At 65.0% G+C, this 57,025-nt stretch carries 53 protein-coding genes and 1 pseudogene (1 of these 54 cut by a window edge); 39 read left to right on the top strand and 15 right to left on the bottom strand.

All coding sequences use genetic code 11. The features are described 5' to 3' along the window. The 5 genes from CXY71_RS08930 to CXY71_RS08910 form a co-directional block, all read left to right on the top strand. Positions 1 to 596, top strand: partial view of an ABC transporter permease gene (locus CXY71_RS08930; protein ID WP_233198348.1) — the 3' end only. It extends 667 nt beyond the left edge of the window; only the last 596 of its 1,263 coding nucleotides appear in the window; its start codon lies beyond the left edge, outside the window; its stop codon occupies positions 594 to 596. Continuing rightward, complete coding sequence (locus tag CXY71_RS08925; protein WP_104135288.1) at positions 593 to 1,891, top strand: ABC transporter permease; 1,299 nt, start codon at positions 593 to 595, stop codon at positions 1,889 to 1,891. Before CXY71_RS08930 ends, CXY71_RS08925 begins: the two co-directional genes overlap by 4 nt. Beyond that, positions 1,888 to 2,310, top strand: a complete 423-nt coding sequence (locus CXY71_RS08920) for a cytidine deaminase (RefSeq protein WP_104135287.1) — start codon at positions 1,888 to 1,890, stop codon at positions 2,308 to 2,310. The genes CXY71_RS08925 and CXY71_RS08920 overlap by 4 nt, the downstream gene beginning before the upstream one ends. A gap of 75 nt (positions 2,311 to 2,385) precedes the next feature. Next, positions 2,386 to 3,690 carry a thymidine phosphorylase gene (locus CXY71_RS08915; RefSeq protein ID WP_104135286.1) on the top strand — a complete coding sequence of 435 codons (1,305 nt, stop codon included), beginning with the start codon at positions 2,386 to 2,388 and terminating at the stop codon, positions 3,688 to 3,690. Between the two features lie 46 nt (positions 3,691 to 3,736). Further along, positions 3,737 to 4,723: an aldo/keto reductase gene (locus CXY71_RS08910; RefSeq protein WP_104135285.1), complete on the top strand. Its 987-nt coding sequence runs from the start codon at positions 3,737 to 3,739 to the stop codon at positions 4,721 to 4,723. A 70-nt stretch (positions 4,724 to 4,793) separates the two neighbouring features. On the opposite strand, the gene CXY71_RS08905 is transcribed toward CXY71_RS08910, so the two are convergent. Next, complete coding sequence (locus tag CXY71_RS08905; RefSeq protein WP_104135284.1) at positions 4,794 to 5,609, bottom strand: aldo/keto reductase; 816 nt, start codon at positions 5,607 to 5,609, stop codon at positions 4,794 to 4,796. Positions 5,610 to 5,630: 21 nt separating this feature from the next. Then, entirely contained in the window at positions 5,631 to 6,839 is a 1,209-nt protein-coding gene (locus tag CXY71_RS08900) for an MFS transporter (protein WP_104135283.1), read from the bottom strand. 126 nt (positions 6,840 to 6,965) lie between these two features. Between CXY71_RS08900 and CXY71_RS08895 the strand changes: the two genes are divergently transcribed. From CXY71_RS08895 to CXY71_RS08875, 5 genes are all read left to right on the top strand, one after another. Beyond that, positions 6,966 to 7,934, top strand: coding sequence for a siderophore-interacting protein (locus CXY71_RS08895; RefSeq protein WP_104135282.1), 969 nt, complete (start codon positions 6,966 to 6,968; stop codon positions 7,932 to 7,934). After that, entirely contained in the window at positions 7,931 to 9,043 is a 1,113-nt protein-coding gene (locus CXY71_RS08890) for an iron ABC transporter permease (protein WP_104135281.1), read from the top strand. Before CXY71_RS08895 ends, CXY71_RS08890 begins: the two co-directional genes overlap by 4 nt. 38 nt (positions 9,044 to 9,081) lie before the next feature. After that, the gene (locus CXY71_RS08885; RefSeq protein ID WP_104135305.1) at positions 9,082 to 10,185 is read left to right on the top strand and encodes an iron chelate uptake ABC transporter family permease subunit; all 1,104 of its coding nucleotides are present in this window, start codon (positions 9,082 to 9,084) and stop codon (positions 10,183 to 10,185) included. Beyond that, positions 10,185 to 11,051, top strand: a complete 867-nt coding sequence (locus CXY71_RS08880) for an ABC transporter ATP-binding protein (RefSeq protein ID WP_104135280.1) — start codon at positions 10,185 to 10,187, stop codon at positions 11,049 to 11,051. The genes CXY71_RS08885 and CXY71_RS08880 overlap by 1 nt, the downstream gene beginning before the upstream one ends. Positions 11,052 to 11,114: 63 nt before the next feature. Next, on the top strand, positions 11,115 to 12,122 hold the full coding sequence (locus tag CXY71_RS08875) for an iron-siderophore ABC transporter substrate-binding protein (protein WP_199184262.1): 1,008 nt from the start codon (positions 11,115 to 11,117) through the stop codon (positions 12,120 to 12,122). 227 nt (positions 12,123 to 12,349) lie between these two features. Here the strand turns inward: CXY71_RS08875 and CXY71_RS08870 are convergent, their stop codons facing one another. Then, complete coding sequence (locus tag CXY71_RS08870; protein WP_233204567.1) at positions 12,350 to 12,862, bottom strand: GNAT family N-acetyltransferase; 513 nt, start codon at positions 12,860 to 12,862, stop codon at positions 12,350 to 12,352. A 160-nt stretch (positions 12,863 to 13,022) separates the two neighbouring features. Here CXY71_RS08870 and CXY71_RS08865 point away from each other — a divergent pair, with 160 nt between their 5' ends. Genes CXY71_RS08865 through CXY71_RS08855 form a run of 3 tightly spaced genes read left to right on the top strand, consistent with a single transcriptional unit; the run spans position 13,023 to position 15,693 of the window. Beyond that, the gene (locus CXY71_RS08865) at positions 13,023 to 13,916 is read left to right on the top strand and encodes an ABC transporter substrate-binding protein (RefSeq protein WP_104135278.1); all 894 of its coding nucleotides are present in this window, start codon (positions 13,023 to 13,025) and stop codon (positions 13,914 to 13,916) included. Positions 13,917 to 13,933: 17 nt separating this feature from the next. Continuing rightward, a complete protein-coding gene (locus CXY71_RS08860) occupies positions 13,934 to 14,917 on the top strand; it encodes an amino acid ABC transporter permease (RefSeq protein ID WP_104135277.1) in 984 nt (327 codons plus the stop codon). Positions 14,918 to 14,940: 23 nt separating this feature from the next. After that, positions 14,941 to 15,693, top strand: a complete 753-nt coding sequence (locus CXY71_RS08855) for an amino acid ABC transporter ATP-binding protein (protein WP_158253034.1) — start codon at positions 14,941 to 14,943, stop codon at positions 15,691 to 15,693. Positions 15,694 to 15,930: 237 nt separating this feature from the next. Here CXY71_RS08855 and hrpA read toward each other — a convergent pair whose 3' ends face one another. Beyond that, positions 15,931 to 20,025 carry an ATP-dependent RNA helicase HrpA gene (gene hrpA / locus CXY71_RS08850; RefSeq protein WP_104135275.1) on the bottom strand — a complete coding sequence of 1,365 codons (4,095 nt, stop codon included), beginning with the start codon at positions 20,023 to 20,025 and terminating at the stop codon, positions 15,931 to 15,933. Positions 20,026 to 20,158: 133 nt separating this feature from the next. On the opposite strand from hrpA, the gene CXY71_RS08845 reads away from it, so the two are divergent. The 6 genes and pseudogenes from CXY71_RS08845 to CXY71_RS08825 all read left to right on the top strand — a co-directional run bounded on the left by CXY71_RS08845 (position 20,159) and on the right by CXY71_RS08825 (position 26,503). Further along, a complete protein-coding gene (locus CXY71_RS08845) occupies positions 20,159 to 20,992 on the top strand; it encodes an aldo/keto reductase (RefSeq protein ID WP_104135274.1) in 834 nt (277 codons plus the stop codon). A gap of 173 nt (positions 20,993 to 21,165) precedes the next feature. Continuing rightward, the gene (gene pnuC, locus CXY71_RS08840) at positions 21,166 to 21,831 is read left to right on the top strand and encodes a nicotinamide riboside transporter PnuC (protein ID WP_104135273.1); all 666 of its coding nucleotides are present in this window, start codon (positions 21,166 to 21,168) and stop codon (positions 21,829 to 21,831) included. Positions 21,832 to 21,897: 66 nt separating this feature from the next. Beyond that, on the top strand, positions 21,898 to 23,934 hold the full coding sequence (locus tag CXY71_RS08835; RefSeq protein WP_104135272.1) for a thioredoxin domain-containing protein: 2,037 nt from the start codon (positions 21,898 to 21,900) through the stop codon (positions 23,932 to 23,934). Between the two features lie 48 nt (positions 23,935 to 23,982). Beyond that, positions 23,983 to 24,102, top strand: a pseudogene (locus tag CXY71_RS22640) (DUF1761 family protein); the annotation flags it as partial. A 68-nt stretch (positions 24,103 to 24,170) separates the two neighbouring features. Beyond that, complete coding sequence (locus tag CXY71_RS22635; protein WP_368665876.1) at positions 24,171 to 24,404, top strand: DUF1761 domain-containing protein; 234 nt, start codon at positions 24,171 to 24,173, stop codon at positions 24,402 to 24,404. Positions 24,405 to 24,694: 290 nt separating this feature from the next. Further along, the gene (locus tag CXY71_RS08825; protein ID WP_104135271.1) at positions 24,695 to 26,503 is read left to right on the top strand and encodes a stealth family protein; all 1,809 of its coding nucleotides are present in this window, start codon (positions 24,695 to 24,697) and stop codon (positions 26,501 to 26,503) included. Here CXY71_RS08825 and CXY71_RS08820 read toward each other — a convergent pair. Then, entirely contained in the window at positions 26,433 to 27,371 is a 939-nt protein-coding gene (locus CXY71_RS08820; RefSeq protein ID WP_104135270.1) for a phosphodiesterase, read from the bottom strand. The two genes, CXY71_RS08825 and CXY71_RS08820, sit on opposite strands and share 71 nt — an antisense overlap. 182 nt (positions 27,372 to 27,553) lie before the next feature. Between CXY71_RS08820 and CXY71_RS08815 the strand changes: the two genes are divergently transcribed. The 7 genes from CXY71_RS08815 (at position 27,554) to CXY71_RS22630 (ending at position 34,736) form a co-directional block, all read left to right on the top strand. Further along, positions 27,554 to 28,471 (top strand): NADP-dependent oxidoreductase, encoded by a 918-nt coding sequence (locus CXY71_RS08815; protein WP_104135269.1) that lies wholly within the window; start codon positions 27,554 to 27,556, stop codon positions 28,469 to 28,471. 148 nt (positions 28,472 to 28,619) lie between these two features. Beyond that, the gene (locus CXY71_RS08810) at positions 28,620 to 29,525 is read left to right on the top strand and encodes a phosphatase PAP2 family protein (protein WP_233204566.1); all 906 of its coding nucleotides are present in this window, start codon (positions 28,620 to 28,622) and stop codon (positions 29,523 to 29,525) included. A gap of 118 nt (positions 29,526 to 29,643) precedes the next feature. Beyond that, positions 29,644 to 30,840 (top strand): type III polyketide synthase, encoded by a 1,197-nt coding sequence (locus tag CXY71_RS08805; protein WP_104135267.1) that lies wholly within the window; start codon positions 29,644 to 29,646, stop codon positions 30,838 to 30,840. Then, positions 30,841 to 31,716, top strand: a complete 876-nt coding sequence (locus CXY71_RS08800; protein WP_104135266.1) for a class I SAM-dependent methyltransferase — start codon at positions 30,841 to 30,843, stop codon at positions 31,714 to 31,716. A 50-nt stretch (positions 31,717 to 31,766) separates the two neighbouring features. After that, a complete protein-coding gene (locus CXY71_RS08795; RefSeq protein WP_104135265.1) occupies positions 31,767 to 32,891 on the top strand; it encodes an NAD(P)/FAD-dependent oxidoreductase in 1,125 nt (374 codons plus the stop codon). Positions 32,892 to 33,016: 125 nt separating this feature from the next. Beyond that, positions 33,017 to 34,249, top strand: coding sequence for a methyltransferase (locus tag CXY71_RS08790; protein WP_368665875.1), 1,233 nt, complete (start codon positions 33,017 to 33,019; stop codon positions 34,247 to 34,249). 34 nt (positions 34,250 to 34,283) lie between these two features. Next, positions 34,284 to 34,736 (top strand): hypothetical protein, encoded by a 453-nt coding sequence (locus CXY71_RS22630; RefSeq protein WP_146072783.1) that lies wholly within the window; start codon positions 34,284 to 34,286, stop codon positions 34,734 to 34,736. 395 nt (positions 34,737 to 35,131) lie between these two features. On the opposite strand, the gene CXY71_RS08780 is transcribed toward CXY71_RS22630, so the two are convergent. From CXY71_RS08780 to CXY71_RS08770, 3 genes are read right to left on the bottom strand one after another with little or no spacing between them, the layout of a single operon-like run. Continuing rightward, entirely contained in the window at positions 35,132 to 35,914 is a 783-nt protein-coding gene (locus CXY71_RS08780) for a hypothetical protein (protein ID WP_104135262.1), read from the bottom strand. Beyond that, positions 35,911 to 36,993, bottom strand: a complete 1,083-nt coding sequence (locus CXY71_RS08775; protein ID WP_199184261.1) for an ABC transporter ATP-binding protein — start codon at positions 36,991 to 36,993, stop codon at positions 35,911 to 35,913. The genes CXY71_RS08780 and CXY71_RS08775 overlap by 4 nt, the downstream gene beginning before the upstream one ends. Beyond that, complete coding sequence (locus CXY71_RS08770) at positions 36,990 to 37,370, bottom strand: GntR family transcriptional regulator (protein ID WP_104135261.1); 381 nt, start codon at positions 37,368 to 37,370, stop codon at positions 36,990 to 36,992. The genes CXY71_RS08775 and CXY71_RS08770 overlap by 4 nt, the downstream gene beginning before the upstream one ends. A gap of 171 nt (positions 37,371 to 37,541) precedes the next feature. On the opposite strand from CXY71_RS08770, the gene CXY71_RS22445 reads away from it, so the two are divergent. Beyond that, on the top strand, positions 37,542 to 38,954 hold the full coding sequence (locus CXY71_RS22445) for a flavin monoamine oxidase family protein (protein ID WP_104135260.1): 1,413 nt from the start codon (positions 37,542 to 37,544) through the stop codon (positions 38,952 to 38,954). A gap of 6 nt (positions 38,955 to 38,960) precedes the next feature. On the opposite strand, the gene CXY71_RS08760 is transcribed toward CXY71_RS22445, so the two are convergent. The 3 genes from CXY71_RS08760 to CXY71_RS08750 form a co-directional block, all read right to left on the bottom strand. Next, positions 38,961 to 39,620 carry a Pr6Pr family membrane protein gene (locus CXY71_RS08760; protein WP_104135259.1) on the bottom strand — a complete coding sequence of 220 codons (660 nt, stop codon included), beginning with the start codon at positions 39,618 to 39,620 and terminating at the stop codon, positions 38,961 to 38,963. Positions 39,621 to 39,692: 72 nt separating this feature from the next. Next, on the bottom strand, positions 39,693 to 39,962 hold the full coding sequence (locus CXY71_RS08755) for an acylphosphatase (protein ID WP_104135258.1): 270 nt from the start codon (positions 39,960 to 39,962) through the stop codon (positions 39,693 to 39,695). 57 nt (positions 39,963 to 40,019) lie between these two features. Further along, positions 40,020 to 41,249: a CdaR family transcriptional regulator gene (locus CXY71_RS08750; RefSeq protein WP_158253033.1), complete on the bottom strand. Its 1,230-nt coding sequence runs from the start codon at positions 41,247 to 41,249 to the stop codon at positions 40,020 to 40,022. 104 nt (positions 41,250 to 41,353) lie between these two features. Here CXY71_RS08750 and CXY71_RS08745 point away from each other — a divergent pair, with 104 nt between their 5' ends. The 6 genes from CXY71_RS08745 to rraA all read left to right on the top strand — a co-directional run bounded on the left by CXY71_RS08745 (position 41,354) and on the right by rraA (position 46,685). After that, positions 41,354 to 42,220: a chorismate synthase gene (locus tag CXY71_RS08745; RefSeq protein WP_104135256.1), complete on the top strand. Its 867-nt coding sequence runs from the start codon at positions 41,354 to 41,356 to the stop codon at positions 42,218 to 42,220. Next, positions 42,217 to 43,326: an o-succinylbenzoate synthase gene (menC, locus tag CXY71_RS08740; RefSeq protein WP_104135255.1), complete on the top strand. Its 1,110-nt coding sequence runs from the start codon at positions 42,217 to 42,219 to the stop codon at positions 43,324 to 43,326. Before CXY71_RS08745 ends, menC begins: the two co-directional genes overlap by 4 nt. Positions 43,327 to 43,351: 25 nt before the next feature. Next, the gene (locus CXY71_RS08735; protein WP_104135254.1) at positions 43,352 to 44,296 is read left to right on the top strand and encodes an ABC transporter substrate-binding protein; all 945 of its coding nucleotides are present in this window, start codon (positions 43,352 to 43,354) and stop codon (positions 44,294 to 44,296) included. A gap of 4 nt (positions 44,297 to 44,300) precedes the next feature. Next, entirely contained in the window at positions 44,301 to 45,311 is a 1,011-nt protein-coding gene (locus CXY71_RS08730; RefSeq protein ID WP_104135303.1) for an amino acid ABC transporter permease, read from the top strand. A 14-nt stretch (positions 45,312 to 45,325) separates the two neighbouring features. Next, positions 45,326 to 46,156, top strand: a complete 831-nt coding sequence (locus CXY71_RS08725; RefSeq protein ID WP_233204565.1) for an amino acid ABC transporter ATP-binding protein — start codon at positions 45,326 to 45,328, stop codon at positions 46,154 to 46,156. A gap of 61 nt (positions 46,157 to 46,217) precedes the next feature. Beyond that, on the top strand, positions 46,218 to 46,685 hold the full coding sequence (gene rraA / locus CXY71_RS08720; protein WP_104135252.1) for a ribonuclease E activity regulator RraA: 468 nt from the start codon (positions 46,218 to 46,220) through the stop codon (positions 46,683 to 46,685). 60 nt (positions 46,686 to 46,745) lie between these two features. Here rraA and CXY71_RS08715 read toward each other — a convergent pair whose 3' ends face one another. Further along, positions 46,746 to 47,354, bottom strand: coding sequence for a PepSY domain-containing protein (locus tag CXY71_RS08715; RefSeq protein WP_104135251.1), 609 nt, complete (start codon positions 47,352 to 47,354; stop codon positions 46,746 to 46,748). Between the two features lie 184 nt (positions 47,355 to 47,538). Next, entirely contained in the window at positions 47,539 to 48,495 is a 957-nt protein-coding gene (locus CXY71_RS08710; RefSeq protein WP_104135250.1) for a hypothetical protein, read from the bottom strand. A 145-nt stretch (positions 48,496 to 48,640) separates the two neighbouring features. On the opposite strand from CXY71_RS08710, the gene CXY71_RS08705 reads away from it, so the two are divergent. Continuing rightward, a complete protein-coding gene (locus tag CXY71_RS08705; RefSeq protein WP_104135249.1) occupies positions 48,641 to 49,315 on the top strand; it encodes a response regulator transcription factor in 675 nt (224 codons plus the stop codon). A gap of 76 nt (positions 49,316 to 49,391) precedes the next feature. After that, positions 49,392 to 50,816, top strand: coding sequence for a cell wall metabolism sensor histidine kinase WalK (locus tag CXY71_RS08700; RefSeq protein ID WP_104135248.1), 1,425 nt, complete (start codon positions 49,392 to 49,394; stop codon positions 50,814 to 50,816). A gap of 42 nt (positions 50,817 to 50,858) precedes the next feature. Here the strand turns inward: CXY71_RS08700 and CXY71_RS08695 are convergent, their stop codons facing one another. Next, a complete protein-coding gene (locus CXY71_RS08695) occupies positions 50,859 to 51,905 on the bottom strand; it encodes a LacI family DNA-binding transcriptional regulator (RefSeq protein ID WP_233204564.1) in 1,047 nt (348 codons plus the stop codon). A 204-nt stretch (positions 51,906 to 52,109) separates the two neighbouring features. On the opposite strand from CXY71_RS08695, the gene CXY71_RS08690 reads away from it, so the two are divergent. The 3 genes from CXY71_RS08690 to CXY71_RS08680 all read left to right on the top strand — a co-directional run bounded on the left by CXY71_RS08690 (position 52,110) and on the right by CXY71_RS08680 (position 55,401). Further along, on the top strand, positions 52,110 to 53,057 hold the full coding sequence (locus tag CXY71_RS08690; protein ID WP_104135247.1) for a nucleoside hydrolase: 948 nt from the start codon (positions 52,110 to 52,112) through the stop codon (positions 53,055 to 53,057). Beyond that, entirely contained in the window at positions 53,054 to 54,484 is a 1,431-nt protein-coding gene (locus CXY71_RS08685; RefSeq protein ID WP_104135246.1) for an MFS transporter, read from the top strand. The genes CXY71_RS08690 and CXY71_RS08685 overlap by 4 nt, the downstream gene beginning before the upstream one ends. A 194-nt stretch (positions 54,485 to 54,678) precedes the next feature. Then, entirely contained in the window at positions 54,679 to 55,401 is a 723-nt protein-coding gene (locus CXY71_RS08680) for a hypothetical protein (RefSeq protein WP_104135245.1), read from the top strand. Between the two features lie 3 nt (positions 55,402 to 55,404). Here the strand turns inward: CXY71_RS08680 and CXY71_RS08675 are convergent, their stop codons facing one another. Continuing rightward, the gene (locus CXY71_RS08675; RefSeq protein WP_104133285.1) at positions 55,405 to 55,614 is read right to left on the bottom strand and encodes a hypothetical protein; all 210 of its coding nucleotides are present in this window, start codon (positions 55,612 to 55,614) and stop codon (positions 55,405 to 55,407) included. A gap of 268 nt (positions 55,615 to 55,882) precedes the next feature. On the opposite strand from CXY71_RS08675, the gene CXY71_RS08670 reads away from it, so the two are divergent. After that, positions 55,883 to 56,788: a nuclease-related domain-containing protein gene (locus CXY71_RS08670; RefSeq protein ID WP_104135244.1), complete on the top strand. Its 906-nt coding sequence runs from the start codon at positions 55,883 to 55,885 to the stop codon at positions 56,786 to 56,788. The last annotated feature ends 237 nt before the right edge of the window (positions 56,789 to 57,025 follow it).

Raw genomic sequence — 57,025 nt, 5'->3', positions numbered from 1 at the left:
CCAAGACGCCGGCCATGGCCGCAACGGCTATCTTTCCAGACCTGTTCGGCCCGCGCTATAACCTGCATGCCGGTTTTCTCACCGTCATCGCCGCGACGATTTTCGTCTGGTGGCTGCTTAGCCGCTCCAACCTCGGTTTTCAGTTTCGCGCCGTCGGGCAGAACCCGAGCGCTGCCCGGGTCGCCGGCATCAACGTGAAGAACATTTATATGTACGCCATGGCCATCTCGGGCGCGCTCGTCGGCCTAGCCGGCGTCAATCAGGTGCTCGGCACGCTGACCACCGGTTTTAGTTCGGGCATCGATGCCGGCATCGGCTTCGACGCCATCACCGTGGCGCTGCTCGGTCGGTCGAGGCCGTGGGGCATTTTTGCCGCCGGAATTTTGTTCGGAGCGTTCAAGGCCGGCGGCTTCGCCATGCAGGCCGCGGAGGGCGTGCCGATCGACATCGTCTTGGTTGTGCAGGCGCTCATTGTACTGTTCATCGCGGCGCCGCCCCTGGTGCGGGCGATCTTCCGACTGCCGACCCCTGGTACCACCAAAAAACCACGAACCCGCGTTACTGCAACGCCCAACATCGAGGCGGTAGCGAAATGAGCACGATTGCACAGAGCCCAGCTCCGCTGGAGGCTTCAGCCCCGATCGTGAAGCCGACGCCGCAGATTCGCAGCTGGAAGATCCCGATCACGTTCGGTGGGTTTGCGCTTGGAGCGCTGTTTCTGTTCGTAGCACTCGGGCGTGGGCAGCAGGGTGAACTGAGCACATTCCGGCTGTCGCAGGCGCGTGATGCAATTCAGCTGCCCAACGTGGCGCTGCCGACCTTTGCCACGGGAATTTTTGTCGCGATAGTGCTCGTGCTGTTGGCTGTCCTCTCAGCCTGGCTGGTTTATCGTCGGACCAAGATTTCGATCATTTTCTCCATTGTGTTTGCGCTGTTGTTCCTGATCGGGTTTCTGGCCTGGGCCGCGTCCGGTTCCACCATTCCGGTTCCCGGGCTGCTGATCGGAACGGTCACCCTGAGTGCACCGCTCATCTTCGGCGCCCTGGGAGGTGTGCTCTCCGAGCGAGCGGGCGTGGTCAACGTGGCCATCGAAAGCCAGCTGTTGGCCGGTGCGTTCAGCTCAGCGGTCGTCGCCTCAGTTACCGGTAACCCCTATTTGGGACTGATTGCGGCCATGGTCGCTGGGGCGCTGGTGTCGATGGTGCTGGCGGCATTTGCGCTGAAGTACCTGGTCGACCAGGTCATCGTCGGTGTTGTGCTCAACGTGCTCGTGGTCGGGCTGACCAGCTTTCTGTACTCGCAGGTGCTCGCTCCCAGTGCGAACCTCAACTCACCAGACGTCTTTCCGCGCCTCGACATTCCGCTGCTCAGCGAAATTCCCATCATCGGGCCGGTGCTGTTTCGTCAGACGATTATCGTCTACGTCATGTATTTCGCGATCGCGATCGTGTTCTTCAGCCTGTTTCGCACCAAGTGGGGCCTGCGTGTGCGAGCCGTCGGTGAGCATCCGCAGGCCGCCGACACGGTCGGCATCAACGTCAACCGCACCCGCTTCGTTGCCGTCACGCTCGGCGGTGTTGTCTCCGGATTTGGCGGAGCATACTTCACGCTCGGCGCGGTCGGTGCGTTCAACAAGGAGATGACCAACGGTATGGGCTATATCGCCCTCGCCGCGGTGATCTTTGGGCAGTGGCATCCGATCAAGGCCACCCTCGCGGCGCTGCTGTTCGGTTTCGCAACCAACCTGCAGAACGTGCTGGGCATCATCGGCTCGCCAGTGCCGAGTGAGTTCATGCTGATGCTGCCCTACGTCGTGACGATCTTCGCCGTTGCCGGGTTCGTCGGTCGCTCGCGCGCACCCGCCGCTGACGGAAGGCCGTACATCAAATGAGCACCGTGATCGTCGATTGGGCGGCGCTGCGTGTACAGGCTCTCGCCGCAATGGCGACCGCCTACGTGCCCTACTCGAAGTTTCCGGTCGGCGCCGCCGCTCTCGTTTCTGACGGGCGAGTGATCAGCGGATGCAACGTGGAGAATGCTTCCTACGGCCTCACCCTCTGCGCGGAGTGCGGCCTGGTCTCCGCGCTGCATCGCAGCGGTGGCGGTCAGCTCGTCGCGTTCACCTGCGTCGACGGCAATGGCGGCATCCTCATGCCGTGTGGTCGCTGCCGCCAGTTGCTTTACGAACACTCGGCGCCGGGCATGCTGCTTGAGACAGTCTCGGGTGTCAAAACCATCGACGAGGTGCTGCCGGATGCCTTCGGGCCGCGCCAACTCGCCGACTACCGCGGCAGCACAGCTTCGTCGTAGCAGTTGCACTCGTTCCGCCCGGTCGGCGGGCGTCGAGTATTTTCCATTGTGTAATCGGCTCTTAAGGAGTGCACCATGAGCACCATCGAAGCGTTTGATGCCATCGACCTTATTCACACCAAGCGCGACCGCGGTGAACTCAGCGAGGCGCAGATCAACTGGCTGATCGACGCCTACACCCGTGGTTACGTGGGCGACGAGCAAATGGCCGCGATGATCATGGCGATCTTTCTGAACGGCATGAGCCGCAGCGAGATTCGGGCTCTGACTATGGCGATGCTCGCGAGCGGCGAGCGGATGAGCTTCGACGGCCTCGGCAAGCCGACCACCGACAAGCACTCCACCGGCGGCGTCGGCGACAAGATCACCCTGCCGTTGATGCCGCTCGTCGCCGTGTTCGGCGCGGCCGTGCCGCAGCTCTCGGGTCGTGGCCTCGGCCACACCGGCGGAACGCTCGACAAGCTCGAGTCGATTCCCGGCTGGCGCGCCAATCTGACCAACACCGAGATGCTTAAGCAGCTACAGGAGCTCGGTGGCGTCGTCTGCGCGGCCGGAAGCGGCCTGGCCCCGGCCGACGGCAAGCTTTACGCCCTGCGTGATATCACCGGAACAGTCGAGGCGATTCCGCTGATCGCCTCGTCGATCATGTCAAAGAAGATTGCCGAGGGCACTCAGGCCCTCGTGCTCGACGTGAAGTTCGGGTCAGGCGCATTTTTGAAAGAGATTGAGCGGTCACGGGAGCTGGCCCGCACGATGGTCGAGCTGGGTGAGGATGCCGGGGTAGCGACATCCGCAATGCTCACCAATATGAACGTGCCGCTCGGTTTCGCCATCGGCAATGCCAACGAGGTGCGTGAGTCGATCGAGGTGCTCGCCGGCGGCGGGCCAGCCGATGTGGTCGAGCTCACGGTGGCTCTGGCCGAGGAGATGCTCTCGCTCGCCGGAATCACCGGTGTCGATGTGAGGGCTGCACTCACGGACGGCCGGGCCATGGACAAGTGGCGGGCCGTGATTCGAGCGCAAGGCGGCGATCCGGATGCCGCATTGCCGGTTGCACGCGAGACTCACGTTGTTCTTGCAGAACGAAGCGGCGTGCTGGTAGAACAGCAGGCGCTGCCGTTCGGCATCGGCGCCTGGCGACTCGGTGCCGGGCGCGCGCGCAAGCAGGATCCGGTGCAGCATGCCGCCGGAATCGACCTGCACGCCAAGCCCGGCGACACAGTGGTCAAGGGCCAGCCCCTATTCACGCTCAACGCCGACGAGCCGGCCCGGTTCTCTCGGGCGCTCGAGGCGGTAGCGGGCGCTTGGCGTATCGGCGACGTTGGCGAGCTCGTGCAGGATGGCGGTCCGTTGATCGCGGAGCGCATCGTGGGTCGCTAGCAAAGAGGTCCGACGGCAAGGCCCATCCGTTGCCTAAGCTGGAGATATGCAAAAACGCACCCTTGGACGAACCGGCCGTACCGTTTCCGTGATCGGCCTAGGCACCTGGCAGCTCGGCGGGGACTGGGGCGCCGTGTCTGACGCCGACGCGACCGGCGTACTCGCGGCATCCGCTGATGCCGGCGTCACTTTTTTTGACACAGCGGATGTCTATGGTGACGGCCGCAGCGAGCGGCTGATCGGGAATTTTCTCGCACACGATGCCCCGGGCGCCGAGATCACGGTTGCCACGAAGATGGGTCGTCGCGCGCAGCAGGTGCCCGAAAACTTCGTGCTCGCCAACTTTCGCGAGTGGACCGACCGGTCGCGAACCAACCTCGGCATGGACACCCTTGACCTCGTGCAGCTGCACTGCCCGCCGAGCGCAGTGTTCGAGTCCGGCGAGGTCTACGACGCACTCGATACCCTCGTCGATGAGGGCGTCATTGCCAATTACGGGGTGAGCGTCGAGACCTGCGCCCAGGCGCTCGCCGCGATCAGTCACCCGGGCATTGCGACGGTGCAGATCATCCTGAACGCCTTCCGGCTCAAGCCGCTCGACGAGGTGCTGCCGGCCGCACGAGCTGCCGGGGTGGGCATAATTGCCCGGGTTCCGCTGGCCAGCGGGCTGCTGACCGGCAAATATACCGCCGACACGGTCTTCGCCGAGAGTGACCACCGCAACTTCAATCGAGACGGCAGTCACTTCGACGTCGGTGAGACTTTCTCTGGCGTCGACTTCGAGGTGGGCTTGCAGGCCGCCACGGAGTTCGCGGCCCTGGCCCCGGTCGGCCTCACGCCAGCCCAGGCCGCCCTGGCCTGGGTTGCCCAGATCGACGGGGTGAGCGCTGTCATTCCGGGAGCCCGCTCGGTCGCGCAGGCGCAGGGAAACGCCGCGGCCGGCGTAGCCGAACCGCTTTGCCTCGCCTTCAACGAGGGCGTTCAGGACATCTACGACCGGCTCCTGCGGGGGCAGATTCACCCGCGCTGGTAACGCCAGAGCGCACGTCGGGCTGCCTCGGCGCCAGACCGATCGGCGCGCTTTTCGGGTGGCTGCCTCTAGTTCAGTCGAGGTCGTCGGGGTCTTTGCCGGTGCGCTCGCCGCTCTCGAGCGCTGCGATCGCGGCGAGATCTGCTGCATTGAGGGCTATATCGAACACGTCGATGTTGGCACGAATGCGGGCCGGCGTCACCGACTTGGGAATGACGATGTTACCGAGCGCGAGGTGCCAGGCGATCACGATCTGCGCGGCAGATTTGCCGTGCCTGGCGCCGATCGCTTTGAGGATCGGGTGGCCAATTGCACGCCCGCGGGCCAGCGGAGACCAGGCCTCAGTACGGATGCCGTGGGCCGTGTCATACGCGCGCACTTCCATTTGTGGCAACCACGGGTGCAACTCCACCTGGTTGAGCACTGGCACGACCTCGGTCTCGGCCAGGAGTCGGTCGAGGTGGCGCGGGTGAAAGTTGGAGACCCCGATCGAGCGGGCCCGGCCGTCAGCGCGCAGGGCTTCGAGGGCGCGATAGGTCTCGACGTAACGGTTCTGCTGCGGCGCCGGCCAGTGAATCAGGTACAGGTCGACGTAGTCTAGGCCCAGTTTGGCCAGGCTCTCGTCGAAGGCCGTCATTGTCGCGTCGTAGCCGTGGCGGTCATTCCACACCTTGGTCGTGACGAACACATCCCCCCGGGGCACACTGGAGCGCGCGAACCCCTGCCCGACGCCGACCTCGTTCTCATAGAGGGCTGCGGTGTCGACGTGACGATACCCGGCCTCGAGCGCGAGCTGCACGGTGTCGGCGGCCAGGGCATCCGCTATTTTATATACCCCGAGACCGAGCTGGGGGATCACGTAGCCGTCGTTGAGGGTGAGTGATTTCATGCTTCCATCTAAGCCGTTTTGCTAGGAGACCTGAACCTGGATGGGCTCGGTGTCGGGGATGGGGCTGACGTCGCGGCCGCGCAGGTCCGGGTGCCAGCGCCGGCCGAGCGCTGGGATGATGCAGCCGAGCGCCGCGAATCCGGCGGCGACGTAGATCGCCGAGACAGGCCCGGAGTGGTCGATTGAGAACCCGGCAATGGCAGACCCCATGGCGGCGCCGATCAGCTGGCCGGTACCGACCCAGCCGTAAGCCTCGGCGGTGTCGCTGAACTTCACGCTCGCCGAGACAATGCCGAACAGAACAGCGAAGGCGGGCGCGATGCCGACCCCGGCCAGGAGCAGCGCTAGGGAAAGCCACCAAAAGGTGAGCCACAGGCTGGCCAGAATCAGCCCAATGGTGACGATGAGCATGCGGGTGGCGAGGGCCCACGGACCGATCGGGGCATGTCCGAGTGCGAGGCCGCCGACGAGCGAGCCGATCGCGAAGATGCCGAGCACCCAGCCGGCGTCGGCGCTGCCATGGCCGAACACCGCGACCACACCGGCTTCGACGGCCGCGCAGGCGGCAACGAGGGTGAATCCGACGATGGTGCTGAGCAGCACCTCAGGCTTCTTCAGCACCACGCCGAGCTTGCGGCGACTGCGCGGAATGCGCACCCGGCCCACCTCCGGCAGGGCGACGAACCAGATTCCGCCGGCGATCAGAAAGAATGCGGCGAGCAGAATGCCCGCGGTCGTCGATACCTGCAGCGCCACGAAGGTCGCGATCACCGGGCCGAGCACCCAGATGATCTCCTGCGCCGAGGCGTCGAGTGAGAAGAGCGGGGTGAGCTGTCGGGAATTGACTATTTTGGGGTAGATCGTGCGCACGGCCGGTTGAATCGGCGGCGTGGACAGTCCGGCGACGAATCCGATGAGCATGAGGCTGAGTACCGGCAGCGGAATCAGCGCCATCACGATGATCGAGACCGCGCAGATGAACATCGTCGCGATAATCACCGGGCGCATGCCGAGTCGGCCCATCAGCCGGCTGGTGAGCGGTCCCGCGATGGCCTGGCCGAAGCTCATTGCACCGAGAACCAACCCCGCCGCGCCATAGGAATCAAAGATCTGCTCGATGTGAATGAGAAAAGCGAGCGAGAGCATGCCGAACGGAAACCGGGCCGTCAACTGCGCAGCTATGAGGCGGGATACGCCGGGCGTGCGCAGAAGGGTCCAGTAGCTTTTCACGATTTCAGTCTATGGTGGGGCCGATCGAAATCCGGGTGGGTGGTGGCTGTGGCAGGCGGGAGCGAGCCGACCAGGAAAATTGAAACAGCCGGACAGGCCCCAGCTAAGGCATGCCATACTAAGGCAATGCTTACCTTACCGAACGAGCGTGTGACTGCCGGTCTGGATCGTCCCGCCTATCGACCCTACCGGGCCACGGTAGTGGGCATCCGTTCTCTGAGTGAGCATTTCACCCGCGTGACGTTTTTCGGTGAGCAGTTTGATACCTTCAGTACCGCCGGGCTCGACCAAAGGGTCAAGATCGTGTTGCCACTGCCCGGCCGTGGCCTGTCCGACATCGGTGCAACCGACGAGACCACCATCGCCGATGGAAGCTGGTACGCCCGCTGGCGCGCGCTGCCCGACGCTGATCGCAACCCGTTTCGTACCTACACGATTCGCACAGTGCGGCCCGAGCTGCGCGAAATCGACGTGGATTTCGTCACCCACGCCGGCCACAGCCCGCTCGGCCCGGCCGCGCACTGGCTGCACACCGCGACGATCGGCCGGGACGTTCTCATCGTCGGCCCGGACGAGCGCAGCCCCGGCCGTGCTATCGGCCTCGACTGGCACCCGGCACAGGCGACCGAATTACTGCTGGCCGGCGACGAAACCGCCGCCCCCGCCATCTGCAGCATCCTCGAGAGCCTCCCGGTTGGCCGCCGCGCGCGTGCCTTCATCGAAGTGCCCAGCAAAGCGGATGCCCTACCCCTCGACCTTCCCGCCGGTTGTGCCATTACCTGGCTGGCCCGCGATGCCGCCCCGCACGGTGAGTGCCTCGACGCCGCGGTGCGCGGCTGGGTGGCGAGCAATCGTCTGCTCGTGGACGAGGCGGTCGTCGCCACCCCGCAGTTGCTCGCCGAAGTCGACGTGGACCGCGAACTGCTCTGGGAATCGCCGGGCGACGAAGCCGGCACCGGGTTCTACGCCTGGCTCGCGGGCGAATCCTGCATGATCAAGCTGCTGCGACGTTTTCTGGTGAGCGAGACCGGCATCGACCGAAAGCGCGTAGCCTTCATGGGTTACTGGCGGCTCGGCCGTTCCGAAGCCCAATGACGCGCACCTCAACCGAGTCGGTCGCGCGCGACGTGGCCGCGCCCGGTCTGAACCCGGTCGGGAATCCCGCCGCAAACCCCGTCCACAACTCAGCACCGTCGCCCCGAACCCGTCCGCGCCGCGTCATTATCGGCTTCGCGCTCGCCCTCGCACTGCTCGTTCTGGCCATCGTCGCGTCGCTCGTCGTCGGCACTCGGGAGATCGCCCTCGGCACCGTGCTCGATGCCCTGGCCAATCCCGATCGCGCTAAGACCGACCACACCGTCATCCTGGACCTTCGCGTGCCGCGCACCGTCGTCGGCCTGCTCGCCGGCCTCGCCCTCGGCCTGGCCGGCGGCCTCATGCAGGGCGTCACCCGCAACCCGCTCGCCGATCCCGGCCTGCTCGGAGTCAACGCCGGCGCCTCCCTGTTCGTCGTCGCCGGTATCGCCTGGTTCGGCGTCACCTCCTCGCTCGGCTACGTCTGGTTCGCCTTTATTGGCGCAGCGGTGGCCGCGACGATCGTCTATCTGATCGGATCGCTCGGACGCGAGGGCGCTACCCCGGTCAAGCTGGCCCTCGCCGGAACCGCGCTGACGGCAGCGTTCACCTCGCTCATCACCATCGTGCTGCTGGCCGACTCTGAGACCTTCGATCGCTACCGGTTCTGGGCGGCTGGCTCCCTCGTCGCGCGTGGTCTCGACGCCGCTCTGCCGCTGGCCCCGTTCATTCTGGTCGGGGCGATTCTGGCCATCGTGGCCGCCCGCATGCTCAACGCTCTCGCCCTCGGGAACGATCTCGCCCGTGGTCTCGGCCAAAACCTAATCACCGCCCGCATCGTCTGCGCCGTGGCGATCGTGCTGCTCTGCGGATCGGCCACCGCGATGGCCGGCCCGATCGTGTTCGTTGGACTCGCCGTGCCGCACGTGGCCCGCTGGATCACCGGTCCCGACTACCGCCTCATCATTGCCTTCTCCGCACTGTTCGGTCCGACCCTGCTCGTTGCAGCGGATGTGCTCGGCCGCGTCATCGCCCGGCCGGGCGAGATCGAGGCCGGCCTCGTCGTCGCCTTCCTCGGGGCTCCGGTGCTCATCGCGCTCGTTCGCCGCGTGAAACTGGCCGGCCTGTGATGCGCGGCACGGTGCAGCCAGGAGCGCACCCGGGCACGATGAGTGGTTCGACGCGGGGCCCGGCCACAGTAGCCGACGGGCCTGCCCGAGTGGCGGCATCCGTTCTGAAAGCGGATGCCGCACTCCTGGCCCATGCGCGCGCCCAGCGCAGCAGGCGCGAGCGCCGAATCGTGCTCGGACTGCTCGGCGCCCTCGTCATCGTCGGCGCGTTCAGCCTCGCGGTCGGAGCGTATTCGCTCAGCGTGCCCGACCTGCTGCGCACGCTCGCCGGGCAGGGAACGCAGAGCGAGAACTTCATCGTGCTGTCACTGCGTCTGCCGCGGCTGACCCTCGCCGTGCTCGTCGGTGTGGCGTTCGCAATCTCGGGCGCGGTGTTCCAGACTGTGCTGCGCAATCCGCTCGCGAGCCCCGACATCATCGGAGTGACCGGGGGAGCGAGCGCCGCCGCCGTGTTCGGCATGCTCGTCCTCGGCTTCGGTGCCGTCGCGACTTCCCTGGCCGCATTCGCGGGGGCCGTCATCGTCGCCTGTGTCATCTATCTGCTGGCCTGGCGCGGCGGTGTGGTCGGGTACCGCTTCGTCCTGATCGGCGTCGGGGTTGCGTTCATGGTGCAGGGGCTGCTTGGCTATCTGCTCTCCCGCGCCGCGCGAAACGACGCGCAGGGCGCCCTACTCTGGCTGGTCGGCAGTGTGAGCGGCGCGCGCTGGCAGGATATCTCGGTCGTCGCCGTGGTGCTTCTCGTGCTGCTACCCATCATTCGGCTGCTGAGCGGCCGTCTTCGCGCCCTGCAGCTCGGTGACGATCTTGCTCGCAGCCTCGGCGTCGACGCCGAACGCACCCGACTGGTGCTGCTCGTGATCGCGGTCGCCCTCGCCGCCACGGCGACAGCGGCGGTCGGCCCGCTGGCCTTCGTGGCCTTCGTCGCGGCTCCGATCGCCCGTCGAGCGGTCGGCTCCGGCGGGCTCGACCTGATCCCGACCGGACTGATCGGAGCGTTGATCACGACGGTCGCCGATTTCGCGGCCCAACACGTGCTGCCAGGGCAGCTCGAACTGCCGGCCGGAATCATCACGGGCGCGATCGGCGCCCCCTACCTGCTCTGGCTGCTCGCCACCAGCAATAAAACCGGAAAGGGCGCCTGATGACCCCGTCCGCCACACCCGAAAACGCACCCGAACTGCGCGCCGAGGGCGTCAGCCTCGGTTACGACCAGTCGCGCATCATCGAGAACCTCGACCTCGAGGTGATTCCCGGCGCGATCACAGTCATCGTCGGGGCCAACGCCTCCGGAAAATCCACGCTGCTTAAGGGCCTCGCGCGACTGCTGAAACCAGATGCCGGCCAGGTCACGCTGGGCGGGCGCAACATTGCCGCGCTCTCCGGTAAAAAGGTCGCGACGGTTGTGGGGCTGCTACCTCAGCAGCCGGTCGCCCCCGACGGGATCACCGTGGCTGACCTTGTCGGACGTGGACGCTACCCGCACCAGGGCTGGTTTCGGCAGTGGTCGAGCACTGACGATGAGATCGTCGCCACTGCGATGGCCGCCACCAACACCGACCAGCTCGTGACCCGCCGCCTCGAAGACCTCTCCGGCGGCCAGCGCCAGCGCGTCTGGATTGCCATGGCGCTCGCGCAGGATCCGGAGATTCTGTTGCTCGATGAACCGACCACCTTTCTCGACGTCACTCACCAAATCGAGGTGCTCGACCTGTTGCTCGAGCGCAATCGCGAGTGCGGAACGACGGTCGTCATGGTACTGCATGACCTCAACCTGGCCGCCCGTTATGCCGATCACCTGGTCGTAATGCGGGCCGGACGCATCGTGGCCAATGGCGCGCCCGCCGAGACGCTCACCGCCGAGATCGTGCGTGAGGCCTTCGACCTCGAGGCGCTCATCACACCCGACCCGGTCTGCGGCTCGCCCCTGGTCGTACCGATCGGTCGGTTCCACGGTCGGGCACCGACCCCACAGTCACCCGTTATCCGACACAACCCGGTCATAATTTAGGGTAGGCTACCCTTATCAAGTTAGGCGACTGCGTCGCCCGCGCCCGACGAACTGGAGATTTTCGTGTCCCGACGCCTCATCGTCATACTGGCTGCCGCCGTCAGCATCCTCGCTCTGACCCTGAGCGGTTGCACGGCTACCGCGGATGACGCGACCGACCATGCCGCGGACGGCGCGGTATCCGGCAGCTTTCCCGTCACCATCGAGCACGCGTTCGGCGAAACCACGATCGACGAGCAGCCGACCCGCGTCGTGACCTGGGGCTGGGGCAGCGCCGACAACGCGATCGCGTTGGGCGTGACTCCGGTAGCGATGCCGTTCCAAAACTACGCCGGCGATGAGAACGGCGTGCTGCCGTGGATCAACGAGGCGCTCGAAGGCGAAGAGATGCCGGTCATACTGCCCGACACCCAGGAGCCGCCCTACGAAGACATCGCCGTGGCAGCCCCCGACGTGATCCTCGCCGCGTACTCCGGTATCACCGAGCAGGAATATGACCTGCTCAGCGAGATCGCCCCGGTCGTCGCCTACCTCGGTGACGCCTGGGCTACCCCGTGGCGCGACCTGATCGAGATCACCGGAACCGCGCTCGGTAAGAATGACGAGGCGAGCGCCTTGCTCGCGTCGATCGACACCGAAATCTCCGATCAGGCCGCCGCGCACCCCGAATTCGCGGGCAAGACCATCGCCCTCACGAGCGACAGCGCCGGAACCTTCTACATCTATAAGAAGGAGGACCCGCGCGTTGACTTCACCCTCGACCTCGGCTTCGTTAGCGCTCCGGCCGTCGACGACCTCGCGACCGACGAGGCGAGCTTCTACTACACGCTCAGCTACGAGCAGCTCGACAAGCTCGACAGCGACCTGTTAATCAACTTCGGCTCCACCCAGGAAGAGTCCGACGCGTTCCTGAACGCGAGTTACGCCCAGGCCATGCCGCAGGTGCAGGCTGGCACGGTTGCGTCCCCGGTCGGTGTGGCCTTCATCAGCTCGGTCTCCCCGCCCACCGGACTCTCGCTGTCCTGGGGCCTCGACGACTACGTCGCCCTGCTCGCGGCCGCCGTCAAATAGTCTCATCCTCTGCAGCGGATGCCGCAGCGCCAGCCGGCCTCGCTGCATCCGCTTTCGGCGTGCCGGTAATAGTGGACCGCATGGGGTCAGTGTGCGCCGTGAGATTAACCATGGAGAGCTGAGCAGTACCGGACACCTCGCAGCAACGATGCCGTCGGCGGGCACACCGCTGCTCGAAGCCGCCGAATCGGCTGCCTAGTATATATATATTCCGCATTCAGCATGTACTAGCTGAACTGGTCGTCGACCACGGCGAGCTGCTTGCGAAACTCCAAATACCCAATCGATTCCCAATCGTCGTCGAGGTCGAACTGCGGCTCATAGCCGAGCGAGAGGTACAACGCCACCGCCTCGGGCTGTCGCGCTCCAGTGGTCAGCACTATAGACCGAATGCCCCGCCGCCCCGCTTCGGCCTCCAGCTCGGCCATCACCTGGCGGGCGAGCCCACGGCGGCGATGCGCTGAATGAGTCCAGACTCTTTTTACCTCGACGGAATCATCCTCGCCCCGCATGAACGCCCCACCGGCGACCGCTTGTCCGTTCTCGACCAGCAGCAGAAAAGTGCCGCCATCGATCGGCTGAAAGCGCTGGGTCGGATACCGGCTGAGTTCGACCGACGAGGGAATCCCGTCGTTCAGGCCATACCGCTCGTCATACTCCTGCGACAGCTCGGCCACCAGGGACGCCGCGAGTGGGTCTGTCGGGGATGTATACAAAATGTTCGGTCTGAAGTGGGGCACGTCTCGACGATAGATCCGCAGCATCCGCTGGTCAAAACCGCTGGAATCGACAGGGGCTCGAAAACAGTCGGCTGTGGTTGCACTAGGCTCGTTAGGTCTACTCGCTTGTGGGTTCACCGTCGAATCCGCGCATTTTCGAGCAAATCAAGAAGGAAGTGCCATGCGCGCACGCTATATCGTTCCGGCTTTCGCCGCCGCAGCCGCTCTGCTACTCACCGGCTGTGTCGACAACTCGACCACGACCGTCACGACGCCCTCGGGCGACGCGAGCACCATCGAAACGGACGCCGCCGCCGTCGCGCTGCTCCCCGAGGACATCAAGAACGCCGGCGTGCTCGTGATCGGAACCGACGCGGCCTATCCGCCGAACGAGTATAAGGACGAGTCGGGAGCCCCGATCGGGTGGGGCATCGAACTCGCCAACGGTATCGCCGCCAAGCTCGGCCTCGACACCAAGTACCAGATCGCGTCGTTCGACAACATCATTCCAAGCATCACCGGCGGCACCGTCGACATCGGTGAATCCTCCTTCACCGACAACCTTGAGCGTGAGAAGCAGGTCGACTTCGTCAACTACTTCAACGCCGGGATTCTCTGGGCCGCACCGGTCGGCAGCACCGTCGACCCCGACAACGCCTGCGGCCTGACCGTCGCTGTGCAGTCCAACACGGTCGAAGACACCGACGAACTCCCCGCCAAGAATGCGGCCTGCGCCGCCGCCGGACTGGAGAAGATCGAGGTTCTACCCTACGGTTCACAAGACGAAGCGACCAACGCGGTCGTGCTCGGCAAGGCCGACGCCCTCAGCGCCGACTCGCCCGTCACCCTCTACGCCATCAGCAAGGCCGAGGGCAAGCTCGAGGCGGCTGGCGAGAGCTTCGACGTGGCGCCGTACGGCATCACCGTCGACAAGGGTTCGGAACTGACCAAGGCCGTGCAAGCTGCCCTGCAGTCGATGGTTGATGACGGCTCCTACGGCAAGATCCTCGACGCCTGGGGCGTCACCGACGGCGGCATCGACACCATCACCATCAACGCCGCGTCCAACGGCTAGAGAGCACGACTCACATCATGACTGACACGGCCGCGACCGGCGGCAAGACTGAACCCGGAATCAAGGCAATCCGCCTGCACCACCCATGGCGCAACACCTTCGCGGTCGTGTTACTGCTCATCGTTGCGTTGTTCGTCGCCGATGCGGCCATGCGGCCGGCCTACGACTGGCCGGCCGTCGGCAAGTTCCTGTTCGACCAGCGCATTTCGCAGGCGGCATTCATTACCCTGCAGCTCACGGTCTACTCGATGATCATCGCGATCATCCTCGGCGTGACCCTGGCGATCATGCGGCTCTCGCCGAACCCGGTGGTCAACAGTATCGCCTGGGTGTACCTGTGGGTGTTCCGCGGCACCCCTGTCTATGTTCAGCTGGTGTTCTGGGGACTGATCGGCACGATCTACCAGTCCATTGACATCGGGCTGCCGTTCACCGAACCGTGGGTGTCCTTCCCGACCAGGGTCGCGCTGAGTGCGTTCATTCTCGCCATCGTCGGACTGGCGCTCAACGAGGCCGCCTACATGGCCGAAATTGTGCGCGCCGGGCTGCTCTCCGTAGACAGCGGGCAGGAAGAAGCGGCGACCGCGCTCGGCATGAGCTGGTTCCAGACCATGGTGCGCGTGATCGTTCCGCAGTCGATGCGGGTGATCATCCCCCCGGCCGGCAACGAGGTCATCTCGATGCTCAAGACGACGTCGCTCGTGACGGCGATCCCGTTCACCCTTGAGCTGTACACGCGCTCCCGCGACATCGCCGCCGTGACTTTCGACACCGTGCCGATGCTCATCGTCGCGTCGATCTGGTACCTGTTCTTCACCTCCATTCTCATGGTCGGCCAGTACTTTCTCGAGAAGCGATTCGCCCGCGGCATCGGCGATCGACGCCCCGATAAGAAAGCGGATGACGCCACTGCCGCAATGACGGGCGTCACCCCGGTCATTCGCAGTGGTCAACCCACTGTCGTGCTGCCGCCCACCGACCCGAACCAGGGAGAACGATGATGGTCGCTGCTATTGAGCCCCCCATGGTCGTCGCCGACCGCGTCTCCAAGAGCTTTGGCTCCAACGAGGTGCTCAAGAGCATTTCGCTCGAGGTCAAGCGCGGCGAGGTCATGTGCCTGGTCGGGCCCAGCGGATCCGGCAAATCCACCTTCCTGCGCTGCATCAACCACCTCGAGGTTGTCTCGGCCGGGCGCCTCAGCGTCGACGGTGAGCTCATCGGCTACCGCGAGGCTAACAACAAGCTCTACGAGATGCACCCGAAGGAAGCCGCCCGGCAACGCCGGGACATCGGCATGGTGTTCCAACGATTCAACCTGTTTCCGCACATGACTGCGTTGCAGAACGTGATGGAGGCACCGATTCGAGTCAAAGGCCTGTCCAAGGCCGGCGTCGAGGCCAACGCACGTACCCTTCTAGCCCGGGTCGGCCTGGCCGAGCGCGCCGACTATTACCCCGCGCACCTCTCCGGCGGCCAGCAGCAGCGGGTCGCGATCGCCCGTGCGCTGGCGATGGAGCCCAAGCTCATGCTGTTCGACGAACCCACCAGCGCGCTCGACCCGGAGCTCGTCGGTGAGGTGCTCGACGTCATGCAGGGCCTGGCCCGCGACGGGATGACCATGATCGTGGTCACCCACGAGATGGGATTCGCCCGCGAGGTCGCCGACTCGCTCGTCTTCATGGACGGCGGCGTCGTCGTCGAGAGTGGTGTGCCTACCGAGGTGCTCGCCAACCCCCAGCACCACCGCACCCAGGCCTTCCTCTCCAAGGTCCTCTAGGAGCGATCTGAGCTGTGGGTTTTCAGACCCCTCAGAGTTCCGCCCGTGTCCTGTGGCTAAATCAGGAAATCCGCGGTGGCCGGGTACCTGTGGGCGCGTAATCGTGCGGCACAGCGGGGCAGGCCGGCTGGATTTCCTGAATTAGCCACGAGGTGGCGGGCAATAGAGGGACTCAAGGCGAATTTGAGCGAGGTCCGTAAGGTGGGCCCGGGCGGCAAGACGACCGACAGAGGTCCTCTACCCGGTGAGCACCTTTTGGATGCGCTGCAGCGACACAGACTCGGCGGCCTTGAGCTCCTGCGCGAACAGGCTGATGCGCAGCTCTTCGATCATCCAACGGGCGCGCAGAAGCGGCGACGCAGCATCCGCTTTCAGGGGCATTGTGCCGCCGGCATTCTCGAACCGGGTGGTCGCGGCCTGGGTCTCGTTCATCCAGACCCGGTCGCGGCTGGGGTTGTCGACGAGTTTCGGCACGCGCGCGCTGATGCCGCCGAGGTAGCGCGGTAGGTGACGCAGCTGGGCCAGGCCGGTTTCGCTGACGAATCCGGGGTAGACCAGCGCCGTCAGCTGCTGGCGCGCGTCGCTGATTCCGGGCAGCAGAGCCATGCTGGTCGCGGCCTTGAGCGCCTTATCGGCCAGGCGATGGGCGGTCAGAATGCGGGCGACCAGGCCGACCGTTTCGAACATAGAGTCCATCACCACCCCTGACACCCGGTCGCGAATGGTGTCGAACTCGGCTTTCATAAACACCTGCCCGTCGGGCCGCACCCGAAACAGCACGTCGTCGACCGCGGCGGCGAGGCAATCCTCGAACATCGCCTGAGTCGACTTGTACGGGCTGGTCGCGAGCGAAAGCTTCTCGGCCGCGGTCAGATGCTGCTGCACATACGCGGCCGGCGACGGCGTTGCGAGCAGCAGCAGCCGGCGTACTCCGCGGGGCAGCGCCCGGGCCTGCTCCAGCTCGGTGCTCATCATGCGAATAGAAACGGATGCCCCATCATCGACGAGCGTCGGATACCCGCGAATCGTGTTGTCACCCTGCTTCGTGTCCAGGAAGCGCGGGAGCTCGCCGAGATCCCAGGTGGTGATACCGCCCCGCTCGATCGCGTTGCTGGGAGCAGCGGCGCTCGTCGCCTTCGCGACGCTCTCCCGCACCCGGGTGCCGAGCCGCCGCTGCAGATCGAAGAGGTCCTTGTCGGCTGCGATGGTGCGACCGCGCTCGTCGGTGACGACGAAGGTCATGCGCAGGTGCGCGGAAATGCGGCCAAGCTCGAAGTCGCGGGCGCTCACCGGCACGTAGGTGAGCTTCTGGATCAACGCCGCGAGCGTTTCGGCGAACGATGTATCGGGAATGGGCGTCGGCAACGCCATGACGATGCCGGGCTCGCCGGGTAGTTCGCCCAGTAGCCGAGCGGCCCAGTCGGCGGCGGGAACGACATTGCGTCGGATGCTCTTTGGCAGCGACTTGATCATGGCGGTCACCAGGTCGGCACGGAGGCCGGGCACCTGCCAGTCGAAACCGTTCGGCGAGAGACGGGCCAGCAGGGCGAGCGGGATGCGCACGGTCACGCCGTCGTCTTCTTCGCCGGGTTCGAACCGGTAGCCAAGGTTCAGGCGCTGGTCGCCCTGCTGCCAGCTCGGCGGAAAGAGTCCCTCGTCGATTTCGGGGGAGTCCTCGGCGACGAGCGCGTCGGCGGTCATGGTGAGCAGGTCGGGGGTGTCGAACCTGGCCGTACGCCACCAGCCCTCGAAGCTCTTGGTTGACGACACCTCGGCTGGAATACGGCGTTGGTAGAAATCGAAGACGGCTTCATCGTCGAAGAGGATGTCCCGGCGTCGGGTGCGTTCCTCCAGCTCGGCCAGTTCCTCCCGCAGCCTGGTATTGGCCCGCTCGAACGCCCACATGCCGAGGTCGCCCGTCTGACCGGGACGTCCGCCACGGCTGGCGCTCGAGCCAATGGCGGGTGCGCGGCCAGACCCGCGCCCACCGCTGGCGTCGCCGCCGTCGACCGCGATACTGACGCGTTCGATGCGGGACGGTCCCAGGCCGCCGCGATCGGCTTCCTTCTCTGCCGCCGACGATTGCGGCCCAGATGCGCGGTCCCACTCGCCCTCCACGAGGGCGTGCCGAATGAACAGCTCGCGGGCATAGGCCGGGTCGATCCGGGAGAACTGCACCCGGCGGCGGGCCACGATCGGAACGCCGTAGAGCGTCACCCGTTCGTAGACGACGGCGGCGCCCTGCTTCATTTCCCAGTGCGGTTCAGAATAGCTGCGCTTGCACAGGTTGCCGGCGAGGGGTTCCGCCCAGGCCGGGTCGACGACCGCGTTCATGCGGGCAAACAGCCGGCTGGTTTCGACCAGTTCGGCGCTCATGACCGCGTTCGGCTGCTTTTTAGCCAGGGTTGATCCGGGAAACAGTACGAAACGCTGCGCTCGAGCGCCGACATAGTCCTTCTTCGCAACGTCTTTCAGGCCGATGTGGGAGAGCAGCCCGGCGAGCAACGATCGGTGTACGCCGTCGGGGTTCGCGCTCGGCTCACCGAGATGCAGGCCGAGCGGCTTGGCCAGCTGCCGCAACTGCCGCAGCACGTCCTGCCACTCGCGCACCCGTAAGTAGTTGAGGTACTCGTTCTTGCACAGGCGTCGAAAGGCGCTCGAACCCAGTTCGGACTGCTGCTTCTCAAGATAGTTCCAGAGGTTGAGCAGGCTGAGGAAGTCGCTCGTGGGGTCGGCGAACCGGGCATGGAATTGGTCAGCCTGGGCGCGACGCTCGAGCGGGCGCTCCCGCGGGTCCTGGATGGTGAGTCCGGCCACGATCGCCATGACCTCCCGGCTGGTGCCCTGCGTCTTCGACTCGATCACCATGCGCCCAAAGCGCGGGTCGATCGGCAGTTGGGCGAGTTGTTGGCCGATGCGCGTGAGGCGCGGGGTAGCCGGGGCGGCGGCGTCCGCTCCGCTGCTGGTGGCACGGGCGGTGCCGCGACCGCTCTTGGTGCGCCCGGCTCCCTCTGCCTCGATGGCGCCGAGTTCGGCGAGCAGGTCGAGGCCGTCCTTGATGTTGCGACTGTCCGGCGGGGTCAAAAAGGGGAACGAGGCGATGTCGCCGAGGCCGAGCGAGATCATCTGCAGAATGACGGCGGCGAGGTTGGTGCGCAGAATCTCCGGCTCGGTATATTCCGCACGGCGCAGATAGTCTTCTTCGGAGTACAGCCGAATCGCGATGCCGTCGCTGGTGCGCCCGCTGCGGCCGCTGCGCTGGTTGCCGGAGGCCTGTGAGATCGCTTCGATCGGCAGTCGTTGTACCTTCGAGCGCACGCTGTAGCGGCTGATGCGCGCGGTTCCCGCGTCGATGACATAGCGGATGCCCGGCACGGTCAGGCTGGTTTCGGCTACGTTGGTCGCGAGTACGATGCGACGTTTCACCCCGGCCACGGTCGACGGCTGGAACACGCGGTGCTGGTCGGCTGACGATAGCCGGCCGTAGAGCGGCAGCACCTCGGTGGGGTTGCGACTGGCTGAGGAGGCGTACTTGCCCTGCAGAGCGTCAGCGGCGTCGCGAATCTCGGTCTCGCCGGAGAGAAAGACCAGCACATCGCCGTTCGACTCTCGCTCAAGCTCATCGAGAGCTGCGGTGATGCCCTCGATGTAGTCGCGGTCGACCGGGGGAGCGGCATCCGCCGTATCGTCATCACTGTCTTCATCGGAATTGGCGATTCCCGGCTCAGCGACGAGCGGACGGTAGCGAATCTCTACCGGAAAGGTGCGGCCAGACACTTCGACGACCGGTGCTGGGGTGCCGTCCGCGGCGGCGAAGTGCTTCGCGAAACTGGCCGGGTCGATGGTGGCCGACGTGATGATGAGCTTGAGGTCGGGGCGCTTGGGCAGCAGCTGCCGCAGGTAGCCGAGCAGAAAGTCAATATTGAGGCTGCGCTCGTGCGCCTCGTCAATGATGATCGTGTCGTACTTGCGTAACATGCGGTCGCGGTGAATCTCATTCAAGAGGATGCCGTCGGTCATCAACTTGATGCGGGTGTCAGCACCGACCTTGTCGGTGAACCGCACCTGATAGCCGACGAGTTGCCCGACTTCCTGCCCGAGTTCCTCGGCGATGCGTTCGGCAATGGTGCGCGCTGCGAGCCGGCGCGGCTGGGTGTGGCCGATGTTCTTGCGGCCGAGCTCGAGACAGATCTTGGGCAGCTGGGTGGTCTTGCCCGACCCGGTCGATCCGGCGACGATCACGACTTGGTTGTCGCGAATTGCGCGGGCGATGTCTTCCCGACGCTGGCTGACCGGCAGTTCGGGCGGGAAGGTGATATTTAGTATTTCCATGAAGTCTCAATATTACTTCGCCCTCACTCGCGACGTGAAAGCCGCCCGTGCGCGCCCGCCGGGTGCTTTCGCGGTCAGTGAACATTGGGGGTTGGGAGGGAGTGTCGAGGACACCGGCTTATAGGCTGGGGCGATGACGAAATCTGTTCCCACCATCACCCTCAACGACGGCCACACGATTCCGCAGCTCGGTTTTGGCGTGTTCAAGGTCGAACCCGCCGAAACCACCCGCATCGTGGCCGACGCGCTCTCGGTCGGTTACCGCCACATCGATACCGCCGCCGTCTACGGCAATGAGGAGGGCGTGGGCAAGGCCCTCGCTTCCTCCGGTATCGACCGCTCCGAACTGTTCATCACCACAAAACTTTGGAACGACCGTCAGGGCACCCAATCAGCCTTTGACGCCTTCGAGGAGAGCCTCGAGAAGCTCGGTCTCGACTACGTCGACCTCTACCTGATCCACTGGCCAGCACCGGCCAACGACAAGTTCGTCGAGAGCTGGAAAGCCCTTGAGAAGATTCAGGAGTCCGGCCGTGCCCGTTCCATCGGCGTCTCGAACTTTCTGGTGCCGCACCTCGACCGTCTGCTACACGAGACGAGTATCGTGCCGGCCGTGAACCAGATTGAGCTTCACCCGGCGCACCAGCAGCTCGAGGTGACAGCATTCGCCCGCGAAAACGGTATCAATATTGAGGCCTGGGGCCCCCTCGGCCAAGGCAAGTACCCCCTGTTCGACGAGCAGGTGATAGTGGATGCCGCCGAATCGCACGGCAAGTCTCCCGCGCAAATCGTCATTCGTTGGCACCTGCAGACGGGCAACATCCTCTTCCCCAAGTCGAACCGCCTCGCGCGCATGACCGAGAACTTCGACGTGTTTGACTTTGAACTGACACGCACCGAGGTGACCATGATCTCGGCGCTCGAGCGCGCCGGTCGCGTTTCAGCGCACCCCAACGAGGTCAACTAGCGCGCAGTATCCGTTTGACTGAGTGTCCGCGCAGACCCTTGGTCGGCGCGGCCAGTGCTGTGTCGTCCGCGGGCACGCGGCCAGATCCGGTTTTGCACCGGCGTAGATTTGAAGGCGCTGCGTTTTTTTGAACGCGGGTGCGCGAGTGCGTGCCGGTTGGCAGAAAGTTCTCCATGAATCCAATTGAATGGCTGTTCGACGCCCAGTTGCAGATCGGCACTCAGACCATTCTCTGGCGTGAGGTCGTCGGTAACGTCTTTGGAATTGCGAGCGCGGTCGGGGGCATGCGTCGCAAGATCTGGGCCTGGCCGGTCGGGATCGTCGGCAACGCGCTGTTATTCACCGTGTTCCTCGGCGCCGTCTTCGGTACGCCGAACCCGGTCAACCTGCTCGGGCAGGCCGGTCGCCAGATCATGTTCATCGTCGTGTCGATCTTCGGCTGGGTGCAATGGCAACGCAGCCGCAATTCCTCCGTGCACGTTGCCGTTGCGCCGCACTGGGCCGGCAATCGCACTCGCATTCTGCTCGGCCTTGGACTTGTCGCCGGCACCCTCGTGCTCACCCCGATCTTTCGCGCGCTCGGCTCGTTCGAACCGGTCTGGGCGGATGCCTGGATCTTCACCGGTTCCCTGCTCGCGACCTACGGCATGGCCAAGGGGTGGACCGAGTTCTGGCTGATCTGGGTGGCCGTGGACGTGGTCGGGGTGCCGCTGCTGATCAGCGCCGGCTACTACGCCTCCGCCGTGTTGTATCTGTTCTACGGAGCATTCACCATCATCGGCTTCGTGGTCTGGGTGCGCGTGCAACGTCGTCTTCCGGTGCTGCGGGGCGTCGGGTAGCTCGCGCGTCGTCTCTTGGATTGGCCGGGGCTCGCCGAAAGTCGTACCCCGGGAGCAGAATGGAGCATGCCCAATCACCTCGCCGACGCCATCAGCCCGTATCTGCGTAGCCACGCCGGCAACCCGGTTAATTGGTTCGGCTGGTGCGCTGAGGCGTTCGCCGAAGCCCGTGAGCGCGACGTTCCGGTGTTGGTGTCGATTGGTTATTCCACCTGCCATTGGTGCCATGTCATGGCCAGGGAATCCTTCAGCGACCCTGTGATCGCCGAATACTTGAACGCCCATTTCGTCAGCATCAAAGTTGACCGTGAGGAACATCCTGACGTCGATGCGAGCTACCTCGCCGCCGCGAGCGCGTTCACGGACGGACTCGGCTGGCCGTTGAATGTGTTCGTCACCCCCCACGGCCAGGCCTTTCACGCGGGAACCTATTTTCCACCGGTCGGGCAGCCGGGGCGCCCGTCGTTCCGCGATGTTCTCACCGCGGTAACGGATGCCTGGCTCACCCGCCGCGACGACGTGACGGCGGGCGCAGCGCGGGTGGCCGAGATGCTCGTCGAGTCGGGCCGGCAGCTCACGGCGGCGACCGGTTCAACGTCGGGCGGAGCGGCCGTGGCGTTCGCACAGCCCAGCGCCGAAGCACTCGACCGAGCCGTCACCGAGCTCGTGGGTTACGAAGACGCATTGTTCGGCGGCTTCGGCGGCGCACCGAAATTTCCGGTGGCGCCGGCACTCTCCTTTCTGCTCGGGCACGGGGCGCTCGTCGCCGATGGCCCCAACCTCGCGCTGCGCACGCTCAAGTTCATGGGTGAGTCACCGCTGCGGGACTCGATTGAGGGTGGCTTTTTTCGCTACGCGGTCAACCGGGACTGGAGCGATCCGCACTACGAACGCATGCTTTACGACAACGCCCAACTGCTCGGCCTGTACACCCGTGCCTGGATGATGACCGGCCAAGCGTGGGCCCGTCAGGTGGCCGAAGGAATCGCTGGCTTTCTCTGCACCGTGCTGCAGCTGCCGAGCGGCGGGTTCGCGAGCGCGCAGGACTCGGAGAGCACAGTCGAAGGCGAACGGGTCGAGGGTGGCTACTATGCACTCGACGCGAGTGAACGCCTCCGGCAAACCCCACCGGCGCTCGACGAGAAGGTGCTGACCGGTTGGAATGGCCTCGCCATCCAGTCCCTGGCCCGCGCCGGCTTCGCCTTCGACCGGCCCGACCTCATCGCCGCCGCCCGCCGCGCAGCCGAGTACCTGCACCAGCATCACGAGCGCGCCGATGGCTCCCTGGTACGCGCTTCCGTTGCCAACCAGGCCGCCGCTGACCAGGCCGCCGCCGACCAGACATCCACTGCCCGCAGCTCTAGCGCCAGGGCCACGCTGGAGGACTACGGCATGTACTCACGTGGACTCCTCGAACTCGCACTCGTCACCGGTGACGTAACGTACGCCACCCAGGCTCGTCACCTGCTCGACAGCACCCTATTGGACACCACCGACACGGTCGTTTTCCGTCCGCCGCACGGCCCGGATCCGGTGCTTAGCGCGCAGGGCCTAGTCAGCGCCGTCGATTCTTCGGAGGGTGCCTACCCCTCCGGATTGTCCGCGACGGCCGAGGCCGCCCTGCTGTTGCACCGCCTCACCGGCGACGATCGCTATCGGCGGGCAGCGCAGGCCGGTCTCGCTGTGGTCGCCGCTCTCGCCCCGCAGCGTCCACTCGCCTTTGGCGCAGCGCTGCGCTTGTTCGACGACCTCAGCACCCCGATTGAGCAGCTCGTCATCGTTTCGCGCGACCCGAGCGATGAAAACGCGGCTACCGCCACCCCGCACCCCGTCACTCTGCTGGACCTCGCGCGCCGCCACTCGGCGGGCGTCGTCGCATCCATTTTCGAGGTGCAGGCCCGCGCCTTCGCCGACGCCGGCTTCGACCTTTTCGAAGCCCGAACCGCGCCGAGTGGCCAGCCCACCGCCTACCTGTGTCGCGATTTCGTCTGCCAGCTTCCGGTCACCGAACCGGCCGAGCTCCCGCCCCGGGCCGCGACGGCAGACCGCATGGTCCGAATCGTGGCCGAACGGCAGCACCTCGGCACGGCAACCACGCACTAACGTCGCGATATCCGTCCCGTTCCTGAGGACCAGCCGAAAGGATCCCTCATGGTTCCCGAAATCAACATCTGGGCCGTGCTCCTGGCCACTGTGTCGAGCATGCTCGTCGGCTCAATCTGGTACACCCGCGCAGTCTTTGGCCGGTACTGGATGAAAGCCATCGGACACACCGAAGAAAACATTAGGGGCAGCGGCACCGGCGCCATCACGATCATCGTCAGCTCCGTCACCGCCTCGTGCTGGCCGGCGCCGAAGCGATCGCCCAGAACTTCTACGGCGGCGACTTTCTGTTCAATACCCTACTCACCGGGTTCATCCTCGGGGCCGGATTCACCGCAGCTCGCATGGTCACCCACGACGCCTTCGACCGCCGCCCGACCAGCCTCACCGGGCTCAACCTGGCCCACGAACTCGTGACCATTCTGCTCATGGCTTTGCTCATCGGCCTGTTCGGCATCTCCGCTCTCTAACGCGCACCGACTGTGCGAAACGGATGCCTCAGCATCCGTTTCGCAGGTACGCTCCCGTTGACGCGTGGGCGCAGCAAACTACCGGCATCGGGGACGTACACTGGGGGAACGCCCCTGCGTGTCACCGGCCGCTGGTCGCTCATCGAGAATCTCGGCGGCACCATGTTTCCTGCGAATCAGCTGTTCGAGACACAGGCAGAGCAGCGTTCACGCCGGCTTTTTCGGCCGCACTCCCCGGGACAGGCTCGAATTGCCCCGTGTTTGAGTGCTCCACTTTTTCAAGGAGGACCATGGCGACACTCGATATTCCAGACGCACAACCGGATGCGCGCACGGAATCCCCAAAAGTCGGTTACCCCGATTCCTCCGGCGGTGACATTTTTGACACCGACGCTTTTCGCCCCGACTCCGTCGGTTACGACTCGAACGAACCCGAACCGCCCACGAACACCGGCTTGATCCCGACTCTCTCCCTGAGCAACGAGCCCGAATTGGTGTTGATCACACCGGATGCCCGCACCCGCCGCTTCAACAGGGATGACGTAGTCGTGCGCAAGGGCGAGATCGCGTTGATCAATGGCCACTACACGCCACACGAGTCCATGGTTAAAGACCTCGTCGCCGTCTACGACGCCCTCACCCGCGGTGGAATCGACTTTCTGCTCGTGCGCGGCGACCACAACCGTCCGGTCATCGCTGTTGACCGCAAGCGTCGCAAGGAAATCACCCAGGTGCTTAGCGAGGCGTTCGCCAATGAACCCTTCTACGCCAAGCCGCAGGGCGGCAACGTGAACCAGCAATTTCTCCTCGCCGACGGCGCTCTTACGGTGTTGCGCAAGTCGTCGGTTTTTCGGGTCTACCGCCCGCGGATCGAACCGATTGGACGCCTGCGCTACGGGGCTCAGACCGCGTTTCAGCTCGAATTGTGGCGTTTCGGTGAAGACGAAATCATCGCGCCGGTCGAGAACGCACTCATGCGCACCCGGCTGCCGCGCTCCGAGGCCCGCGAAACGACGATCGACCTGTACGGGCGCACCTGGCTGACCCTGCAGAACATGTTCGACGACCTGGCGAGTGACGTCACATTTGACATCGATCTCGTATTCAGCTGGGTCGACGGCTCGAGCGACGAGTTTCAGCGGGAACGTGCCAAGCGCATGCAGGCCTATGTCGTTGGCGAGGGCGACGATTCGGATGCCCGTTTTCGCCAGATCGACGAGCTCAAGTACGCCCTGCGCAGTGTTTACATGTTCGCCCCGTGGATTCGTCGCATTTTCATCGCAACCGATTCTCCGGCACCGGAGTGGCTCGCTGAGCATCCGCGCGTGACGATCATGCGCAGCGAAGATTTCTTCGTCGACACGAGCGTGCTGCCCATCCACAATTCGCACGCCGTGGAAAGCCAGCTGCAGCACATTCCGGGGCTTGCTGAGCACTTTCTGTATTCGAACGATGACATGTTCTTTGGCCGTCCGGTCGGGCCCGAGCTGTTCTTCTCGCCGGGCGGCGTGACCAAGTTTGTGGAAGCAGCCACTCGAATCGGTCTGGGCGAGAACGACCCGACGCGCAGCGGGTTTGAGAACGCCGCACGGGTAAACCGTGCTCTGCTTCGTGGCCGCTTCGGCAAGGTCACTACCCGCCACCTTGAGCACACGCCGGCGCCCATGCGCAAAAGCGTGCTGCTTGAGTTGGAGCGGGAGTTTCCCGAGGACTTCAGCCGCACGGCAGCCAGCCGGTTCCGCTCGGCGACCGACATCTCGGTCACCAATTCGTTGTATCACTACTATGCATTGATGACCGGCCGTGCGGTTGCGCAGACCCAGGTGCGCTCGCTCTACATCGAGACGACCCTGCGCATCGCCCTGCGGCAGATGAACCATTTGCGCAAGCACCGCGATCAGGACATGTTCTGTCTCAATGATGGGAGCCACCCGGAAATCACGCCCGATGTGCGCCGGGCCGCTGTAACTGAGTTTCTAAACCTGTACTTTCCGATCGTGGCACCGTGGGAGCGGACCAGTCTAGCCGCTAGCGCAGAACCGGAATTGGCCGCGTCATTGGCGGCTGACGCAGTGCAGGCAGAGTTTCCGACGGCGTAATTTCGACGCCGGAAGCGCGCAGACGACGCGCGCTTTCGGCGGCATCCACATAATCGAGCGTCGGATAGTGGCCGAGCGGAACAACTGAGTGCAAAATTGTGCCGGGGTAGACGTGCACCAGGTTGAACGCTCTGGCACCATCGCGCCCGAGGGTTCCGCCGACGGGCACGTTGAGGTCTTGCGTGTAGCAGGTTGCCGACGCCACCGACACGGGGATGTCGGCGAACATGGCCATTGATGAATAGTGCAGGTGGCCGGCAATGATGCTGCGCACATCGGTGCCGCGCAGCACGTCAGCCAGGGCTTGCTGATCGCGCAGCTCCACGGCTGTGGCCAGGTCGAGCACGCTCGGAATCGGCGGGTGGTGCATTGCCAAAATCGTGCCGTCCGGGGCCGGTACACGTAGCTCCTCGGCGAGCCAGAGCAGTTGCTGCTCGCTCACGGCGCCGTAATGGTGGCCGGGTACCGAGGTATCGAGAGTGATCAGTCGTAGGCCGTTGAGGTCGTAGGACCGGTCGATCGGGGCGTCGCTGGCCAGCTCACCGAACAGCTCGGTGCGAAAAGCCGTGCGATTGTCGTGGTTGCCCATGACCCAGACGATCCGCGCGCCGAGGCGAGCGGCGACCGGTTCGACGATCTGACGCAGCAGCTGGTAGGCGCCGGGCTCACCCTTGTCGGCGAGATCACCGGTGACGACGATGGCCTCTGGCTGTGCCCCTGAGGCCTCAACCTCGGCGAACAGCTCGGCCAGGCGGGCTTCGACGTCAACGCTGCCATAGAGTTTCGAGCCTCCCGCCAGCAAGTGGGTGTCGCTCAGGTGTAACAGGAAATGGTCCGGCCGGGGGTATTCAGCCGTTCGAAAGCTCACGGAGCATCCATTCGTTTGTCGCGGACGCGCTTTGCCGGCGCGCTTTCACGATGCTTGACACTATTCGATCAGATGTACTTGAACAACCGGTGTACGCCACACCTTAATGCTGCACCGGGCGGGGTAAATGGGCAAGTGTCGCTATTGAATCGTGCTCATGACCCGTGCCCTAGGCTGGCCGCATGGCTCGATACGTACGCATTGAGGAATTTGGTGGCCCAGACGTTCTAAGCATTGTGAACGACGAGCAGCCGCAGGCCGGTCGGGGGGAGGTGCGCGTTCGCGTGCACGCCGCCGGCCTCAACCCGGTCGACTACAAGATCTTCCGTGGCGGCCCCGCAGCCCTGCGCTACGAAGCGGTTCCCCCATGCGGCAACGGCAACGATTTCGCGGGCGTCATCGACGAGCTGGGTGATGGCGTCGTCGGTTTTCAGATCGGTGACGCCGTTTTCGGCGGCAAGCGGATGCACGCCCAGGCCGACTTCGTCGTTGTTGACGCGACCCGGGTGCTCCCAAAACCGGCCGGGCTTTCCTTCGAGCAGGCCGGTGCCCTCGATATTGCCGGGCGCGCTGCCTGGGCGAGTGTCGCCTCCCTTGATCTGTCCGCCGCCGATACCGTACTGATCGGCGCCGCGGCCGGCGGAGTCGGTGTTCTCGCGGGCCAGCTCGCCCTGCGCACCGGCGCGACCGTCATCGGCACGGCGAGCCCGGGCAACCATGATTTTCTCCGCGGCCTCGGGGTCATCCCGGTCGCCTACGGCGATGGCCTCATTGATCGGGTGCGCGCGACCGCATCGACCGTGACCGCGGTCCTCGATTACAACGGCGCGGCGACGATTGATGCAGCCCTCGAGCTGGGTGTTCCCGGAAGTCGGATCAACACGATCGCCGCGCGCGGTTATCGTGCCGACGCCGGCATCACCGAGGTGGGCGGACAAGCCGCGGACATTGATGACCTGCGCGCCCTCTCCGCGCTGATCGCGAGCGGCGAGATCGTGCTGCCCATCGATCGGGTATTCCCACTCGAGCAGGTTCAGGGTGCCTACCGCCACCTGATGGCCGGGCACCTGCGCGGCAAGGTCGTGCTCGCGACGCGGTAGGCAAGCCCCGGTGGCACTGCTCGGGGCTGCGAGCCAGCCGTTCCAAGCCTGGAAAGGCGGCCTGTGGGCTGGACCGCGCTTCGATCCTGAGCCCTGGGTTCCGGGCTGACCCGCTCAGGCTCTCAGCCTTGCTGTGGCATCCTTGATCGTGCGCATCAGATTCAAACCGAACCCTCCGCTACAGGGGTCGTTTGGCTACCTCGCCGGAGCCGCGCTGATAGCACTCGTGTTCGTCGGTCTCTACCTGTTCTTTGTACGGAGCCACGCTGGCCAGGAAGCCGACCAGCTTGCGTATAACGGCGCCGAATTCGGCCGTCGCAGCATCACTCCGTTCACCGGCCGGGTGCTCGACTCCGTGCCCGATGTGGCCGTGGTGTTCGGCGTCGTGCTGACCGCGATCATCGCGCTCGTGCGCCGCAACTGGCGGACCCTTCTAATCGCCCTGATCGCGGCCGGGGCCGCGACTGCGACGGCGCAACTGCTCAAGTACGGCATTTTGGCCCGGCCCGACCTGACCGTCGAGGGTTATGCGGGAAACTCATTCCCGTCGGGGCATACGACGGTGGCGGCGGCATCCGCTCTCGTTGTGTTTCTGGTGGCAAGCCCGCGTACCCGGCCGATGGTGGCTGGCTGGGGCACCGCCTTCGCCGTGTTGGCCGGGGTCGCAACGCTCGCCAATCAGTGGCATCGGCCCAGTGACGTGATTGCCGGGCTGCTCTGGGTTGCCCTCTGGGGCTGCCTGGCCGGTGCCATGCTGGCCTGGCCGCGGGTCGGGGTGTTTCCGCGCGCTGCCGGCGACGGCTCCAGCTCGCGGTGGCCCGCCTTCATCGGCCTTCGCAGATCCACCATTCGCGTTATTCGCTGGCTGTCGGTCGGCTTCGGTGCTGTCTCCGTGCTGGCCTTTGTCGCGACCCTCGTGGTGAACAGCAGCCTGTTCGACAGCGTCGGAACAGTGGGTACCGTCGTCGCCTATCTCGGTGGCGTCGCGGCCATCGTTACCGCAGGCCTACTGCTCGCGCTCAGCGGAACTCGGCTGTTCGCCCGCCTTCCGTAGATTTTGCTCGTTACCCGTTCGGGTTTCGGTGGCCTGAGGCCTCCAAAAAGCTGTGTCGGGCCCGATTTTTCGGCGCTGGAGGGCTGTACGGAAGAGAAGTCGCGTGCAACCATGGCTCATGGCCGTCATTCTGAGAGCGCTCCAGACCGTAGTTCCCCCGACGATTCTGATCCAAGAGCAGGTGCGCGACATCTTCGCCGCCCAGCCCGGTCTCAGTCGGCTCGCGGGGCGCCTGGTCAACACCAGCTTCAACGTATCCGGAATCGAAACCCGACATACCGTGATCGACGAGCTCACCCTCGACAATGATTCAGCCGAGCCGCAGTTCTTTGACGCACGGCAACAGCTGCTGCTCATGCCGAGCACCAGGGTGCGCAACGAGCTCTACATCACGGAGGGCACCAAGCTGTTCGTCGAGGCCGGCCGCCGGGCGCTCGCCTCCTGCCCCGACATTCGTCCCGAAGACATAACGCACGTTGTCACCGTCTCCTGCACCGGTTTCTACGCGCCAGGCCCTGACTACATGCTCGTGCGTGAGCTCGGCCTGAAGGCCAGCACCCAGCGCTACCACCTCGGATTCATGGGCTGTTACGCCTCGATGCCGGCCCTGCGCACCGCGAAGCAGTTTGTCCAAGCCGACCCGAACGCAGTGGTGCTCGTGGTCAGCGCTGAACTCTGCTCGCTGCACCTGCGTACCTCGAGCGACCCGGACACCATCATCGCTTCCTCACTGTTCTCCGACGGCGCGGCCGCCGGTATTGTCAGCTCCCGCGCTCCGCTGCCGGGCGAGAAGGCTCTCGGCCTCGACCTATTCGAAACGGTGATCACCCCGGTCGGCGAGGGCGACATGGCCTGGAAAATCGGCGACGAAGGCTTCGAAATGACTTTGAGCACCTACGTTCCGCACATCATCGACGAACACATCGAGAGCGCGCTCGCCCCGCTGTTCGCCCGCGATGTGTCGATCACCGCGCAGCTCAATGCTCCCGTCCACGCGGATGCTGCCTCAGCTATCGGTACCCCCGTCGCGTCCCCCGCCTCGCTCAGTTCGGTGATCGAGCATTGGGCGATCCACCCCGGTGGCCGCAGCATTCTCGACAAGACAGAGGCGAAGCTTGAGCTGCGACCCGACCAGCTACTGCCCTCGCGCGAGACGCTGCGCACCAACGGCAATATGAGCAGCGCGACCATCCTGTTCGTGATGAAGGCCATTCTCGACGGCCCAGCTACGGCCGACGGCGAGCGGGTCTGCACCATGGCGTTCGGCCCCGGACTCACCGTGGAGTCCGGCCTGATGACCGTGATCGAGGGCTGAATGGCCCTTCCCTCCCTGCGCGTGCGCGCCCACGACGCGGTTGAGATCATGGATTCCCCGCTCTGCGACCCGACCATGCTCACCCGCACCTATCAGGATTTTCGCGTGGTCAATGCGGTCGTCTCTGGCTGGTGGGGGATCTATCGCCGCAGCATCCGCCCTGCCCTGTCAACCACGACCGAACTGACACTCCTCGATGTCGGATCGGGCGGCGGCGATGTGTCGCGGGCACTGGCCGGCTGGGCGGTGCGTGACGGCCTGCGGCTGAGGGTGACCGGCGTCGATCCGGATGCCCGCGCGCACGTGTTCGCGACGTCGCAGCCGAAGATTGCCGGTCTGTCGTTTCGGCGGGCGCTGAGCTCCGATCTCGTCGCGGAGGGCGAGCACTTTGACTTCGTGGTCTCCAACCATGTGCTGCACCACCTGAGCGTCGACGAGCTCAAGGGGCTGCTCGTGGACTCCGAGGCGCTCGCGCGTCGCCGGGTGCTGCACGCCGATCTCGAGCGCTCGAACTGCGCCTATCTCGGGTTCGCTGCGGGCACCTGGCCGTTCTTTCGGCACTCCTACATTCGGCCGGACGGGCTTACCTCGATTCAACGCAGCTACACCGCGAACGAGCTGCGGGCCGCGGTTCCGGTCGGATGGACCGTGTCGCGCGGCAGGCCATCGCGATTGGAGCTGAGCTGGAACGCGCCGACGCAGGCTGTGCCAGCGGATGCTTCGCCCGAGTTCGCGACTAATGCTGCGACTTTGGCAGGCGGCGATCCCGGGCGCGCACCTGCATCTGCCGCCGATGCGCCCGAAGAGACGGTCAAGCGGCCGGGGTCTGAGCCTGACCACGTGCCTGAATTCACGCCTGACCGGCCCGATGCGTGACGTTGTGATCGTCTGGCCGTCGTGGCCCGTGCCAAGTCGGGAAGTGGCGGATGCGTGACGTTGTCATCGTCGGGGGCGGGCCGGTCGGTACGATGCTCGCCTGTGTGCTCGCCGTCGGCGGGCTCGATGTTGAGGTAGTCGAGCAGCGCGAGCGGTCGTCGCTGCGCTCGCGGGCGATCGGCATCCACCCGCCGTCCCTCCGTGCTCTCGCTGGAATCGGCGTCGCCGAGGCCCTGCTCGACCGGGCGGTGCGCATTCGCGAAGGGGAGGTGCGCTGCGACGGCCGCCAGCTCGGGCAGCTGTCGTTCGAGCGAGCAGCGCCTGGGTATCCGTTTGTGGTAGCGCTGCCGCAATACGAGACGGAGGCCTTGTTGCGCGCCCGGTTCGACCAACTCCGGCCGGGTCGGTATCGCAGCGGTGTGACGGTGACCGGAGTGCACGATCGCGGCGATGTCGTCGCGCTTTCGACCGACGCCGGCCCAATCGAGGCCCGTTATGTGATTGGCGCGGACGGCGCCCGGAGTACGGTGCGGGCGGCGGCCGGCATCACCTGGCGGCAGCTCGGCTGCAGCGAAACCTATCTCATGGGCGACTTCGCCGACCCCGATCCGGGCGACACCGGTGCGGTGCTCTATTTCGAGCGCGGCGGCGTGGTGGAATCCTTTCCCCTGCCCGGCGGTCGGCGCCGCTGGGTGGCGATGACCGATTTTCTTGCCACAGAAGCTGACAGCGCCGACCTGGCCGCGCTCATCCGTCATCGAACCGGCGTCAGGGTGGCCGAACCGCTCGGGGCAGCGAGCGCCTTCGCCGTGCAGCAGCGGCTCGCGAGGCGCATGCACGCGGGCCGCAACATACTGGTTGGCGATGCCGCGCATCAGATCAGTCCGATCGGCGGGCAGGGCATGAACCTCGGCTGGCTCGACGCCGTTGCACTCGCCCCGGCGCTGCAGCGAGCGCTGCTCGAGCCGGGCGCGGCGGCATCCGTTTTGGGTAGCTATGACCGTTCCCGCCGGAGTGCCGCTCACCGCGCGGTTGTGCAGGCCGGATTCAACATGAATATGGGCCGGCCAGCCCACGGCCTGCGGCTCGGCGTTCGCAATGCCCTCGTGCGTTCGCTCACGCTGCCGCCGGCTAACGAGCTCGTGGCCCGCGCGTTCACGATGCGCTGGCTGTGACCGGCGGGGTACGTAATGCCGGTCGAATTCACGACACACCGGGTGCAATGGTCGCTCGGCTCGGCGGTCGTCGATCTACCGGCAAGACGTTCGGGCACGGGGCGCAGATCGAGTTGAATAGACGGGTGACTTCTGTAACTTTCATACCCCGCCTGCGCACCGACCTCGCCGCCGCCCACTTTTCGGTACCAGGTCTGACCGGATTGTGGGGTATCGAAGCGGATGCTGCGCTGCGCCGCAACCAGCGGGTTCCGGCGCAGCGGGCGCTCGCCGCGCTCGCCGCCAAACTCGGCCGGAACGAGCCCGCCGCGACCCTCGCCCGGCTGTTCCTACTCGGCGGCGCAGTGCCGCGCGCTGACCTCGAGGCCGCGCTTCCGACGCTTGGGGCAGCGGGCGCCGAGGAGCTTGGGCTCGTGGCGGCGCACGGTTCGGCTGGCGTGCGCCCGCTCGTCGATCTGCGCCCGTACAGCTTCATCGACGCGCACGGCGCCGGCAGCTGGTGGATAGTGAGCGATCTGGGGGAGTTGGCGCTCGGGCATCCGCTTGGCGAAACCCACGTTCTCGGCATCGGCGGCGCCTCCCGCACCCTCAGCGGACTCCTGATATCGACCCCAATTGAGCGGGCGCTCGACATCGGAACCGGCTGCGGGATCCAGGCCATGCACGCCTCGCGGCACGCCGAGCACGTCGTCGCGACCGATATTTCGATGCGCGCGCTCGAGCTAGCGGCGCTGAACGCCGAGCTCAACGAGATCGACAATATTGAGTTTCGGTTCGGCAGCCTGTTCGAGCCTGTGGTGGGGGAGTTCTTCGATCACATCATCTCGAACCCGCCGTTCGTAATCACGCCGCGCGCCGAGGGCGTGCCGAGCTACGAGTATCGCGACGGCGGCATGGTCGGCGACGCCCTGGTCGAGGCCGTCGTGCGCGGTGCCGCCGACCATCTCACCCCCGGCGGCGTCGTGCAGCTGCTCGGCAACTGGGAATATCACGATGAGACGGATGCCTTCGAACGGCTTGAGCGCTGGCTCACACCGGTCGCCGGCGAGTCCGCGTCGGCCGGGGCAACGTCGGCTGAGTCAACGTCGGTGGCCATATCCCCGCTAGCGTCACCGGCGGCATCCGCTTCGTCGGCACTCGACGCGTGGATCATTGAGCGCGAAGTACAATCGCCGGGCGAGTACGCCGAGACCTGGATCCGCGACGGCGGCACCCGACCCGGCCCCGACTTCGACCGGTTGTACAAGGCCTGGCTGAACGACTTCGAGGCACGCGGTGTGCGCCGGGTCGGGTTCGGATACCTGCTGCTGCGCCGGCNGGTTCGGATACCTGCTGCTGCGCCGGCCGGCCGGCGATGAAGCCACCGCATCTAACGCCGTCGCGTCGAGCCAGGTGACTCGGCCGCTGACCGGCGGTGGCCCAACCCTGCGCCGCCTCGAACGGCTGCCCGAAGCTCTTGGCCACAACCCGGCTGGCCTCGGCACGCACCTCGCCGAGTGCCTCGCCGCGCACGACTGGCAGGCTCGAACGGATGACGCGCACCTCTTGCGCACGAACCTCACCGTGGCTTCCGACGTCACCGAGGAACGGCACTACTGGCCCGGGCAGCAAGACCCGACGCTGATGACCCTGCACCAGGGCAGCGGATTCGGGCGCTCCGTGCCGCTCGACACGGCCCTGGCCGGACTGGTCGGTGCCTGCGACGGCGACCTCGCGGTTGGTGCCATCATCGGAGCGCTCGCCCAGCTGCTCGACGCCGATGAGCAGCCGCTCACCACCGAACTGCTGCCGAAGGTGCGCGCCCTCGTGGTCGACAGCTTCCTGACCGGACCGGAACCCGTCTAGCTGCTCGCCCCGCCCCCGTCACACCGGTTCGTGGTGGCTAGATCAGGAAATCCCGGCCGGACGAACACGCACGACCCCGAAAACACGGGCTACCAGGAGCCTGCCCGGCCGGATTTCCTGAATTAGCCCCCGGGACTGCGCATAACTCCTGCAATTTGGGGCCGCGGCAGAAAAATTGGCCGAAATTGCGGGCATCCACTTTGCGCCGGCCAGAATTTGCAGGAGTTGTGTGCACGGGCTCCAGCGTGGCCGTTCGTGGTGGCTAGATCAGGAAATCCCGGCCGGACGAACACGCACAACCCCGAAAACACGGGTTGCCAGGACCCTGCCCGGCCGGATTTCCTGAATTAGCCCCCGCAGCGGAACGTGAGGCGGGGCCAGCTGCCCTAGTTCTTCTAATTCTTCGGGGTGGCCCGCCGCAGGGCCAGGAACCCGCCGAAGCCGGCTAGTGCCGCCGGAATCAGCAGCCAGGCAAAGATGTCGCCCACTCCCTGCGCCGCAAACCATACGGCGACCGTCGGCCAGCTGCTTGTGAACGTGATGATCGTGACGGTGCCGACGAGACCCAAGGCGAATGAGCTCCAGAATACGAGCATGCCGGGCATGCGCCAGCGCATATAGATGGTCGCCACCGAAGCGCCGATAAAGAACACCAGCAGCTGCATCACGAAGAACGAGAACAGGTCAACCCAGAAGCCGTCGATGCCGAGCCAGAGCGCGTTGAACATGTAGGTGTCGATCCACCAGCTCTCGGTCAGCTTCTCGAGCTGGGTCAGCACCGCGAAGGCTACGGCGTTACCGGCCGAGATCAGCACGAACAGCAGCGCAGTGCCAAGGTAGAAGTCCCGCCGGGTGACGCCGAATCCGAGCGCGAGCGGAAACCCGAACGAGATCGCCTGTACGCCGACCACGATCAGATACCACTGCGGCGACAGCACCGCCCAGCTGTATCGTTGGCCCTCGATAGCGCCGGGGGTGCCGAGGCCGCCGGTCGTGAAACCGATGATCTGAGCAATGAACACGGTGATCACGAAGGCCATTCCCACGATCAGCCACGGGATTCCGATATAGGTGCGACGGTCGACGAGGTGCAGCCGCACCACGTTCCAGATGCGCGTCAAAGCGCTGCGTGGGTGAACGGATGCCGGCGCGCCGGTCAGCAAATCGGTGGAAGTCATGAGCGTTCACTCCAAGCGTCGGTCTTGCTCTCGGTCTGATCGGCGGGTGTGTCGGTGCGACCGCTCCGGTGGCCCATGCCACGGCCAGCACGGCCAGCACGGTCAGAACCCCCAGCACGGCCAGAACCCCCAGCACGGCCAGATCGGTCGGCCCGGCCGGACGGCGCGCTGCCGCCCGCATGGCCGGTGGTCCCGGTCGTGCTCGTCGTGCTCGTCGTGCGCTGCACGATCAGCTGTTGGAGCGACACGGGCGAAAGTTCCAGCCCGGCCGCCCGCGCCGCATCCCGTTCGGCTTCGCCGAGGCCGCCGACGGTGACCGAGGCGAGCCCGCCGATGCCATCTCGGGAAATGATGTCGCGGCCGGCGACGAAGGCATCGACATCCGTTTTCTTGCCGACGACGGTACTCGCGGTACCTCGCAGTTGGTCGGCGTCTTGGTTCATGAGAATGCGGCCTTCGTCGATGACGATAACGTGCTCGAGCAGGTTGCTGACCTCGTCGATGAGGTGCGTCGACAAGATGACGGTGCGCGGATGCTCGGCGTAGTCCTCGAGCAGACGATCGTAGAAGATCTGCCGCGCGACCGCATCGAGCCCGAGATAGGGCTCATCGAAGAAGGTGAGCGGCGCGCGCGAGGCGAGTCCCACGATCACGCCGACCGCCGAGAGCTGCCCGCGGGACAGCTTCTTAATCGGTCGCTTCAGCGGCAGCCGAAAGTCATCGACCAGTTGGGCTGCGAAGTCCGCGTCCCAGTTGGCGAAAAACCACGGCGCGCTCGCCAGCACGTGATCGGCCCGAAAACTGTCGGGATACTTCTGGCTCTCCTTGATGAAACAGAGCGACTGCAACACTCGCGCGTTCTCCACCGGCGAGGCTCCGAACACCTCGAGGGTGCCGCTCGTCGCGAACTGCTGCCCGGTGAGCAGCTGCATCAGGGTGGTCTTGCCGGCGCCGTTGCGGCCCAGCAAGCCGTAGATCTTGTTGCCTTCGACCGTGAAACTCACGTCGTCGATCGCGGTGAAGGCCCCGAATTTCTTCGTGACGCCGGTGACGCGCACGGCTGGGTCGGTGAGGTTCATGAGTTGCTCGCCTTTCTTTCGGTCACGGATTCTTCGTTGATCATGCCGGCGACCTGCTCCGCGGTGATGCCGAGCTTGGCGGCCTCGCTCAACAGTGGGCCCACGAAGTTGGCCCGAAACTGTTCCCTGCGAGCGCCGATAAGTCGTTCCCGCGCTCCGGATGCTACAAACATTCCAATTCCCCGCCTCTTGTAGAGAATGCCTCCTTCCACCAGGCGATTGACGCCCTTTCCCGCGGTGGCCGGGTTGATGCGGTGATAAGCCGCGAATTCATTGGTCGAGGGCACGGGAGTCTCCTCCTCGATGACGCCATCGATGATGTCGTTCTCGATCTGCTCCGCGATCTGCACGAAGATCGGTTTACCCGCTTCGATCAAGGACTGCCTGCTTTCAAAAGTGGATGCTGCCGCCTGCTACCGGTTCATTGGTTAGTTGGTTATGTAACTAACTAACTACCCAAGGGAGAGAATGTCAAGAGCAGACGGTCTGCGGTAGTTTGGACTCATGACTGGCGCCGGACTGACTGACCATTCTGGGCTGGACCGATCGTGAAGCGGCGCACTTTTCTGCTCGGCACGGCGTCGGGTTTTTCAGTCCTGGCGCTTGCTGCGTGCGTTGCGCCGGAGCCAGTGCCGACGCCATCCGTTGCGCCCAGCACGCTCATGCCCTCACTGGTTCCGCAGCCGCTCTCCGTTTCCCGCACCAATTGGTCCAGCGATCCCTTCTCCCGCGGATCCTTCAGCTACGCCGCCGTTGGAGCTACCCCGGAACACCGCGTTGCGCTCGGTCAGGCCGTCGATGCTCGGGTGTTTTTCGCCGGTGAAGCCACAGCAGTGGACGCGCCCGGCACGGTGCAAGGCGCCCGCGCGTCCGGCCTGCTCGCGGCCGGGCGGGTGCAGGATGTCGCGGCTCCCGGCGAACGCATCACCATCGTCGGCGCCGGGATTGCCGGCATTACCGCGGCCCGCCAACTCGTCGATGCCGGCTACAACGTCGTCGTGATCGAGGCGCGAGACCGCATTGGCGGGCGCATCGACACCGTCAGCGATGATTGGCCCTTTCCGATCGAACGGGGGCCGTCGTTCGTGCACCGTACTTCTGACAACTTTCCGGGCGACGAGCTGACCGCGCTCGGGGTTAGCCTGCTGCCGTTCGTGCGCACTCCGGAGGTGCGTACCCGCGCGGGGGCGATCGTCGAGGTATCAACGCTGGGCGCTCAGACTGTCACGGACGCCCTCGACTGGGCGGCGAATCAGCAGCAGGACGTTTCGGTTGAACGTGCCCTCATCGATTCGGGTGAAGCGAAACTTTCGAGTACGCCCGACTCCAACGGCCTGTCGGATGCCGACTGGCTTGAGTACGAGATTGCCACGAAGCTCAAGGTCGAAACCGGGGCAACGCCGAGTCAGCAGTCCGCCTGGTACACGACCGACATCGGTACCCCCGAGGACGACCAGATGGTGGTGGGCGGCTACTCCACGCTGCTGAAAAGTGACGCCGACGGTCTGGAGCTGCTGCTCTCGAGCGTGGTCAACCGGGTTGCCCACGACGACGGTGGCGTGAGTCTGCGTCTCGGCACCGGTGAGTCGCTCTCGGCCGACCGGGTCATTCTCACTGTGCCGCTTGGCGTGTTGCAGACTGCCGCGATCGAATTTTCGCCGGCGCTGCCCTTCGCGCATCGCGGTGCCATTGCTGCCCTGGGCATGGGGGTTCTCGACAAGGTCTGGCTGCGCTTCGACGAGGCGTTCTGGGACACCGAGGCCCGGGTCTGGACCATCGTCGGCGAAGACGCCGATTTTCCGGTCTGGGTGAACATGATGCCGCTCACCGGGGAGCCCATTCTCATGGGGGTCGTCGCCGCCGAGAACGCCACTCGGCTGTCCGAGCTCGATGACGAGCAGTTCTTGTCGGCCGCACTCACCGCACTCGAGCCCTTCCTGGCCGTTCCCGACGCAGGGTAGCGCGGCTCAGAGCGACGAACGCCACGGTGGCAGCAGGTGCCGCGGCATCCGCTTCAATCGGGTGATCCAGGTGAGCAGCGCAGCAATTCCCGTGATGATTGCCACGATGATCAGGCAATAGAACACGGTCTCACCGGGGCCGCTGACCTGCCGGGCATCGAGAAAGAAGTACGGATACCAGCCGACGATCGGCCCGCGGATGAGCGTGAACACGAGCCAAACAATAGGAAACACGATGGCCCAGCCCAGATATTTCCACGGTAGGCGGGCTTTGAACGGGTCGACCATCCAGTCGATCAGGGCGAGGGCCGGAATGATGAAGTGCAGCAGCCGGCTCGACCACGGCACTTCGATGGAATAGTTAGCGCCAGAGGACTGCCACACGATGATGCCGTAGACCACCCCGGAGACCAGAATGTAGGTCGTCACCATGGCGCGCAACATGTCGAGCCAGGCCGGGTCGATCGGCCGTCGCAGTGCCACGATGGCCGCCGTGACGATCACGGCGACCGCTGCGATGGAGCTTTGCACAGTGAAGTAGCTGAAGAAATTCGCGATGGCAAAGGTCGCGACCCCGAGCGTGTAGTAGAAATAGCCGCTCAGGGCGAAAAGTCCGGCTCCGGCCAGACCGAGGCGCGCCAGTGCGAACGCTGTGCGCGTCGTCATTGGCGTCCCCCGACGGGGCCCTCGCGCGCGGTCATAACGCAACGCTACGCCAGCGTCGGGGGCGATTTGACCCTAGTCGGTGATCTGAAAGTCGCTTTCGCCGGTCGCGGCGATGTCGCTCATCTCGAGCGTCGTGACGACGGCATACCGTGGGCCGGTTTCGAGCCAGCGCAACATGCGCAAAACGGATGCCTCCCAACCCTCGATCTCGAGTTCCACCGTTTCGTTCGAGCGGTTGCGGCAGTACCCGACGAGTCCCAAATGCCGGGCTTTGGCAGCGGCGTGGTAGCGGAATCCGACGCCCTGCACCTCGCCGTGGGCCCGCACTCGTTTACGTATCACTCCACTATTGTGCGGTGGACGCTGCCGCAGCGCGAGCCTCGCGGTGCTGCAACACAGCTAGTCGCCCACCCGCAGGCTCAGCCACAACGTAAGCGTGTCGTCGGCGTTGTCGAGGTCGATTCCGAACAGGTCGTGCACCCGCCGCAAACGATAGCGCAGCGTGTTCTGGTGCACCGACAGCAAGGTGGCCGTTCTGGCCGAGTCTCGCCCGCAGTCGAGGTAGGTGCGCAGGGTCGCGGCATACTCGGTGCCGGCGCGGGCATCGAGGTCGAGCACCGCCTGCGCCTGTGCCGAAAATAGCCGCGGGGTATCCCGAAGCACCTGCCCGAGTTCGAGCAGACTCAGCCGACTGCCGACGTTCCGCGCGCTGACGACCGGGCCGGTGTCGGCTGAATGGTCCGTCAGCAGGAGGACCAAATCCGCGTCCCGCCGTGACCGGCTGATCGTGTCGACTCTGGTCACCCGCGAGCCAACGGATGCCCGCAGCACGATTCGCATCGCTGCCGTAGCCCGGGTCACCAATCGAGCGGCCATTGCCTCAATGCCGATCAGTTGTGTGTCGTCGAGCTGCCCGCCGAAAAACAGGGCGTAGATCGTGGTGCCGATAGCTACACACTCCGTGCCGCTCTGGTGCGCTTCGCAGGACATCGCCACCAGATCAACCAGCCGGTTCAGGCGCAACTCGTCGCCCGCGGGGCCGAACTGCGGTCGAAACGCCAGAGCCACGAACGGGCCGGCCAAGTCGAGGCCGAGCTGGGCGGCGACGAGTCGGGCATCCGCATCACCGTCGAGCAGCCGGCGCAGCAGCACCGCGCGTTGCGCCCGAGCCAGGTCGGCCGCGCTGCGGGCGCGCAGAATGTGCAGCGCTGCGATGGCTGCCGCGCGTTCAAGCTCGGTGGCGGCAGCATCGTCGAGCGAACCGGTAACGTCGACGACCCAGATCGACCCGAGGGGCTCGGCGCCGGCCCGCACGGCGACCGCCAATCGGGCCAGCCCCACCGGCACGGCGGGTTCGCCCGGCAGGTTCGGTGTCATCGCCCCGGGTAACCGAACTGCGCCGGACGTCCGAAACAGTGAGGCGTAGGCTTCGGCGTTATCGGGCAGGTCGGGCACCTGACGGCCCAGAATGCCATCGCGCCTGGTGCCATCGATCGGTTGGTCTGGCAGCGTGGAATACGCGAGGACCCGAGTCTGCAGGTCTTCGATCGCGGTCGCGCCGCCGACCATCGCGGCGATCGCATTCGCCAGCGCGAACAGGTCACCGACCGGCAACCCGACGCTAGTCATTCGTCCACCATACCCATCCGCTTTGTGCTGCACGACCATAACCAGGCTCTTTCTTGATGCTAAGCGCTAAAGATCGGGGGCTGCGACCCGACCACACTGGGCAGATGTCCCCGCAACAGTCCCTCGTCGTAATCACCGAGCAGGCCCGGGCCGCCGCGCTGGTCGCCGCCGAATCGGCCCGTGTGCGAGTGAGCGACGAGGGCAGCCTCGCGGGGCTGCTCGAGATCGAACAGCTGTTCAATACGGTCTGGCTGCTGCCGCCCGGCGAGAGCGCGATGCCGTCCGAGCTGCTGCGCAGCATCAGCCACGCGGGCTGCAACGTCACAGCTGCCCGCGACCAGACCGGCCGCCTCGTCGGCGCCGCTGCGGCGATCGTTACCCCGAAGTCCGCGTCGATGTACTCCCTGATTGCCGGGGTGCTGCCCGGAATCAGTGATCGCGGCGTCGGCTTCGCCCTGAAGCAGCACCAGCGGGCCTGGGGTCTGGCCCGCGACCTGACCGAAATGACCTGGACCTTCGACCCTCTGGTCAGCCGCAACGCCCGCTTCAACCTCAGTAAACTCGGCGCCTGCGCGAGCGAGTACGCCATCGACTTCTACGGCCCGATGCAGGGCGATATGAACGCCAACGACGAAAGCGACCGCCTGGTCGCGGTCTGGCCGCTCACGAGCGCAGAATCGGTCGCCTGCAGCGAGAACCGCCCGACACCGGTCGATCGCCCCTCCCACAGCCCGAGCGATGTGCTTAGAGAAGGCCCCGACGGCGACCCCGTGCTCGTGGCGGCGGCTGACTCTCTGTGGTGCCGGGTCCCGACCGACATTGTGGCGCTGCGCGCGCAGAACTCACAGCTCGCGGCCGAGTGGCGGCGCAGCATCCGTTCTATCTTTACCGACGTATTCGCTTCGGGGCAGATAGCCCGCGGGGTCAGCCGTGACGGCTGGTACCGACTCTCACCAGGAGGAACAGCATGAAAATTGAGACCATCGAGCTACGCCGGGTGCGCCTGCCGCTGGTGCGGCCGTTCCGCACCTCGTTCGGCACCTCGACCGAGCGTGAGGTGACCGTGGTGCGCGTGATCACAGCGGATGCCGAAGGCTGGGCCGAGTGTGCCGCCGACGCGCACCCCCTGTACAGTTCCGAATTTCTGGACGCGAGTGACCTGGTTATTCGCGACCACCTCGTGCCTCGGCTGCAGGCACTCGGCGACCGGCTCAGTGCCGAACTGGTCGCCACAGCCCTGGAGCCGGTCAAAGGCCACATGATGAGCAAGGCTGTGCTCGAAACGGCCATCCTTGACGCGCAACTGAAAAGCACCGGTGTCTCGTTCGGCAGTCACCTCGGCGCAGTGCGGGACACCGTGCCGGCTGGCGTTTCGGTCGGCATCATGGATTCCATCCCCGAACTGCTCGACGCCGTCGCCGGCTACCTCGCCGAGGGCTACCTGCGCATCAAACTGAAAATCGAACCCGGCTGGGACCTGGCCCCGGTGCAAGCGGTGCGCGAAAAGTTCGGCCCTGACGTGCTGCTGCAAGTTGACGCGAACACCGCGTACACCCTCGCCGATTCCCGTCACCTTGCCCGGCTCGACCCCTTCGACCTGGTGCTGATGGAACAGCCGATGAAGGAGGACGACATGCTGGGCCACGCCAACCTGGCCAGGCTCATCTCCACACCGATCTGCCTCGACGAATCGATCGAATCGGCCCGCGACGCCGCGACGGCGATCACTCTCGGTGCCTGCAGCATCATCAACGTGAAGCCGGCCCGGGTCGGCGGCTACCTCGAAGCCCGGCGCATCCACGACGTCGCTGCGGCGCACGGCGTGCCGGTCTGGTGCGGCGGCATGCTCGAAACCGGCATCGGCCGAGCAGCGAACGTGGCCCTCGCCGCGCTGCCGAACTTCGTACTGCCGGGGGATACCTCGGCCTCGAACCGGTACTTCGCGCAGGACCTCACCGCACCGTTCGAGCTGGAAAACGGTCACCTGCGGGTGCCCACTGGGCCGGGCATCGGCGTGGAGGTACTGCCCGACGTGCTGGCCAGCGTTACCGCCAGCACTGACAGCATCCGTTTCTAGCATTTTCAATCAACAGGAGACAGCCATGACCCTGCACGTGAAGCTCGAAACCCGCTCTCCCCGCCGGCTGACCTGGCCGGCGCTCGCCTCTCTCGGCTTTGTGGCCGGGCTGGTCTTGAGCGGATGCTCGGCCACCGTTGACAGCACGGAACCCGCCGCGATCACCGGCGGCGTCGACCCGGCCGCCGCGGCCGCCCTGCCCGAATCGATCAAATCGGCCGGAATCATCAAGGCCGCTTCCGACATTCCCTACCCGCCAATGGAGATGTACGACGCCGAACAGAACATCACAGGCTTCGACCACGACCTCGCGGCTGCGCTCGGCGTCAAGCTGGGCGTGCGCTTCGAACTGCAAAAACAGGCGTTCGCCACCGCGATTCCGTCGCTGAAAGCCGGCAAGAACGACGTGATCATGTCGGGCATGAACGACACCAAGGAACGTCAGGGCACCCTCGACTTCGTCGATTACTTCCACGCCGGATTCTCCATCCTCGTGCTCGCCGGCAACCCTGAGAACATATCCGGGGTACTCGACCTGTGCGGCAAGGAGGTCGCCGTGCCCAAGGCCACCGTGCAGGCTGACATTCTGCGAGGCTACGACGCGGAGTGCACGACGGCCGGCCCTGGCCCGGTGATCATCTCCGAACTGCCCGGCGAAACCGAGGTGCAGACCGCCGTTCGGTCCGGCCGGGCCGTCGCCGAGGTCGTCGACTCGGCCGTCGCGGCGCACACCGCGCAGACCGCCGGCGACGGAGAGATGTTCGAGGTCATCACCGACGAGGCGAACCCGAGCGGGTACAGCCCGGTTTACAGCGGAATCGGCATCCTCAAGGAGAACAGCGAACTGAGCGAGGCGATTCACCTCGCTCTGGTGGCGACCATTGCCGATGGCAGCTACACCGACATTCTGGCCAAGTACGACCTCACGAACTATGGGCTCGACGAGGCCGGCTTCAACCTCGGGTCGTGACCTGATGCCGAACCTGCCGCTCACCCGTCCCGGCCCGGAGGCCGCGCCGCGAAACGACCCCGACCCGCGTAATCCACGCGTCGCCGTGCTGCCCAACCCCGACGACATCGACGCGGTGCCATTGCGGCATCCGTGGCGCTGGGTCGTGGCGGTGCTGCTTTTACTCGTCTTTGCCGGCGTTGCCGTGTCGCTCTGGCAAAACGACAACGTGAACCACCCGACTATCAGCGAGTTCATCTTCGACCGGCGCATTCTCGACGGCGTCGTGCTGACTCTCGTTCTCACGATCGTCTCGATGGCCGTGTCGACGGTGCTCGCCGTGCTTCTGGCAGTCATGCGTCTCTCCAACAACCCGGTCATGAACGCGCTGTCCTGGCTGTACATTTGGGCTTTCCGCGGCACGCCGCTGCTGATTCAGATCGTGTTCTGGGGTTACCTCGGGCTGCTCTACGCACGGATCACCCTCGGCATTCCGTTCACCGACTTCAGCCTGTTCTCGGTCGACACGAACACGCTCATTCCGGCTTTCGTCGCCGGTTTGCTCGCCCTTACGCTCAACCAGGCCGCGTATTCGGCCGAAATCGTGCGGGCCGGAATGCTTTCCGTCGACGAAGGCCAATATGAGGCCGCCTACTCGGTCGGTATGAGCCCCACCTTCACCCTGTTCAAGGTCGTGCTGCCGCAGGCCATGCGGGTGATCATTCCGCCGATGGGCAACGAGACCATCTCGATGCTCAAGAACACCTCGCTACTCTCGGTCATCGCGGTGCTAGAGGTGTACACGGTCGCCACCCAGATCTCCTCGCAGAACCTGCGCCAGGTGGAACTGCTCGTCGTGGTCAGCTGCTGGTACCTGCTTCTCACCTCGGTGCTTTCAATTCCGCAGTATTACCTGGAACGCCATTACGGCCGCGGCAACGCCCGCACCCTGCCGCCGACTCCACTGTCGCGGGTGCGGGCGATCTTGCGCCCAGGGCCCCGGCCCGCTGACCCGATTAGAGCGGATGCCTCATGACCGACACTACGCGAGTGACACCTTCCGCCGGCGTCGATCAGACCGGGCCGACGGCATCCGCTTTGAACGCCGAATCTGTCGGAGCCCCGCCGCTACTGAGCGCCCACAAGGTACGCAAGAGTTTCGGCGCCGCCCCGGTGCTCAAGGGCATTTCCCTGGACGTCGCGGCCGGGCAGGTGATGTGCCTGCTGGGGCCATCGGGCTCCGGCAAGAGCACGTTTCTGCGCTGCATCAATCACCTCGAACGGATCGACGGTGGCCGTATCTCTGTCGACGGTGAACTCATCGGTTACGCCGCCCGGCACGGCCGCATTTTCGAGATGAACCGGCGAGAGGTCGCGAAACAGCGCGGCGGAATCGGAATGGTGTTCCAGCGCTTCAACCTGTTTCCGCACATGACCGCCCTCGAGAACATCACGGTGGCGCCGATCGGGGTGCGCGGGCTGGCGAAGCCGGCCGCCCTGGCTCGCGGCCGGGAACTGCTCGACCGGGTCGGACTCGCCGACCTGGCGCAGTCTTACCCGGCGCAATTGTCGGGCGGGCAGCAGCAGCGCGTCGCGATCGCCCGTGCCCTGGCGATGGATCCGAAGCTGTTGCTGTTCGACGAGCCGACGAGCGCGCTCGACCCGGAGCTGGTCGGTGATGTGCTCGACGTGATGCGAGCGCTCGCCGCCGACGGCATGACGATGGTTGTGGTCACCCACGAGATCGGATTCGCCCGCGGTGCCGCTGACGAGGTCGTGTTCATGGACGGCGGGATCGTCGTGGAGAGCGGGTCGCCAGCGAGCGTGCTCGATCATCCGCAAAATCCCCGCACCAAGGCCTTCCTGGACAGCGTCATGTAATTCGGCGGACGCGTACGCCTGACCGGGCCTACTCTGTAAGCAACGAAACCCTGGAGGAACAATGACCGTGTTGACCGCCGATTTATACGACGAACGTGGCGACGAGCTGCAGTCCGTACCCCTGCAGTTTCAGACGATCGGCGGTCGAGCCCGGTTCAGCGGCCCGATTCGCACGGTAACCTGCTTCGAGGACAACGCGCTGCTCAAGACGATCCTGGCCACGCCGGGCGACGGCGCCGTGCTTGTCATAGACGGGGGAGGCTCACTCAACTCGGCGCTCATGGGCGACGTGATCGCCGACCTCGCCGTGGCGAACGGCTGGTCCGGCGCGATCATCAACGGCGCGGTGCGCGACCGGGTCGCCATCGGTGCCCTCGACCTCGGAGTCAAGGCCCTCGGCAGCAACCCGCGCAAGAGCTCCAAGACCGGTGCCGGCGAAGCGGATACCGTCGTCGAGTTCGCCGGCGTCGTCTTTATACCCGGGCGCACGGTGTACTGCGACGAGGATGGCATTCTGGTCGAGCGCTGACCACTTAAACGCGTGAAGCGCTGAGCGAATTCGCTCAGCGCTTCACGGAAAAAAAAGGACTTACTGCAGGACGTCGTCGATGCTCACGACGACGAAGTTGGCATCGAGGTCGACATCGCGGTCGGTGCCGTTGTCGAGGGTGACCTCAACCTCGTAGAGGTGGTTCCAGTCGTCGTCACGGTCGAAGTCGGTGACGCGACCGCTGCCGACCGCGGCGAGGGCCGCGGCCTCCGCGCTGGCACGGTCGCTGGCAGCCTGGTCGGCGGAGCTTGTGTCGGCCGTGGCGCTCGAAGTGGAGCTTGGGGATGCGCTCGACGAGGATGAGCCGCTGTCATCGGACGAGTTGTTGCTCGACGTGTTCGTGTCGTCGGTGTCGTAATCGCCGACCCAAACCACGTCGAAGGCGTTGTTAAGCTCTACGTTGACGGTCGTGCCGTCGTCGAGACGCACCTCGAGGTCGTAGGCGCTTCCGCCGTCGTCATTGCGGTCGGCGTTCGTCACGGTGCCGGGACCGACCTCGGCCAGGGCGGCGTTGCTCGCACGGTCGAGGGTCTCACCGGTGAGAGGGCCGTCGTTGTCGTTGTCGCTCACGGCGATCGCAATGCCAGCGCCACCGAGGAGCAGAACCACGCCAGCGGCAGTGGCGATGAGAATATTCTTCTTGTTCATGGTGCAATGCCTTACGTCGGTGCCCCCAGAAGCCGAAAGACCAAACGGCCGTGCCCAAGTTGCTGGTTTCAGCATAAACGAAGGAATGTACACCCCCTAATGTGAGGGGGCAAGCCACAGCGTATTTACGGGTCACGGCTCGTCGGCCCGGTGGGGCCGTCGAGCAGCGCAAATCGTTGCGCGGTTACGCGGCGGGCGTGCTCGGTGGGTCGGTCGGGGTGACGGGTGCGCCACCGTCGGTCAGCGGGGTGACGGTGGTTCCGGCATCCGCTCCCCGTGGGCCGCCGTGACCTCCGCCAATACCGGGGCCAACGATGCCGGGGCCATCGATGCGGCCGTTGATGCCGTGGCCCGCCGTGGCAGTGGTGATCCACGTCGCGTCGAGGCTCGTGTCATCGTCATTGATCGTTCCGGTGGCGCGAATCTCTAGGCCCTCTTCAAAGTCGGCTGCAAGCTCGTCGCCGTACTCGGTGTCGTCGGTGACGTTGATCGTGCGCACGAAACCGTCGCTGTCCGTGATCGTGATGGTGTCGCCCGACACAGCGAGCACGGTACCCGAGAGGGCCGGACCCTGAGCGTCGAGGGCGGCCATTCCGGTGGACAACCGAGGTCCGCCAGCAGAGTCGGATTCACCTTGGCCGGGGCCATTTAAGGTTCTGGAATTGTTCGACGCGAGTTCGGCGTTCGCACCGGAATTCGCGGCAATGCCCAAGCCGATTCCGGCGCCACCGAGGATGATGACCGCGGCGGCCATTCCGCCGATAGCGACCGGCTTGCGGTACCAGGTGCGGGGCTTCGGCGCGGCAGGGTCGACGGGTACGCTCGGGGTGGCGTAGCCGGTTGAGGCGGCCGCGAAGGGAAGCGTCGCGTTCGCGTCGTTCGCGGCGACCAGCGTTCCATTTAGAGGAACCGTCGCGTTGGAGTCAAAGGGCAGGGTCTGCTGCGCGTCGTACGGCAGGTGGGAGTGCGCGTCGGAAGCCTCGGTGGAGGCGGTATCGGTGCTGGACTCGGTAGTGTCTGTCTGCTGAGTGTCTGTCGTGTCCGCGCTGGTGTTCTTGGCGTCGGGCGTGGCGCTCGACTCGGTGGTGTCGTCGGCACCGTCGGTGGAATCGGTGGGCTGGGAATCGTTGGTGCGGGTCATACTGTCTCCTGACGAAATGAAGTGAGTGGGGTATCTGTTTTCAGCTTCTGGCGCGAATCTGAAGACGAACTGAATCCCGCTCGACGTCGCCAAACGGTCAGCGGGCGCATAGTAAACGCTCAGCTTCGCCACGCACTGTTAGACCGTGCCCACCGAACCAGCCCGCGTCCTCGTCGTCGAAGATGAAGACGTGCTGCGCACCGCGATCGGTCAGGCCCTCATTCACGCCGGATTCGTGGTCGATACCGCGCCAGACGGCATGAATTTCGCCGAACGCATCGCCCGCTTTCGACCGGATGCCGCGGTGCTCGACATCATGCTGCCCGGCGAAAACGGCCTGCACCTGGCCCAACGGCTACGCGACGCCGGCAACACCCCGGTGTTGTTCGTAACCGCCCGCGACGCGGTCGATGACCGGCTCGCAGCCTTCGAGGCCGGCGCCGACGACTACATTATGAAACCGTTCGTGCTGGCCGAGCTCGTTGCACGCGTCACCGCCGTGCTCCGCCGCACCGGACGCCTGGTCTCACCCACCATGCAGGTCGGCGACCTCATCGTCGAGGAGGAGGCCGCCACGGCCACCCGAGCCGGCCAGCTGATCGACCTCACCGCGACCGAACGCCGCCTGCTCACTTATCTCGTGCACAACCGCGGACGCACCCTCTCCAAAACCCAGATCCTCACCCAGGTCTGGGGCTACGACGATTACGATCCCAACCTGGTCGAGGCTTACGTGAGCACCCTCCGCCGTAAACTCGACGCCAACGGCCCGCGTCTCATCCACACCGTTCGCGGAATCGGCTACCGCCTCACCGGCTGACCGGTTCGTCGCTGCAAGCGGATGCCGTCTGCTCGCCGCATCCGTTTGATTCCCGCTCCCTTCAGAAAGTACCCCGATGCGTACCACGTCCCTGCGATTGAGAGTCGTCGCCGCTGTTCTGGCGATGCTCACGATTGTGCTGGTCACAGTCGGTATTCTAATCAACCTCGTGCTCGGCGGTCAGCTGCGGGCCGACCTGCAGCAGCGCCTGATCGACCGGGCCGGCTACGCGCAGATTCTGGCCGAGGAAGGCTTGGCGGCGCAGAGTCTGGCCAACCGGCTGACCGGCGATGACGTCACCGTGACCTACTCGGTCGGTGGCGACACCGTCTATGGCCGCACCGATCCAACTCCCGGCGGCGGCCGCGGCCCTGGCGCTCCGCCGCACGCCGACACCGTGCCCGGCGCCGTCATCATCCAAAGCGACGACCGCCTCTCGGTCACGCAAAACGTGGCCGGCGGAACCCTCATCCTCAGCTCGAGTGAGGCCGGTATCGACCTAACCCTGGCCCAGCTGCGCACGATCGAGGTTGTCGCCGGGGCGCTCACGATAGTCGTCACCGGGCTGCTGCTGACCGGTGTGGTCGGGGTGGCGCTGCGACCCCTCACACATATGACCCAACTCGCGCTCGCCATCACCCAGGGCGGACGCGGTGGGCGACTGCGCCCGAGCAATCCGCGCACCGAGATCGGGCGCACTGCCGGCGCTTTCGATGACATGCTGCAGGCGCTCGAAACCGCCGAAAGCACCTCCCGTCAGGCCGCCGCCGATGCGCAGGCCGCAGAAACCACGGCCCGTGATGCCGCCCAGGTCGCGGCTGCCGCCGAAGAGCGGATGCGGCGGCTTCTCGCCGACGTCTCGCACGAACTGCGCACCCCGGTCGCCGGCCTGCAGGCCAGCGCCGAAACGTTGCTGCGCGACAATCCGGCCCGCGCCGAGCGCGAGAGCCTCACGGTCAACATGATTCAGCAGACCCAGCGGGCTGCCCGACTGGTCGATGACCTGCTGCTGATGACCCGGCTGGACCAGGGCGATGAGGGCGCGGCCTTCGAACCAGTCGACCTGTCCGCGCTCACCCGCGGGGTTGTTGTCGAGCAGCGGATGCTCGGGACCAGCCGCGAATTCGACCTTGCGGTCACGCCCGAGGTCTGGGTGAGCGGTGATGCCCAGCGCCTGGCGCAGATTGTGACCAATCTGCTCGGGAACGCGCGCAATGCGACCGAGCCGGGTGGCAGCATCCGCACCAGCTTGGCAGTAGTTGATGGCACGGCCCGGCTAGAGGTGAACGACTCCGGAGCCGGCGTTCCCTCGCCAGAACGCGAGCGCGTCTTCGAACGGTTCGTGCGCCTCGACCCGTCCCGGGCGAGCAATCGCGGCGGCTCCGGTCTCGGCCTGTCGATCGCCCGGGCCCTCGCCCGCTCGCACGGCGGCACGCTCGAGTGCCTCGAACCGGCCCCGACGGGTGCTCGCTTCGCGCTGACTCTGCCTCTGGCGCGATAGCCCGCGTGCTACCAAACCAGATTGGCGGGCTGCTACCTCAGGCTAATTGTGGACCCCGGTGGAGTCCCTGATGATCAGGCGACTCGGAAGGATGGGGAGTTCAGCTTCGGGGACACGACCTTCGATCAAGGCCACAAGAAGGGATGCTGCTGCTCGGCCAAGTTTCCGGGCTGGGAGTTCGACGCTGGTCAGGCTCGGGTGGCTCATCGCAGAAAATGGCAGGTCGTCAAAACCCGCAACGGCGAGTTGTTCCGGTACACGTATGCCCAAAGAATGAGCTGTTTGGAGAACGCCATACGCGTGGGTGTCGGTCGCGCAGACGACTACTGTGACGCCGGCGGCCTGCCATGCCGGCCACACTTTCCCAAATTCTGCAGCAGCCGACCCGGTGTCTATTGTGCTTCTGGCGCGTATGTGCTCGGTTTGGCGCATTCCGCATTCCTGTGCCTTAGCCAAGAACGCGGTACGTCGCAGCGCAAAGGTTGACGTTGCAGTGACGCTATCGAGGTAGGAGAACGTACGATGGCCGCGCTCTGCAAGATGCGTGGCCAATGCCTCTGCACCGTGAACGACATCGAGATTGACGGCAGGGAGGATGCCCTTCGCGCCCGGTGCGTCGAGCAGCACGATCGGGCCATCGATGGACATGCTTTGCATCAGCTGTTCGCTCGGAGCGTCGACGAGCAGACCGGCAGGGCGAAAGGCAAGCAACTCGCGAACACTTTCCGCCCGGGGCATCTGTCCAGAGTCAGTGACAGAAAGGAGCAGCTGGTAGGACGAGCCCAAGGATTCCCGCACGCCGGCGATGAGTCTGGCAAAGAATGAGTTGGAAATGTCTGGCGCGATAAGGATGACGAAGTTACTTGATCCCGTCGCCAGCGAGCTGGCGACTCGGTTGACCACATAGTTGAGATCACTGATAGCTCTCTGGACTCGGGCAACGGTTTCCGCTGAAACCCGACCATCAGTTTTGCCGCTGGCGACCAGAGAGACCGTGGCGACGGACACCCCAGCCCTGCTGGCCACCATGGACGCTGTTGCCCGCGGGACATGACTGGGCGTCTCGTTGGCCGTACCGGGGATCGCCATGCGCCAATTCTAGCGATGGCAAGCGATTTTCCTTCCTTAGCGGGCTGAACACCCGCCAAGCCTTTGATGCCACGGCGTTAAGCGCTTAATGCATTTTGACGTTAAGCGTTTGACTTCCTCGCTTACGAAGCGCAGACTCTGAGGGAGCGCGCTGCAACCGCCACATTTTAAGGGGGGGCAACGTCCCCAATGAAGTGGAGCACCATGCCTAAAAAGATCATTCTGGATTGCGACCCAGGCCACGACGACGCGATTGCCATTCTGTTGGCTCATGGAAGTCCAGAAATTGACTTGCTGGCGGTCACAACGGTCGTGGGAAACCAGACACTCGAGAAAGTGACCCAGAATGCGTTGGCTGTGGCCCGAATCGCCGGCATCAAGGATGTCCCGTTTGCGGCCGGGTGCTCACGCCCGCTCGTGCGGCAGATTGAAACTGCGCCGTCCATTCACGGCGAATCCGGCATGGACGGACCGATCCTGCCAGAGCCGACTCTGATCTTGGATCCACGGCACGCCATCGATCTTATTATCGACACCATCATGGCCCACGAACCCGGGACCATCACCCTCGTACCGACCGCTGGCCTCACCAACATCGCTATGGCTGCTCGCAAGGAACCTCGCATTGTCGAACGGGTCAAGGAGGTTGTATTGATGGGGGGCGGTTACCACGTCGGGAATTGGAGCGCCGTCGCCGAGTTCAACATCATCATTGACCCGGAGGCCGCGCACATCGTCTTCAACGAGAAGTGGCCGGTCGTCATGGTGGGACTGGACGTGACTCACCAGGCGCTCGCCACACCTGCCGTCGTAGAGCAGATTGCTGCCGTCGGCACGGGGCCGGCCCGATTCGTTGGCGAATTACTCAAGTTCTTCGGCGAGACCTATCGCGAAGTGCAGGGATTCGACTTTCCGCCCGTGCACGACCCCTGTGCAGTCGCCTACGTCATCGACCCGAGCATCATATCGACCCGGAGGGTGCCTGTGGATATTGAACTCAACGGCACGCACACCCTCGGCATGACCGTCGCTGACTTTCGGTCGCCGGCACCCGCAGACTGCACGACCTCTGTCGCTGTTGCCCTTGATCATGAACGATTCTGGAATCTGATTACAGATGCCTTGGTTCGGATTGGAGACGTCGAATCATGACCTCAACTCGATTTCGTACCGACCGCGGAGCGACGGTCAACACGGCAGCGTTGATAACGGCGCTCCTGGCTGCCTGTATCGCATTCCAGCTAAATGCGAGCATGCTCAGCCCTGCGCTCGTTACCATTGGTGCTGAACTAGGTGTTGATCAGGCGGCTGTCGGCCTGTCTCAGACCTGGTTCTTTACCGCTGCCGCGTTGTTCTCCCTGGTATTGCCGCGCCTGAGCGATATCGTCGGCCGGAAGAAAATCCTGCTGGGCATGATGGCCCTCATGGGTGTCGGTTCCGTGATCTCAGCCATGGCACCGGACATCACCTGGCTGTTCATCGGTCGTATTATCCAGGGAGTCAGCGGACCCACAGTTCCGCTCTGCCTCATCATGCTCCGCTCGGCCATTTCCAATCCTCGCAAGTACGGAACGATGATGGGACTGGTCGCAGCCGTCAACGGAGGCATCGCCGGAATCGACTCCTTCGCCGGGGGGTACCTCGCCGAGAACTTTGGGTTTCGGAGTATCTTCTGGGTGATGGTCGGCTTCTCGATCGTGGCGTTGCTGCTGGTGCTGTTCCTGGCCGTTGAATCTCGACCGGCCGCAGGAACACGTATGGACTGGCTGGGCGCCTTCTACATCGTCGTGGCAGTCGGGGCGACCCTCACCGCGCTCAACGAAGCCGCAACACTCGCGAGCGCCTTCTCGGTGAATACCCTGCTCCTGGTAATTGGGCTGACGGCGGTATCGGCCGGGGCATTCGTTGCGTTTTGGTCGGTTGAAAAAAGAGGCGAGCAACCAATGGTCCAGATCGTTCACCTTCGTTTGAGGTCCACCTGGGCACCGTTGTTGACCACTACTCTCGCGATGACTGGAATCTTCGCTGTCATCAATGGCATTGTGCCGGCATATGTTCAGGCCGCCGCACCCGGGTTTGCGATCAATCCCACGCAGATGGCCCTGATTATCCTGACCCCCTACGCACTGTTCGGCTGGCTGGTAGGCCCGTTGAGCGGCCGGCTAGCGCCCACGCTCGGCTACACGAAAATGCTGCGCATCGGGCTGCTTGGCAGTGCACTAGCGTTAGCCGTCATTGGATTCGGTGGTCTGAACAGCCTCCCGCTTATGATTCTTGGTGCAGTACTGCTGGGCATTCTCTACGCAGGTGTCGCGAACATTATGCTCAACGGTCTCGGCGTGGTTCTCTCTCCACCAGGAAACCCGGGCTTCCTGCCCGGGATGAACGCAGGAGCCTTCAATCTCGGTGCCGGACTGAGTTTCCTAGTATTACCGTCAACCCTGGCAGTGCTGAGCACGTCAGAAGATATGCACACGTCATACTTTGTCGTCATCGGAGTCGGTTTTGTCTTGACTCTTGCTTCCCTCGGAACGTCGTTCCTCATTCCGAAACCGGTCGGCGCAGAGATCCAGTCCTGATCCGGCGCTCACCCAGTCGGCCGCACATCTCGCGGCCGGCCGGGAAGAAGCACAGCTGGATCGCATGCAGCGCGGTGCTCGTTAGCGCGAGCACGGTCAGGCCGCGGCGTCCGTTTGATAAAAAGACACCCATTCTGGGGGTCTTGTTTTGGAAGGTCGCACTGGCAGGATATAGAACCCGGCGAGGAGCATTCATGACTCACATACTCTCCACGCGGCGGCGTCTCGCGACGCCCCCGGAATTGCCCGAATCGAATCGCACCGGAGTGCTTCGATCAGCATCTGGCCTGGCCTGGCTGCTCGGTCGTGCCCAGCGTCAGCCGGAGACCTCGACGCCCACCGAGCTGGCAGTGGCGCGAACGCGCAGTGAGGTGGCCGTTGACAACCTCTTGGCGACTCTTCCCGAACACTGGGCGGCATTCACCTCGCCCGCCGAGACCCGAGACGGCCCGAGTGCCGCCCGACTCATTGTTGGCCCTGGCGGCGTTTTTGCATTGCACGCGCAGCTCTGCGATGGACGGACCGCCTGGGTGTATCGCCGAACCGTGCACGTCGGGGGGCGTCGGTCACCCGACCTGGCCATCGCCGAGGCTGGCGCGCAACGACTCACAACGCTGCTGCGTGGGCGGGTGCCGCTGCGCACTGCGGTGCAGCCCGTTGTTGTTGTGCTCGGCGCCCGCTCCCTCTGGGCCACGGGCCGAACCCAGCCCGGCCGAACGCTGCAGAGTTGGGCGGTGCCCGGGCGCACCGCTCCGGTCGCGGTTCTCGGGGCGGGCGCGCTGAACGAGTGGCTGGCCGCGCGGCCGCAGGTGCTGCGTCCGATTGAACGCATGGAACTGGCCGCCGCCATCGACAATCCGCTGACCTGGGGCATCCGTCCGTCGATCCTGCCGCGACCCGGTACCGCACGGGACTAGCAGCTAGCGCTTTTTGGGCCCGTTCCCCTTCGCTGAGAGCAGGCGCGCCCGTACCGAGAACGCGCCGCCGATCACGAGTGAAACGACAGCCGCCGGCAAGATGAAGTCGACGAACTGATTGCCCGAGATCAGGTTGCCCACCAGCAGTAGCACGGCCAGCCCGCTGAAACCGAGGCCCGCAATGGCGCAAACGTTGAAAGTCAGGTGTTTCACGGGGTAAATCCAATCGATGGGGTGACTGTCAGGCTAGCCGACCTTGGTCTATTTAGTGGGGGAGGCGCCGCTCGGGGTCGCACCCTTATATTGACAAACGGATGCTCCGCGTCAGCCGCGCGCGTGACCTCCCAGCGGGCCTGAGAATTACTCCAATTTGCTAACCAATGTCGCGCGCCAGCCGATTGTTACCCCTGAACGGGGCCCCTGAACGGGACCCCGTGAGTGGCAGAATGGGACCGGCGAAAGCCCGAGGTGAGGCGAGAACGTGATCAAGGCAACGCTGGGCAATGGTTTGCACGCCCGCGACAGCGAGCTGACGGCTGCGGATTTCTCGGTGCCAGCCGCGTCGACGCCGCCCGGTTCTAACCGGTCACCGGCCACCGGGCGGTTCGCCGGGCAATCCCTGGTCGAAGAACTGTTGCGGCAGCAAAAGGATCGCGCTCCGCGCTCCCGGCTAGCCCGCACTCTCGGGCTCTCCCCGCTCGACGCGAACGGGCTGGCCTGGTTGCGCGCGGCGCAGGCCGAGATGGTGGTGGGCGACATTCTGGCCCGGCTGCCCGAGGGATACTACGTTTATCATTCGCTGCCCATTCGCAATACGGCGTTCTGGGTCGATCACCTCGTGGTCGGGCCTGGTGGAATCTTCGCGCTCAGCTCCAGAACGCGCTGGGATCGCGACCTGACCGGGTCGGTGCGCACGATTCCGATCGGCGATCACGCCATGCCGTACCTGCGTGATGCGCGGTTCGAGTCGACCCAGATCACGAAGTTGCTAGCCGAGGCAATGCCGGCAACCGCCGCGGTCCAGCCGATGATCGTGCTGGTCAACCCCAACAAAATCAGGCTGAATCGCAAGCCCGATGTGGTGACCGTCGTTGATTCGCCGCGGCTGCGTCGGTGGCTGGTTGGCCGTCCACGGCAGTTCAGTGCGGAGCAGCAGGCTACCCTGACCGCGGTCATCGAAGACCCGACCACCTGGCACATGCCGGTGCGAACGGTAGCGACGGACCGCCTGCACGCACGCTTTACCGCTCTCGAGCAGCAGGTTTCGGCGGCCGGCACGCGGCGAACCACGTTCATAGTCCTCGCCGCCACCGTGCTCGCGAGCCTACTGGCGATCGTGACACTGCCCATCATCGTCTCCGCCGTCGAATACCTCGCCGCCCGCTAACCGCGTTCGCCCGCTCGCTCGGAAACCGCGCTACTTGGCGCTGAGCCGGGCCGTTGGCGGTGAATTGCCACGTTCGGCCCCTTGGCACGGTTTCATGGGGCTGATGTTGTCGTCGCGTGTGCGTTGTGGTGTGCCAATGGGGCAGAAGTTGTCGTCTCGGGGGGGTGCCCCTATGTTTTTGTCAAGCAGCGAGTTGGTGTTCAGTTTCGTAGAGGGTGCCGTCTCGCAGCATGGCGA

It is taken from the genome of Cryobacterium sp. Y62 (assembly GCF_002929785.1).
GTDB lineage: Bacteria > Actinomycetota > Actinomycetes > Actinomycetales > Microbacteriaceae > Cryobacterium.
Note: the sequence above shows the minus strand (reverse complement) of the source record. Positions and strands in the feature narration are given on the sequence as shown.

What these genes read in the sequence shown, in the direction of transcription:
- CXY71_RS08680 (WP_104135245.1), top strand. Translation starts at nt 54,679, where the DNA reads ATGACTCACATACTCTCCACGCGGCGGCGTCTCGCGACGCCCCCGGAA.
- CXY71_RS08795 (WP_104135265.1), top strand. Translation starts at nt 31,767, where the DNA reads ATGCGTGACGTTGTCATCGTCGGGGGCGGGCCGGTCGGTACGATGCTC.
- CXY71_RS08915 (WP_104135286.1), top strand. Translation starts at nt 2,386, where the DNA reads ATGAGCACCATCGAAGCGTTTGATGCCATCGACCTTATTCACACCAAG.
- CXY71_RS08805 (WP_104135267.1), top strand. Translation starts at nt 29,644, where the DNA reads ATGGCCGTCATTCTGAGAGCGCTCCAGACCGTAGTTCCCCCGACGATT.
- CXY71_RS08775 (WP_199184261.1), bottom strand. Translation starts at nt 36,993, where the DNA reads ATGAACCTCACCGACCCAGCCGTGCGCGTCACCGGCGTCACGAAGAAA.
- CXY71_RS08845 (WP_104135274.1), top strand. Translation starts at nt 20,159, where the DNA reads ATGACGAAATCTGTTCCCACCATCACCCTCAACGACGGCCACACGATT.
- CXY71_RS08895 (WP_104135282.1), top strand. Translation starts at nt 6,966, where the DNA reads ATGCTTACCTTACCGAACGAGCGTGTGACTGCCGGTCTGGATCGTCCC.
- rraA (WP_104135252.1), top strand. Translation starts at nt 46,218, where the DNA reads ATGACCGTGTTGACCGCCGATTTATACGACGAACGTGGCGACGAGCTG.
- CXY71_RS08905 (WP_104135284.1), bottom strand. Translation starts at nt 5,609, where the DNA reads ATGAAATCACTCACCCTCAACGACGGCTACGTGATCCCCCAGCTCGGT.
- hrpA (WP_104135275.1), bottom strand. Translation starts at nt 20,025, where the DNA reads ATGGAAATACTAAATATCACCTTCCCGCCCGAACTGCCGGTCAGCCAG.
- CXY71_RS08825 (WP_104135271.1), top strand. Translation starts at nt 24,695, where the DNA reads ATGGCGACACTCGATATTCCAGACGCACAACCGGATGCGCGCACGGAA.
- CXY71_RS08890 (WP_104135281.1), top strand. Translation starts at nt 7,931, where the DNA reads ATGACGCGCACCTCAACCGAGTCGGTCGCGCGCGACGTGGCCGCGCCC.
- menC (WP_104135255.1), top strand. Translation starts at nt 42,217, where the DNA reads ATGAAAATTGAGACCATCGAGCTACGCCGGGTGCGCCTGCCGCTGGTG.
- CXY71_RS08835 (WP_104135272.1), top strand. Translation starts at nt 21,898, where the DNA reads ATGCCCAATCACCTCGCCGACGCCATCAGCCCGTATCTGCGTAGCCAC.
- CXY71_RS08690 (WP_104135247.1), top strand. Translation starts at nt 52,110, where the DNA reads ATGCCTAAAAAGATCATTCTGGATTGCGACCCAGGCCACGACGACGCG.
- CXY71_RS08695 (WP_233204564.1), bottom strand. Translation starts at nt 51,905, where the DNA reads ATGGCGATCCCCGGTACGGCCAACGAGACGCCCAGTCATGTCCCGCGG.
- CXY71_RS08735 (WP_104135254.1), top strand. Translation starts at nt 43,352, where the DNA reads ATGACCCTGCACGTGAAGCTCGAAACCCGCTCTCCCCGCCGGCTGACC.
- CXY71_RS08780 (WP_104135262.1), bottom strand. Translation starts at nt 35,914, where the DNA reads ATGACTTCCACCGATTTGCTGACCGGCGCGCCGGCATCCGTTCACCCA.
- CXY71_RS08855 (WP_158253034.1), top strand. Translation starts at nt 14,941, where the DNA reads ATGGTCGTCGCCGACCGCGTCTCCAAGAGCTTTGGCTCCAACGAGGTG.
- CXY71_RS08700 (WP_104135248.1), top strand. Translation starts at nt 49,392, where the DNA reads ATGCGTACCACGTCCCTGCGATTGAGAGTCGTCGCCGCTGTTCTGGCG.
- CXY71_RS08730 (WP_104135303.1), top strand. Translation starts at nt 44,301, where the DNA reads ATGCCGAACCTGCCGCTCACCCGTCCCGGCCCGGAGGCCGCGCCGCGA.
- CXY71_RS08865 (WP_104135278.1), top strand. Translation starts at nt 13,023, where the DNA reads ATGCGCGCACGCTATATCGTTCCGGCTTTCGCCGCCGCAGCCGCTCTG.
- CXY71_RS08800 (WP_104135266.1), top strand. Translation starts at nt 30,841, where the DNA reads ATGGCCCTTCCCTCCCTGCGCGTGCGCGCCCACGACGCGGTTGAGATC.
- CXY71_RS08885 (WP_104135305.1), top strand. Translation starts at nt 9,082, where the DNA reads ATGAGTGGTTCGACGCGGGGCCCGGCCACAGTAGCCGACGGGCCTGCC.
- CXY71_RS08710 (WP_104135250.1), bottom strand. Translation starts at nt 48,495, where the DNA reads ATGACCCGCACCAACGATTCCCAGCCCACCGATTCCACCGACGGTGCC.
- CXY71_RS08760 (WP_104135259.1), bottom strand. Translation starts at nt 39,620, where the DNA reads ATGACGACGCGCACAGCGTTCGCACTGGCGCGCCTCGGTCTGGCCGGA.
- CXY71_RS08910 (WP_104135285.1), top strand. Translation starts at nt 3,737, where the DNA reads ATGCAAAAACGCACCCTTGGACGAACCGGCCGTACCGTTTCCGTGATC.
- CXY71_RS08715 (WP_104135251.1), bottom strand. Translation starts at nt 47,354, where the DNA reads ATGAACAAGAAGAATATTCTCATCGCCACTGCCGCTGGCGTGGTTCTG.
- CXY71_RS08920 (WP_104135287.1), top strand. Translation starts at nt 1,888, where the DNA reads ATGAGCACCGTGATCGTCGATTGGGCGGCGCTGCGTGTACAGGCTCTC.
- CXY71_RS08750 (WP_158253033.1), bottom strand. Translation starts at nt 41,249, where the DNA reads ATGACTAGCGTCGGGTTGCCGGTCGGTGACCTGTTCGCGCTGGCGAAT.
- CXY71_RS08860 (WP_104135277.1), top strand. Translation starts at nt 13,934, where the DNA reads ATGACTGACACGGCCGCGACCGGCGGCAAGACTGAACCCGGAATCAAG.
- CXY71_RS08685 (WP_104135246.1), top strand. Translation starts at nt 53,054, where the DNA reads ATGACCTCAACTCGATTTCGTACCGACCGCGGAGCGACGGTCAACACG.
- pnuC (WP_104135273.1), top strand. Translation starts at nt 21,166, where the DNA reads ATGAATCCAATTGAATGGCTGTTCGACGCCCAGTTGCAGATCGGCACT.
- CXY71_RS08815 (WP_104135269.1), top strand. Translation starts at nt 27,554, where the DNA reads ATGGCTCGATACGTACGCATTGAGGAATTTGGTGGCCCAGACGTTCTA.
- CXY71_RS08745 (WP_104135256.1), top strand. Translation starts at nt 41,354, where the DNA reads ATGTCCCCGCAACAGTCCCTCGTCGTAATCACCGAGCAGGCCCGGGCC.
- CXY71_RS08925 (WP_104135288.1), top strand. Translation starts at nt 593, where the DNA reads ATGAGCACGATTGCACAGAGCCCAGCTCCGCTGGAGGCTTCAGCCCCG.
- CXY71_RS08880 (WP_104135280.1), top strand. Translation starts at nt 10,185, where the DNA reads ATGACCCCGTCCGCCACACCCGAAAACGCACCCGAACTGCGCGCCGAG.